General features: G+C 67.0%; 36 protein-coding genes and 1 riboswitch. Of the genes, 24 read left to right on the plus strand and 12 right to left on the minus strand.

All coding sequences use genetic code 11. The annotated features are described in order from the left end of the window. Positions 1-827 (minus strand): PE family protein (locus AWC27_RS15755; protein ID WP_139837035.1); only part of this gene is annotated, 827 nt, incomplete at its 3' end. A 121-nt stretch (positions 828-948) separates the two neighbouring features. Further along, positions 949-4,167 carry a LuxR family transcriptional regulator gene (locus AWC27_RS15760; protein ID WP_085671370.1) on the minus strand — a complete coding sequence of 1,073 codons (3,219 nt, stop codon included), beginning with the start codon at positions 4,165-4,167 and terminating at the stop codon, positions 949-951. Positions 4,168-4,373: 206 nt separating this feature from the next. Between AWC27_RS15760 and AWC27_RS15765 the strand changes: the two genes are divergently transcribed. The 6 genes from AWC27_RS15765 (at position 4,374) to AWC27_RS15790 (ending at position 10,669) form a co-directional block, all read left to right on the plus strand. After that, positions 4,374-6,137 (plus strand): PPE family protein, encoded by a 1,764-nt coding sequence (locus AWC27_RS15765; RefSeq protein WP_085671341.1) that lies wholly within the window; start codon positions 4,374-4,376, stop codon positions 6,135-6,137. A gap of 48 nt (positions 6,138-6,185) precedes the next feature. Then, positions 6,186-7,526: a PE family protein gene (locus tag AWC27_RS15770; protein ID WP_085671342.1), complete on the plus strand. Its 1,341-nt coding sequence runs from the start codon at positions 6,186-6,188 to the stop codon at positions 7,524-7,526. A gap of 14 nt (positions 7,527-7,540) precedes the next feature. Continuing rightward, the gene (locus AWC27_RS15775; RefSeq protein ID WP_085671343.1) at positions 7,541-8,650 is read left to right on the plus strand and encodes a PPE family protein; all 1,110 of its coding nucleotides are present in this window, start codon (positions 7,541-7,543) and stop codon (positions 8,648-8,650) included. 84 nt (positions 8,651-8,734) lie between these two features. Next, positions 8,735-9,031 (plus strand): WXG100 family type VII secretion target, encoded by a 297-nt coding sequence (locus AWC27_RS15780; RefSeq protein WP_085671344.1) that lies wholly within the window; start codon positions 8,735-8,737, stop codon positions 9,029-9,031. Between the two features lie 10 nt (positions 9,032-9,041). Further along, complete coding sequence (locus AWC27_RS15785) at positions 9,042-9,326, plus strand: WXG100 family type VII secretion target (RefSeq protein ID WP_085671345.1); 285 nt, start codon at positions 9,042-9,044, stop codon at positions 9,324-9,326. 182 nt (positions 9,327-9,508) lie between these two features. Then, positions 9,509-10,669, plus strand: coding sequence for a PPE family protein (locus AWC27_RS15790; protein WP_085671346.1), 1,161 nt, complete (start codon positions 9,509-9,511; stop codon positions 10,667-10,669). On the opposite strand, the gene AWC27_RS15795 is transcribed toward AWC27_RS15790, so the two are convergent. Both AWC27_RS15795 and AWC27_RS15800 read right to left on the minus strand, forming a co-directional pair. Further along, positions 10,670-12,061 (minus strand): flavin monoamine oxidase family protein, encoded by a 1,392-nt coding sequence (locus AWC27_RS15795; protein WP_085671347.1) that lies wholly within the window; start codon positions 12,059-12,061, stop codon positions 10,670-10,672. A gap of 39 nt (positions 12,062-12,100) precedes the next feature. Beyond that, complete coding sequence (locus AWC27_RS15800) at positions 12,101-13,549, minus strand: short-chain fatty acyl-CoA regulator family protein (protein ID WP_085671348.1); 1,449 nt, start codon at positions 13,547-13,549, stop codon at positions 12,101-12,103. Between the two features lie 95 nt (positions 13,550-13,644). Between AWC27_RS15800 and AWC27_RS15805 the strand changes: the two genes are divergently transcribed. Further along, positions 13,645-15,147, plus strand: coding sequence for an MmgE/PrpD family protein (locus AWC27_RS15805; RefSeq protein WP_139837037.1), 1,503 nt, complete (start codon positions 13,645-13,647; stop codon positions 15,145-15,147). Then, positions 15,144-16,256, plus strand: a complete 1,113-nt coding sequence (locus tag AWC27_RS15810; RefSeq protein WP_085671349.1) for a bifunctional 2-methylcitrate synthase/citrate synthase — start codon at positions 15,144-15,146, stop codon at positions 16,254-16,256. Before AWC27_RS15805 ends, AWC27_RS15810 begins: the two co-directional genes overlap by 4 nt. Here the strand turns inward: AWC27_RS15810 and AWC27_RS15815 are convergent. Further along, positions 16,253-16,474: a hypothetical protein gene (locus AWC27_RS15815; RefSeq protein WP_245847169.1), complete on the minus strand. Its 222-nt coding sequence runs from the start codon at positions 16,472-16,474 to the stop codon at positions 16,253-16,255. The two genes, AWC27_RS15810 and AWC27_RS15815, sit on opposite strands and share 4 nt — an antisense overlap. A gap of 139 nt (positions 16,475-16,613) precedes the next feature. Between AWC27_RS15815 and AWC27_RS15820 the strand changes: the two genes are divergently transcribed. Beyond that, entirely contained in the window at positions 16,614-18,335 is a 1,722-nt protein-coding gene (locus tag AWC27_RS15820; protein ID WP_085671350.1) for a DUF3556 domain-containing protein, read from the plus strand. A gap of 78 nt (positions 18,336-18,413) precedes the next feature. Here AWC27_RS15820 and metE read toward each other — a convergent pair whose 3' ends face one another. From metE to AWC27_RS15850, 6 genes are all read right to left on the minus strand, one after another. Next, positions 18,414-20,693, minus strand: coding sequence for a 5-methyltetrahydropteroyltriglutamate--homocysteine S-methyltransferase (metE, locus tag AWC27_RS15825; protein WP_085671351.1), 2,280 nt, complete (start codon positions 20,691-20,693; stop codon positions 18,414-18,416). 139 nt (positions 20,694-20,832) lie between these two features. Beyond that, positions 20,833-21,059, minus strand: a riboswitch (cobalamin riboswitch). Between the two features lie 35 nt (positions 21,060-21,094). Then, entirely contained in the window at positions 21,095-21,736 is a 642-nt protein-coding gene (locus AWC27_RS15830; protein ID WP_085671352.1) for an SDR family oxidoreductase, read from the minus strand. Next, positions 21,733-22,995 carry a TetR/AcrR family transcriptional regulator gene (locus AWC27_RS15835; RefSeq protein WP_085671353.1) on the minus strand — a complete coding sequence of 421 codons (1,263 nt, stop codon included), beginning with the start codon at positions 22,993-22,995 and terminating at the stop codon, positions 21,733-21,735. Before AWC27_RS15835 ends, AWC27_RS15830 begins: the two co-directional genes overlap by 4 nt. 75 nt (positions 22,996-23,070) lie before the next feature. Then, positions 23,071-24,000 (minus strand): SDR family NAD(P)-dependent oxidoreductase, encoded by a 930-nt coding sequence (locus tag AWC27_RS15840; RefSeq protein ID WP_085671354.1) that lies wholly within the window; start codon positions 23,998-24,000, stop codon positions 23,071-23,073. Next, positions 23,997-25,085, minus strand: coding sequence for an acyl-CoA dehydrogenase family protein (locus AWC27_RS15845; RefSeq protein ID WP_085671355.1), 1,089 nt, complete (start codon positions 25,083-25,085; stop codon positions 23,997-23,999). The genes AWC27_RS15840 and AWC27_RS15845 overlap by 4 nt, the downstream gene beginning before the upstream one ends. Continuing rightward, complete coding sequence (locus AWC27_RS15850; protein ID WP_085671356.1) at positions 25,082-26,209, minus strand: acyl-CoA dehydrogenase family protein; 1,128 nt, start codon at positions 26,207-26,209, stop codon at positions 25,082-25,084. The genes AWC27_RS15845 and AWC27_RS15850 overlap by 4 nt, the downstream gene beginning before the upstream one ends. A gap of 132 nt (positions 26,210-26,341) precedes the next feature. Here AWC27_RS15850 and AWC27_RS15855 point away from each other — a divergent pair, with 132 nt between their 5' ends. From AWC27_RS15855 to AWC27_RS15925, 15 genes are all read left to right on the plus strand, one after another. Continuing rightward, positions 26,342-27,964, plus strand: coding sequence for a nitric oxide reductase activation protein NorD (locus tag AWC27_RS15855; RefSeq protein WP_085671373.1), 1,623 nt, complete (start codon positions 26,342-26,344; stop codon positions 27,962-27,964). A gap of 10 nt (positions 27,965-27,974) precedes the next feature. Next, positions 27,975-28,787 (plus strand): CbbQ/NirQ/NorQ/GpvN family protein, encoded by an 813-nt coding sequence (locus AWC27_RS15860; protein WP_085671357.1) that lies wholly within the window; start codon positions 27,975-27,977, stop codon positions 28,785-28,787. An 83-nt stretch (positions 28,788-28,870) separates the two neighbouring features. Beyond that, complete coding sequence (locus AWC27_RS15865; RefSeq protein ID WP_085671358.1) at positions 28,871-29,983, plus strand: ABC transporter substrate-binding protein; 1,113 nt, start codon at positions 28,871-28,873, stop codon at positions 29,981-29,983. 3 nt (positions 29,984-29,986) lie between these two features. Next, positions 29,987-31,111 (plus strand): spirocyclase AveC family protein, encoded by a 1,125-nt coding sequence (locus tag AWC27_RS15870; RefSeq protein WP_085671359.1) that lies wholly within the window; start codon positions 29,987-29,989, stop codon positions 31,109-31,111. After that, complete coding sequence (locus tag AWC27_RS15875; protein WP_085671360.1) at positions 31,108-31,995, plus strand: SDR family oxidoreductase; 888 nt, start codon at positions 31,108-31,110, stop codon at positions 31,993-31,995. The genes AWC27_RS15870 and AWC27_RS15875 overlap by 4 nt, the downstream gene beginning before the upstream one ends. A 6-nt stretch (positions 31,996-32,001) precedes the next feature. Next, positions 32,002-33,486: an aldehyde dehydrogenase family protein gene (locus AWC27_RS15880; RefSeq protein WP_085671361.1), complete on the plus strand. Its 1,485-nt coding sequence runs from the start codon at positions 32,002-32,004 to the stop codon at positions 33,484-33,486. A 14-nt stretch (positions 33,487-33,500) separates the two neighbouring features. Then, on the plus strand, positions 33,501-34,718 hold the full coding sequence (locus AWC27_RS15885) for a cytochrome P450 (RefSeq protein WP_085671362.1): 1,218 nt from the start codon (positions 33,501-33,503) through the stop codon (positions 34,716-34,718). A gap of 100 nt (positions 34,719-34,818) precedes the next feature. Further along, positions 34,819-35,166, plus strand: a complete 348-nt coding sequence (locus AWC27_RS15890) for a YciI family protein (RefSeq protein ID WP_085671363.1) — start codon at positions 34,819-34,821, stop codon at positions 35,164-35,166. A 35-nt stretch (positions 35,167-35,201) separates the two neighbouring features. Then, positions 35,202-36,428 carry an RNA polymerase sigma factor gene (locus tag AWC27_RS15895; protein WP_085671374.1) on the plus strand — a complete coding sequence of 409 codons (1,227 nt, stop codon included), beginning with the start codon at positions 35,202-35,204 and terminating at the stop codon, positions 36,426-36,428. Between the two features lies 1 nt (position 36,429). After that, positions 36,430-36,876 carry an SRPBCC family protein gene (locus AWC27_RS15900; protein WP_085671364.1) on the plus strand — a complete coding sequence of 149 codons (447 nt, stop codon included), beginning with the start codon at positions 36,430-36,432 and terminating at the stop codon, positions 36,874-36,876. Between the two features lie 164 nt (positions 36,877-37,040). Further along, positions 37,041-37,520: a hypothetical protein gene (locus AWC27_RS15905; protein ID WP_085671365.1), complete on the plus strand. Its 480-nt coding sequence runs from the start codon at positions 37,041-37,043 to the stop codon at positions 37,518-37,520. Positions 37,521-37,531: 11 nt separating this feature from the next. Then, complete coding sequence (locus tag AWC27_RS15910) at positions 37,532-38,269, plus strand: gluconate 2-dehydrogenase subunit 3 family protein (protein ID WP_085671366.1); 738 nt, start codon at positions 37,532-37,534, stop codon at positions 38,267-38,269. Continuing rightward, complete coding sequence (locus AWC27_RS15915; RefSeq protein ID WP_085671367.1) at positions 38,262-39,959, plus strand: GMC family oxidoreductase; 1,698 nt, start codon at positions 38,262-38,264, stop codon at positions 39,957-39,959. The genes AWC27_RS15910 and AWC27_RS15915 overlap by 8 nt, the downstream gene beginning before the upstream one ends. Positions 39,960-40,065: 106 nt before the next feature. Then, entirely contained in the window at positions 40,066-41,223 is a 1,158-nt protein-coding gene (locus AWC27_RS15920) for a thiolase family protein (protein ID WP_085671368.1), read from the plus strand. After that, entirely contained in the window at positions 41,220-42,023 is an 804-nt protein-coding gene (locus AWC27_RS15925; protein ID WP_085671369.1) for a crotonase/enoyl-CoA hydratase family protein, read from the plus strand. Before AWC27_RS15920 ends, AWC27_RS15925 begins: the two co-directional genes overlap by 4 nt. A 17-nt stretch (positions 42,024-42,040) precedes the next feature. Here AWC27_RS15925 and AWC27_RS31580 read toward each other — a convergent pair whose 3' ends face one another. Next, positions 42,041-43,519, minus strand: a complete 1,479-nt coding sequence (locus tag AWC27_RS31580; RefSeq protein WP_425437483.1) for a PGRS repeat-containing protein — start codon at positions 43,517-43,519, stop codon at positions 42,041-42,043. Between the last annotated feature and the right edge of the window lie 277 nt (positions 43,520-43,796).

A 43,796-nucleotide genomic window follows, 5' to 3' on the forward strand; every position in this document is an offset into this window, starting at 1 on the left:
ACCCCGCCGGCCCCGCCGGCGCCGAACAGCCCGCCTGTTCCACCGGCGCCGCCGGTCCCGCCGGTCGCGGATCCGGAGGTTCCGCCGTTCCCGCCGGCCCCGCCGCTGGAGAAGAGGCCGCCGTTGCCGCCGGCGCCCCCGGCGCCGCCGGCTTGGGTGATGCTGTCGGCGTGCCCGCCGCCGCCGCCGGCCCCGGCTGCGCCGAAGAGCAGGCCCGCGTTGCCGCCGGAGCCGAACAGGCCCGCGGCCCCGCCGTGGCCGCCGGCCCCACCTTGGCCGGCGAGGGCCAGGGGCGATCCGCCAGCGCCGCCGGCACCGCCGTTGCCGATCAGCCCGCCGGCCCCGCCGTTGCCGCCGTTGCCACCGTTGAGGCCGCCGTTGGTACCGGATCCACCGGCGCCGCCGTTGCCGATCAACCAGCCGCCGTCCGTCCCGTTTTGGCCGGTCCCCGCGACGCCGTTGACGCCGTTGCCGATCAGCGGACGTCCGGTCGCAGCCTGGATGGGCGCGTTGATCCCGTCGAGCAAGCTCTGCAGCGGAGACGCGTTGGCAGCCTCGGCTGCCGCGAACATCGCGCCGCCGGCGCTCATCGTCTGTACGAACTGCTGGTGAAACATCGCCGCTTCGGCACTGAGGACCTGATAGGCCTGACCGTGCGCTCCGAACATCGCCGCGATCGCCGCCGACACCTCGTCGGCGCCGGCGGCCAGCAGTGCGGTGGTCGGAGCCGCCGCCGCGGCATGGGCCGTGCGCAACGCCGATCCGATGCTCTGCAAATCCGTTGCCGCCGACGTCAGCATCTCCGGGGTCACTAACACAAAAGACATCGCCGTCCTCCCGCTCGTCACTTGAATCGGGTTAAGGATGCGAGCTGAAGCGGATAAGAACGTCGGTCAGGAGACGTAGATTTCGCGCGGTGGGGGTCGTAGATTGACCTGCCGCCAGGGCTTAGCTGCGGCTGGCCCCTTCATGAGCCAACTGCACGCGAGAGGTGAGGCCCAGCTTCGCGTACACGTGCGTGAGGTGAGTCTGCACAGTACGACGGGAAACGAACAGCCGGGCCGCTATCTCGTTGTTGGCCAACCCGTCAGCAACCAGTCGCACGACGTCGCGCTCGGTGGGGGTCAGCGACGCCCAGCCGCTGCTCGGGCGTTTGCGTTCGCCCCGGCCGCGCCGTACGTAGGCGACCGCCTCATCGATGGACAGGCCGGCACCTTCGGCCCACGCGTTATCGAAGTCCTGCTGTCCCAGGGCATCCCGAAGCGCAGTGGCCATTGCCTCGTAGCCGGCGTCGTAGATTTTGAACCGGACCACGCCCATCTGCCGCCGAAACTCGTTCGCGGCGCCGAAGAGTCGTACCGCATCCCGATAGCTCAAGCCGTCGGCGGCCAGCCGCCCAAGGCACTCGAGAACATCGGGGACGGCCGAGTAAGCCTCGTATTCAGCGGCGCAGGCAAGCGCTTTGTGCGCGTCGCGTTCGGCTTGTTCGGGTTCGCCTTTCGCGATCGCTATGCGGGCCCGCGTGGTCAGCGCGCGGGCCAGGTGCCAGCCGGCCGATACCGATACCTCGTGCTCTACCGAGACCGCGGCGGCTACCAAATCACCTTGCGCCAACGCGATCTCGGCCATCGGATTGGTTACCGTCGCGGCCAGCTCACCTTGGGCGCCCAGCAGCTGCTGTGCCGCCGCACTGGCCTGCGCCGCTGCGGTCACATCGCCGGCGGCCACGGCCGCGGTTGCCAGCACGGCATAGCTGAAACCCTCATTGAACGGCCACAAATCGGAGGCTGCCGCCAGCGAAGCGTTGGCCGCAGCCATCGCGGCGTGCGTATCACCGTGTAACGCAAGCGCATTGGCCAGCGCAAGCCGGCTGCCCCAGCTGAACAGCGCGTCGTGAGCGGCATCGGCATCCCCGCTGACCGTGCGGAATTGAGTAATCGCCTCGGGCAGAGCACCTTTCATCATCTGTGCCAACCCGAGGGTCCAGCGACAGGAGCGCGCGTGAAACCGATCGCCGATCGCCTCGCCCAGCTCGCGGCCTTCTTGGGAGGCCGCGAACGCCTCGACCGGATCACCCGCGTAGAAGGCGCCGTAGGCCTGCCAGGTCAGGATCTGGGTGAGCCGCCACCGGTCGCCCAGCTCGCGAGCAATGCCGATTGCCTCGGCGAGGTACGGGCGTGCCGCTTCGGCGCTGTAGGAACTGATGGCACCGCATGCGGTGAGCGCGCGGGCCAGCAGCGCCGGGTCGTCGATCTCGCGCGCGATAGCCACGGCCTGGTGTGCCTGGTCGAGGTTGTCGTGGATGCTGCGTGAGGCGTCCAGGGACGCCTTGTCGGCCAGCGCCCGCCCACGCACCACCGCCGAGACGTCGGCGTGGCGTGCGCTCTGATCGGTCAGCACCGCGTCGAACCAGGCCAGCCCCTCCTGGATTCGGCCGCGGGTCAGCCACAGCGGCTGCAGGGACGACGTCAGCTCCAGCGCCGCCTGGACCTCGCCGTCCTCGCGGCTGCACGCGAACGCGGCGCGCAGGTTGTCGATCTCGATCTCGACCTGCTCGATGCGGCGCTGGTGATCGCCGTCCGCGGGGTTGTCCAGCAACGCGGCCATCTGGGTGTAGTGATCGCGGTGGCGCGCGCGAACCGCCTCGGCCTCAGCGGACTCGCGTAGCTTTTCCATCGCATAGTGACGAACCGTCTCCAGCATTCGGTAGCGAGTTCGGTCTCCGGCGACTTCGGCTACCACCAGCGACTTGTCCACCAGCCGGGTGAGCTCATCGATCACCAGATGCGGCTGCAGATCATCGTCGCCGCAGACGACTCGCGCCGCCTCCAGGTCGAATCCGCCGCTGAACGTGGCCAGCCTGCGGAACAGCACCCGTTCGGGTTCGCTAAGCAGGGCGTGCGACCAGTCGACGGATGCGCCCAGCGTTTGCCGGCGGCGCAACGCCGTCGGTCCGTCGCCGGTCAGCAGCCGGAAGCGGTGCCGCAGGCCGTCGAGGATCTCCGTGAGCGACATCACCCGCACGGCCGCCGCCGCGAGCTCAATCCCGAGCGGCAAGCCGTCCAGGCGGCCGCAGATATCGGCCACGGCGGCTGCATCTGCGGCGCTGATATTGAAGTCCGGGCGCGCCAGGCGCGCGCGGTCGACGAAAAGCTCGATCGCTTCGTCGGTCAGCGCCAACGAGGGCACTCGCCAGGTCAGCTCGCCGGGCACCCCGATCGGTGCGCGGCTGGTGGCCAAGATCGTCAACCGCGGGCAGGCGCCCAGCAGTTCGCCGGTCAGGGCGGCGCACGCGTCGATCAGGTGCTCGCAGTTGTCCAGCACCATCAGCACGTCGCGGTCGCCGACGAAGCGCGCCAGCGTGTCCAGCGCGGTGCGGCCCGGTTGGTCCGGCAGATCCAGGGCTCGCAAAACCGCTACCGGAACGACCTCGGGGTCACTGACGGGTGCCAGATCTACAAACCACACTCCGCCGCCGAATTCGGCCGCCGCCTGCGCCGCGATCTGCACCGCCAGCCGCGTTTTCCCGACGCCGCCGGCGCCGGCCATGGTCACCAGCCGGTTGTCGGCCAAGAACTTGCGTACGTCGGTGATCTGTTCGCTGCGGCCGACGAATCGGGTCAGCTGCGCCGGAACACCATGTGGTGCAACAATATTCAGGTTATGTAGCGGCGGGAACTCGACCCGTAGATCGGGATGACACAACTGCGTCACCCGTTCGGGGCGGGGCAGGTCGCGCAGCCGGTGAGTGCCGAGGTCGGTCAGCCAGACGTCGGCAGGCAGTTGGTCGACGACCAGATCGTGGGTGGTGCCCGACACCACGATCTGGCCGCCATGCGCCAGTTCCCGCAACCGCGCCGCCCGGTGCAGGGTTGGACCCGAATAGTCACCCGAGTGACCCGCCTGCACCTCGCCGGTGTGCACCGCGACGCGCAGCTGGATGGGTGCCAGCGGCGCCTGCTGCAAATCGATGGCACACGCCAGGGCGTCGGTGGTGCGTGGGAACATCGCCACGAAGCCGTTCTCGTCTCCAAGTTTGACCGGTCCAACCCCGTCGTTGGCCGCAATGATCTCGGCTGCTATCCGATCAAGTCGTGCGAGCGGCGTCGAGCATTCCGCGTCGGCGAGCAACAGGGTTACCGTCCTCGTCGGCAGAAACTCACTCACGCACATGTCACTCCGCTTTCATGGCGATCTATCCGTGACTAACTCAGTGTCACGCACGCGGGGCGCCAACGGTTCAACATGAGTGCAAAAAGTTCTGTCAAACGGCGCTACGACCCCCTCGGGTCGCCCATCTACGACCCCCTTGCCCGGCCTATTTACGCGTTGTGACTGACGTTCATCGGCCCACCGCCGCGCATTCTTTGGCCATGAATTTCTTGGTATTACCGCCGGAGATCAATTCGGCGCGGATGTTTCTGGGGGCGGGATCGGCGCCGCTGTTGTCGGCGGCAGCGGCGTGGGACGGTTTGGCCGGTGAGCTGGGCGAGGCGGCGAGTTCGTTCGGGTCCGTCGCCTCAGGGCTGGCAGGCACGGCGTGGCAGGGTCCGGCGGCCACCGCGATGACGGCCGCGGCCGCGCCCTACGTGGGGTGGCTGTCGGCCGCGGCGGCTCAGGCGCAGGGGTCGGCAGGGCAAGCCCGCGCGGCGGTCTCGGCGTTCGAGTCCGCGGTGTCAGCGACGGTGCACCCCGGATTGGTCGCGGCGAACCGCAATCAGCTGGTGTCGTTGGTGCTGTCCAACCTGTTCGGTCAGAACGCGCCTGCGATCGCGGCGGCCGAGGCTTCCTATGAGCAGATGTGGGCTCAGGATGTGGCCGCGATGGTGGGCTACCACGGCGGGGCGGCCGCGGCCGTGGCGCAGTTGATGCCCTTCCAGACGCTGCAGCAGGCACTGGCAGGTATACCGGGGTTGCCCGCGAACCTGGGCGCAGGAAACATCGGCAGCTCGAACGCGGGCGGCGGTAATCACGGCAGCGGCAACCTGGGCAGCGGCAACAACGGCAACCAGAACGTCGGCAACGGCAATATCGGCAACACCAACCTGGGCAGCGGGAACAACGGGATCGGCAACGTCGGAAACGGCAACCGCGGCGACCAGAACATCGGCAGCGGTAATGCCGGCACCAAGAACACCGGCAGCGGAAACGTCGGCAACGGCAACGTCGGTCTGGGAAACCTCGGCAACGCCAACACGGGCAACGCGAACCTCGGCAACGCCAACATGGGCAATGCAAACCGCGGCGACGCCAACATGGGCTTCGGCAACCGGGGCAGCAACAACGTCGGCGCCGGCAATACCGGCAACCACAACTTCGGCTTCGGCAACACGGGCAACAACAACATCGGCTTCGGGCTGACCGGTGACAACCAAGTGGGTTTCGGCGCGCTCAACTCCGGAACCGGCAACATCGGCTTCGGCAACTCGGGCACCGGCAATATCGGGTTCTTCAACTCGGGCACCGGAAACGTCGGCTTCTTCAATTCCGGCAACCACAGCTTCGGCTTCGAGAATTCGGGCAGCTTCAACACCGGATTCACCAACTCCGGTCAGGGCAATACCGGCTTCTTCAATGGCGGCTTCAACAATGTGGGTTTCGGAAACGCGGGCGCGAACAACTTCGGAATGGACAACGGCGGCTCCCAGAACATGGGTTACGGGAACGCGGGATTCCAGAACACCGGCAGCATGAACGCCGGCTCGATCAACACCGGTGATTTCAACGCCGGCGACATCAATACCGGCTGGGCTAACTCAGGCGGCAGCAACACCGGCGGCTTCAACGCGGGCAAGCTGAACACCGGCTTCGGCAGCGCGATCACGCCTGTCGGTGTCAAGAACTCCGGATTCGGCACCACCGGGCTGGACTCGTCGGGCTTCTTCAACTCCGGCGGCGACACCTCCGGATTCCAGAACACGGGGCTGGCCTTCGAGTCGGGATTCGGCAACTCCGGCAACGGAAACAATGTGGGCATCAACAACCACGGCAGCTTCCTCGCGGGCATCAACAACACCGGCTTCGACAATATCGGCATCGCCAATTCGAATGTCTTCAATTCGGGATTCGGTAACTCGGGCAATGACGACTCCGGGTTCTTCAACAAGGCGGACGCGAAGTCCGGCTTCTTCAATTAAGCCCGGTGTTCATCGGGCGTCGTTAACCATTTCCTCGAGGGAGAAGATATGTCGTTTGTGATCGCCATGCCCGAACTGTTGCAGGGTGCGGCCCAGGATTTGGCGGGCATTCGCGCCTCGCTGACCCAGGCCGCCGCCACCGTGGCCGGCCCCACTACCGGTATAGCGGCAGCGGCTCAAGACGAGATATCGATGGCGATCGCTTCCATGTTCGGCAGCTTCGGCGAGGACTTTCAGGCCCTGCACGCCCAAGCGCAAGCGTTCCACGAACAATTCGTCGCCGTGATGAGCGCGGGTGCCGGCGCCTACGCGAGTGCCGAGGCTGCAAACGTCGAGCAGATCCTGCTCGGCGGATCACCCGCCTACCAAACGCTTTTCGCGAATACCGCCGCCAATCTCCAAACTCTGCAAAGCGCCGTCGCGGCGAATCCGACGCCGCTGCTGGCGCAGTTCATCAAAAACCAGATGGGCTACGAGCAGACGATCGCCGCCACGCTGGGCGGCGGCCTGCCGAATTTCCCCGCCCTGCAGCAGCTTTTCCCGCCTGATCCGGCGGGGTTGCTGCAGGGGATCGTCAACCAGCAAACCGGCTACGGCCAGACCATCTCCACCGCACTGGGCGCCGCCGGCCAGGACTTACGGGCCGCCGCGAATGCCTTGCCGGCAACGTTGCAAACGGCCTTCCAGCAGCTTGCGGCCGGAGACGTCACCGGCGCGGCGCGCGGTGTCGCAACGGGCTTCGGAAACCTGTTTGTGACGGGTCTGGTTGCCAACCAGGACATGACGACGTTCCTCATCAACATCAGCCCGACCGGAACACTGGGCGATTTGTTGCCGATCTTCGCCATCCCCGGGCAGATGGCGCAGAACCTCACCGATCTAATACCCGCCGGCTCCATTCCCGCTCAGATTTCCCAGCACCTCACCAACGCGATCAATACGCTGACCGATACCTCGCAAACGTTGGACCTGACTACCGGTGAGCTTCATGTGGGATTGCCGTTGGTGTTGGGGCTCGACGCGATTGGTCCGGTGGTCACCAGCCTGAACGCGTTCGGCTCCAGCGGCAGCGCAGTTCTGGGCGCGCTGCAAACCGGCGACGCCCTGGGGGCCACCGCGGCGCTGTTCGACGCACCCGCCAACATTCTCAACGGTTTCCTCAACGGCCAAGCCACACTGCCACTTTCGGTTTCGCTGGGGGACCTCACGACCACGACGAACATCCCACTCGGCGGGCTCCTCACTCCCGCTCAGCCCGCTTCGCTGACGGTCGAAATATTCGGCACGACAGGGACAATCCCCCTGACCGGAACGAACTTCGGAGGACTCCTCCCGGCGCTGCTGAGCTTCCTGCCCGAACAGCTTGCCCAGGCCATCGGCCCGGGCTGAGAACGGACCCGATTATGGAATTCCTAGTCTTACCACCGGAAATCAATTCCGCGCTGATGTACGCCGGGGCAGGGGCGGGCCCGCTGTTTCTGGCAGCGACGGCGTGGCAGGGGTTGGCCGCCGACTTGCACACCTCGGCGTCGTCTTTCGACTCGGTGGTCACCGCGCTGGCCACCGGGCCGTGGTCGGGTCCGGCGGCGACGGCGATGGCCGCGGCCGCCGCGACGTATGTGTCGTGGCTGTCGTCGGCCGCGATGCAGGCGGCGGGGACGGCGGGTCAGGCCCAGGCCGCGGCGACAGCGTTTGAAACGGCGCAGACGGCGACTGTGCATCCCGCGGCGGTGGCCGCCAACCGGGCCTCGTTAACGTCTTTGGTGGCAACCAATTTCATCGGCCAGAACACACCCGCGATCGCGGCCACCGAGTTCGACTATGTGGCGATGTGGGCCCAGGACGTGGCCGCAATGCTGGGATATCACGCAGGTGCGGCGTCGGTGGCAGCGGCGTTGACGCCGTTTGCGCTCCCGCCGATCGATTTGCCGGGCTTGGCTTCTACGGTCGGGGCGGTGGCCGACGCGCTGACTCCGGTGACCCAGGCCGCGACGGCAGCGGTGCAGTCGCTGCTGTCCGGATCGTCGCTGCAGTCGCTGACCTCGGTCGCGCAGGTCGCGGCCACTCCGGTCAGCATGCTGATGTCGCCGATGATGTCGTTGGCACAGGGCGCCAACGGCGCCGGGGTGGCCGGCACGGGGCTGGTCACCGGGATCGCCGACGCACCGAAGCTGGTCGGCGACACCGCTCCCGCGCTCAAGGGCGGCATGGGTGTAGGCACCGCGGCCGACTTGGGTAAGGCTCGGCTGGTGGGAGCGGTGTCAGTGCCGCCGTCCTGGCCGGGATCGATGCCGAAAGGCGTTGTCAGTTCGGCTGTTTCGGGATTGGGGGCATTGTCCAACGCCGCCGAGATGTCCCAGCCTGCCGCCGGCGGCATGCCGATGATGCCGATGCCGATGGGAATGGGCGGAGCCGGCGCCGGTACACCCGGGGGCATGCTGGGCCGCGGCGGGGCGAGTCCACATGTGGTCCAACAGCGGCCGAGCGTGATTCCGCGAACCGGGGTCGGATAGAGCGGGGGTGATCGGCGGGGTGACCGGCGGAGATTGTCAGCCACGATGTGGAACCAATTATATTGCAGTGAAAGGAAATAGGTAATGACCACGAGGTTTATGACCGACCCGCACGCGATGCGGGACATGGCAGGACGTTTCGAGCTACACGCTCAGACGGTCGAGGACGAGGCGCGCCGGATGTGGGCGTCGTCGCAGAACATCTCCGGCGCGGGCTGGAGCGGGATGGCGCAGGCGACATCGCTGGACACGATGAGCCAGATGAATCAGGCGTTTCGCAACATCGTGAGCATGCTGCACGGCGTACGCGACGGCCTGGTCCGCGACGCCAATAACTATGAGCAGCAAGAACAAACGTCGCAGCAAGCATTGAGCAGTTAGGAATTCGGCGATGACGATCAATTACCAGTTCGGTGACGTGGATGCCCACGGGGCATTGATTCGGGCGCAGGCGGCATCGCTGGAGGCCGAGCACCAGGCGATCGTGCGTGATGTGCTGGCCGCCGGGGACTTCTGGGGTGGCGCCGGCTCGGTGGCCTGCCAGGAGTTCATCACCCAGTTGGGCCGCAATTTCGCGGTGATCTACCAGCAGGCCAACACCCACGGCCAGCAGGTGCAAGCCGCGGGCGCCAATATGGCGCAAACCGACTCCAGCGTCGGTTCCAGCTGGGCCTAGCCAGCGCTGTTGTTCGCGGGCGGCAGCCGGCTTGCCGGCCGCGAACAAGCCTGCCGGTAGCCGGTCGCGAAGCTGGGCAGCGCCTGCGGAGTTCCTGAGTGACTCCTGAATCAAAGCTATGAGCGGCCCGATCTTTGATGTGATCTAAGTCATCGGATTCCGCTGCCTGGTTGGGGGTGCGAATGATTCTGGACTTCGCGTGGTTGCCGCCGGAGATCAACTCGGCGCGAATCTTTTCCGGTGCGGGCTCGGGCCCGTTGTTCACCGCGGCCTCGGCCTGGGACGGGCTGGCCACCGAGCTGCGGGCCTCGGCGTCGTCGTTCGAATCGGTGATCACCGCGCTGACGGGCGGCCCGTGGGCGGGTCCGGCGTCGGTCTCGATGGCCGCGGCCGCGGCCCCCTATTCGGGGTGGCTGAGCGGCGCGGCGGGGCAGGCGGAGTCGGCGGCCGGTCAGGCGCGGGCGGCGGCCACGGCGTTTGAGACGGCGATGACGGCCACAGTCCATCCGGCGGCCGTTGCCGCGAATCGAACGTCGTTGCTATCGCTGATCGCGACGAATTTCCTGGGCCAGAACACACCGGCGATCGCGGCCGCCGAGTTCGATTACGTCGAGATGTGGGCCCAGGATGTGGCCGCCATGGTCGGCTATTACAGCGGAGCCACTTCGGTGGCGTCCATGCTGACGCCGTTCAGCATGCCGCCACTGAATCTGGCGGGGCTGAATCTCGCGGGGTTGGCCTCGACAGCGACGGCAGCGGTGTCACCGGCCATTCAGGGCGCGGTGGCTCCGCTGTCGGGCGCGGTGACGGCGGTCCAGTCGGCCGCTTCGGCCATTCCATTGCAGTCAGTGATATCGGTGGCGCAGATCGGCATGTATCCGGCCAGCATGCTGATGTCTCCGATGATGCAGCTGGCGAGCGTTGCGCGCACGGGCACGGCCGGAGCGACCGGCGCCGCCGCCGGGTTGGCCGATGCGCCGAAGTTCGTCGGTAGCGCCGCTCCGGCCATGAAGGGCCTCGGCGGCGGGGGGCTGGGTGGCGGAATGTCAGCTGCACTGGGCCACTCACGGCTGGTGGGGGCGATGTCGGTGCCCCCGACGTGGCAGGGGTCGACGCCGGCCGCGATGGCCAGTTCGGCGATACGTGGGATGGGCGCGCTGCCGACTGTGGCGCCGATGGCTCAGGCGGCGCCCACCGGCGGCGGCATGCCGATGATGCCAATGCCGATGGGTGCCGGCGCCGGCGGCGCGGGCATGCCCGGCGGGATGATGGGCCGCGGCGGCGCGAGTCCGCATGTGACGCAGCAGCGGCCGAGCGTGGTACCGCGCACCGGAATCGGCTAGCTAAGTCGTTGCGGCCGTTGCGGTTTCGGTCGCCACAGCTAGCACTTCTGATGCGGCCCGCTCGCCGGAACGAATCGCGCCGTCGACCCAACCGCACATGGTGGCTGAACTCTCGGTGCCGGCCCAGTGCACCCGACCGCAGGGCGCCCGCAGGGCGTGACCGTATTCGGTGAGTACGCCGGTAGGGGTGTGACTGATCATCCCGCCGCCGGAGTAACGCTCGGTGGTCCAGTTCTGCTCGTGGTATTCGAGGAGCCGGGCTGCCTTGTCGCCGAACCGGTCGACGAGCTGGGCGATGACCGCGGCCTTGCGGTCGGCCTCGTCGAGGCGGGTGAGCTGGCGCGCGGCAACCCCTTCGGTGATGACGCACATGATCCCTGGGTTTCCGGTGTCGGTGCAGGCATCGATGGTCAGTGTGGCCGGGGTACCCGGCGCCGCCGATTGCCCGGACAATCCGTCGGCGCGCCAGAACGCGTCGTCATAGATGATCGACGTCTTGAGGATCGCGCCGCCGGGCATCCGCTGGTTCAGCAATGTCCGATCAACCGGCAGCATGGGCTCGTAGTCGATGGAGCCGGCAATGGCCATCGGGATCGTGACGATGACCCGCTGCGCCCGCACGCTCAAACCATCGGAGCGCACCGTTACTCCGTCGGCGTCCTGACTGATCTGCCGGACCGGCTGCGACAAATGCAGCGCATCACCCAGCTGGGCGACGATCGGGCGGTAGATGGCACCCATGCCGCCAACCGGGCGGGCATCCTGAGCGCCGCCCTTGCCCGAAATGACAAAGCTGGGACCGCCGATGGTGGAACTGCCGGCCGACGCCATCTGCAGCAGCATCCACAGCATCGAAACCTCGGCCGGCGCACAGGTATACGGGCCGGCCAAGGCCATGTCCAGCATCTCGCGCGCCGGCCTGGACAACACGTTGCGCTCGAGCCAGTCGCCCAGGCTGATCCGGTCCCACTCGGCGGCCTCCTTGGCCTCCCAAGGGGCTTCGCGCGGAAGCGATTTGCACATCTGCTCCACACTCATCAGGCCCATGCCCACGTTGGCTACCGCCCACGGGCTCATCGTCCACGGCAACTTGCCGCCGTAGCGGTGCTTCTTGCCGTCGACCACCATCATGGCGTCGCCGTCGTTGTGCTGCTTGTACTCCGGCACGCCGAATTCCTGCATCAGCGCATAGATCCGGTCCTGGCCCGGCCCGATCCAGGCGCCCCCGCGATCGATCCACAGCCCGTCGTCGCGGGTGACGGTGAAGGTGCGACCGCCCACCCGGTCGCGGGCCTCCAGCACGGCCACCGAGCGACCCGCCTGCTTCAACCGGAGCGCGGCCGTCAAACCCGCGAATCCGGCACCGACCACGCAAAAATCGACATCTGTCACGCCTGGCTCCTCAGTTGCGGTTGCCGCCTCAGCTGCAAGCTACACCGATTGGCCGGTCGACGAATACGGAAAACTGCTACCGGTGTTCTCGTCGACCGTGACGTGCCCGCCGAGGAAGGGGAACGCGCGCTGCGCGCAGGCGGGCCGGTTGCAGATCTTGCAGCCCGCACCGATAGGCACGGCAGTGCCCGGATCGTCGAGGACGATTCCGCTGGAGTAGACGAGTTTGTCGGCATAGGCCAGCTCGCAGCCCAGTCCGACGGCAAAGCTCTGGTGCTGCCCCAGATAGCCGCGGCCCTCGGGCGCAATGGTTTTGGCCACCCAGAAGTACGATCTGCCGTCGGGCATCTGCGCCACCTGAACAACGATCCGTCCGGGTTGGGAGAATGCGTCGTGCACCACCCACAGGGGGCAGCTGCCGCCCACCCGGCTGAAATGAAAGGCCGTGGCGGACTGGCGTTTCGAGATATTACCGGCCTTGTCGGTGCGCACGAAGATGAACGGCACCCCGCGCTGCTGCGGGCGCTGCAGCGTGGAAAGCCGGTGGCACACGGTCTCGAAGCCGACCCCGAACCGACGGCCCAGCAGGTCGATGTCATAACGCAATTCGGCTGCGGCACGGTGGAATTCGCGATAGGGCAACAGAAGGGCGCCGGCGAAGTAGTTGGCCAGCCCGATCCGCGCAACGCCGCGGGCTTCGGGGCTCAGCTGGTCGTCGGTCGCCACGATCGCCGAGATCAGCTCCGATTGGCTGAGCAGCGCCAGTTGAGTGGCGATCTGAAAGGCGCGCTGGCCGGGCCGCAGCCAGTGGGCAACACCAAGCACCTTGGTTTCCGGGTGGTAGCGGCGCTTGGTGGTCTCGGGCAGGCCGTCGTCGATCACCACGGCGATGCCGAACTGATCGCGCATCAGCGAGGTCAGCTGGATGTCGAGCTCACCGACCCGCATCCCGTTGTCGTTGAACATCTTTTCCGCCGCCGCGTCCAGCTCCCCGATGTAATTGCTGCGGTCGTAGAAGAAATCGCGGACCTCCTCGAACGGCATCGGCCGCTCGGGCGCCAGCCCGGTGTCCGCGGTTGCCCGAGATCGGTAGCCTTCCAATTCCTCGGTGGCATCGCGCAATCGGCGGTGGACGGCGACCAGGCTGCGCCCTACCTCGGGCATGCGGGCGACGAATTCCTCGATCCGGCCGGGACTGATCGCGTCTTGCGCGGCGGCTTCGGTGAAGACGTCGCTGAGGTCGGCCACCAGCCGCGCATCGGAATCCGAGGAGAAGTACTGCGCGGGCAGATCGAAGCGCTCGGTCAGCGCTAACAGCACCGGCACGGTGATGGGCCGCTGATCATTCTCCAGCTGATTGACGTAGCTGTTCGACAAGTCCAGCGCGCGGGCCAGTGCCGCCTGGGTGAGCCCGCGCTCCTGACGCAGCCGCCGCAGCCGGGCTCCGGTAAATGTCTTCGCCACATCGCGCACACTACTCCGATCGATATTCGCAAAGTTCGCAAAGCGCGACCATATAGGACACTAAAATACGCACTTGCAGGAGCTTTCACTCGCGGCTCGATGTGCATAACGTGTGGATTATGTTGTTGCACGAAGTCCGGTCGCATCGCAGCGCCGACGAATTGCCGCTGACCGAACAGTTGGCCCACAAGATCGCGCTGGTCGCTACCGATCCGGTTGCCGTCGAGCCGCAGACCGCGGACATGCTGCTCAATCGCATCATCGACAACGCCGCAGTCAGCGCCGCCGCGGTGCTGCGCCGCCCCGTCGCGGTGGCACGTGAACAGGCGCTGGCGCATCCGGCTCGCCGCGGTGCCGGCGTCTTCGGGGTCCAGGGCAGTTACTCGGCGGAGTGGGCGGCCTGGGCCAACGGCGTCGCGGCGCGCGAATTGGATTTCCACGACACGTTTTTGGCCGCCGACTACGCTCACCCCGCCGACAACATCCCGCCACTGGTGGCCGTCGCGCAGCAACTGGGTGTCAGCGGGGCCGGCCTGATCCGCGGCCTGGCCACCGCGTATGAGATCCACATCGATCTGGTCAAGGGAATCTGCCTGCACGAGAACAAGATTGACCAGGTCGCGCACCTGGGCCCGGCGGTCGCGGCCGGCATCGGCACCATGCTTGGGCTGGACACGCAGACCATCTGCCACGCCATTGGCCAGGCCCTGCACCTGACCACCAGCACCCGGCAATCACGCAAAGGCGCGATCTCCAGCTGGAAGGCGTTCGCCCCTGCTCACGCCGGGAAGATCGCGATCGAGGCCGTCGACCGCGCGATGCGCGGTGAGCGCTCACCGGCACCCATCTGGGAGGGCGAGGACGGCGTCATCGCCTGGCTGCTCGGTGGACCCGACCGGACCTACCAGGTGCCGCTGCCCGGCCCCGGCGAACCCAAGCGCGCCGTCCTGGACAGCTACACCAAGCAGCACTCCGCGGAATACCAGAGCCAGGCGCCCATCGACCTGGCCTGCCGGTTGCGTCAGCGCATCGGGGATCTCGACCAGGTCGCCTCCATCGTGTTGCACACCAGCCACCACACCCATGTGGTGATCGGCACCGGTTCGGGTGACCCGCAGAAGTTCGACCCCGACGCGTCGCGAGAAACCCTCGACCACTCGCTGCCCTACATCTTCGCGGTTGCGCTGCAGGACGGCGGCTGGCACCACGAGCGCTCCTACACATTCGAGCGGGCGCACCGGCCCGACACCATCGCGCTGTGGCGAAAGATCAGTACGGTCGAGGATCCGGAGTGGACCCGCCGCTACCACTCGGCCGATCCGGCACAGCGGGCGTTCGGCGCGCGCGCCGAGGTGAGGATGCGCAGCGGTGGGGTGATCGTCGACGAACTAGCGATGGCCGATGCCCATCCGCTGGGCGCAAGACCGTTCGAACGCAAGCATTACCTGCAAAAATTCACCCAACTCGCCGACGGCGTGGTGGAACACGTTGAGCAGCAACGTTTTTTGGCCACAGTGGAAACCCTGGCCGAGCTCGCGGATACCGGTGCGCTGAACATAGTGGTCGATGCGCGGGTGCTGGACCGGGCGCCGCTGATTGCGGACGGGATCTTCAAGTCATGACCGCGGCTACTGAGATCCGCAAGGGCCTGGCCGGCGTGGTGGTGGACACCACGGCCATCTCCAAGGTGGTGCCCGAAACCAACTCGCTGACCTACCGCGGATATCCGGTGCAGGAGCTGGCCGCTCGCTGCAGCTTCGAACAGGTCGCGTTCTTGCTCTGGCGCGGGGAGTTGCCCACCGACGCCGAACTGGCGCTGTTCAGTCAGCGCGAGCGCGCCAGTCGCCGGCTGGATCGCTCGATGCTGTCCTTGATGGCCAAGCTGCCGGACAACTGCCATCCGATGGACGTGGTACGCACCGCGATCAGTTACCTGGGTGCCGAAGATCCCGACGAGGACGACGATTCGGCGAACCGGGCCAAGGCGCTGCGGATGATGGCGGTGTTGCCGACGATCGTGGCCGTCGATATGCGCCGTCGTCGCGGCCTGGCCCCGATCCCGCCGCACGCCGGGCTGGGGTATGCCCAGAACTTCCTCAACATGTGCTTCGGCCAGGTGCCAGAACCCGCCATTGTTTCGGCGTTCGAGCAGTCGATGATTCTTTACGCCGAACACGGTTTCAACGCGTCCACGTTCGCCGCGCGGGTGGTCACGTCGACGCGGTCGGACATCTACAGCGCGGTCACCGCAGCGATCGGCGCGCTCAAGGGGCGGCTGCACGGCGGCGCCAACGAGGCCGTCATGCGCGACCTGCTCGAGATCGCAGAACCGGCGAACGCGCGAGAGTGGTTGCGCGGCAAGCTCGCTCGGCACGAGAAGATCATGGGTTTCGGGCACCGGGTATACCGCAACGGTGACTCCCGGGTGCCGACCATGCGCCAGGCCCTGGCCCGCGTCGCCGCGCTGCGCGACGGCCGGCGCTGGCTGGACATCTACCAGGTGCTCGAGGCGGAAATGGCGGTAAACACGGGGATAAGGCCCAACCTGGACTTTCCCACCGGGCCCGCCTATCACCTGATGGGTTTCGACATCGCCAGCTTCACGCCGATATTCGTGATGAGCCGGATCACCGGCTGGACTGCGCACATCATGGAACAGGCGGCGGCCAACACCCTGATCCGGCCGCTGAGCGCCTACTCAGGGTGCGAACAACGAGCGCTGCCCGGCTAATCCGGTCCGCCGTACTGCCAGACCAGGCCGTGGGTGCCGGTCATCATGTGGTTGCACCACATCGTCTGTCCGTTGGCGTCCTGCGTGGTGGCGTGCCAGACGGTGCACGGATCGCCTGGCCCGGGTGGGTTGGCGAGCGCGGCGGGGGCCGCAACGCCGAAGCCGATCGATGCGGCAGCGGTGGTCATCGCCAGCACGGCGAGCCGAAATCTTGTCACGATGGCATCTCCTCAACGCTGAGCAGGAAGCCGGACCTGAGAACCCGAAGCTTCACGGTAGTCCCGAAACGACCCGCCGGTAAAGGATTCGGCAGCCGAACCGAGCGCCCGCCTAGAACACGTTCTAATCTGTCAAACCATGGGATTTCTGAAGCCCGAACTGCCGCAGATCGACGTAGCCGAGTGGAGCAAGGGCACCCGCAGCGAAAAGATCCGACCGATGGCCAGACACTGGGCCGAAGTCGGTTTCGGGACGCCGGTGGTACTGCATCTGTTCTACGTCGCCAAGATCCTGCTCTACATCCTGTTCGCCTGGCTGATCGTGCTGAGCACCAAGGGAATCGATGGTTTCACCAACGTTCGGGCATGGTACGCCGAACCGATCGTGTTCGAGAAGGTCGTGCTGTACACGATGCTCTTCGAGGTCGTCGGGCTGGGTTGCGGCTTCGGGCCGCTGAACAACCGGTTCTTTCCGCCCATGGGCTCGATTCTGTATTGGCTTCGGTTCGGGACCATCCGGCTGCCACCGTGGCCGGATCGGGTCCCGATGACCCACGGCACCAAGCGCAAGCCGGTCGATGTCGCGCTGTACGCGTTGCTGCTGATCGCGCTGGTGGCGGCGCTGTTCACCGACGGCACCGGGCCGGTGCCCGAGCTGGGCAGCACGGTCGGGCTGTTGCCGACGTGGCAGATCGTGTTGATCCTGGTGCTGCTCGCGGGGACCGGGCTGCGGGACAAAGTCATCTTCCTGGCCGCCCGTGGTGAGGTGTACGGGTCCCTCACGGTGACATTCTTGTTTGGCGGTGTGGACATGATCGTCGCCGCCAAACTGGTGTTCCTGGTGATCTGGATGGGCGCGGCGACCTCCAAGCTCAACAAGCACTTCCCGTTCGTGATCTCCACGATGATGTCCAACAACCCGCTATTCCGGCCGCGGTTCATCAAGCGGCTGTTCTTCGAGAAGTTCCCCGACGATCTGCGGCCCGGGCTGTTGTCGCGGATCTTCGCCCACGTCAGCACCTTCATCGAGATGTGCGTGCCCGTGGTCTTGTTCTTCGCTCACGGCGGCTGGCCCACCACCGTGGCCGCGATCGTGATGGTGTGCTTCCACCTGGGCATCCTGACGGCCATCCCGATGGGGGTACCGCTGGAATGGAACGTCTTCATGATCTTCGGTGTGCTGTCGCTGTTCGTCGGCCATGCGCGTCTGGGCCTGACGGACGTGAAAAGCCCCGTGCCAGTGGCGATTCTGTTCGCGGTGGTGGCCGGAACCGTGATCCTGGGCAATCTGTTTCCCCACAAGATCTCGTTTCTGCCCGGCATGCGCTACTACGCCGGCAATTGGGACACCACCCTGTGGTGTATCAAACCCTCAGGCGCGGACAAGATCACCCGCGGCATCGTGGCGATCGCGAGCATGCCGCAGGCCCAGCTGGAGCGCTTCTACGGCAAGGATCGAGCGCAGATTCCGATGTATCTGGGATACGCGTTCCGCGCCATGAACACCCACGGCCGGGCGCTGTTCACGCTGGCGCACCGGGCGATGGCCGGCCAGAACGAGGACGACTACGTCGTCACCGACGGCGAACGGATCTGCAGCACCGCCATCGGCTGGAACTTCGGCGACGGTCACATGCACAACGAGCAGCTGATCGAGGCCATGCAGCAGCGCTGCCGCTTCGAGCCGGGCGAGGTGCGCATCGTGCTGCTCGACGCGCAGCCCATCCACAAGCAGACGCAGGCCTACCGGTTAGTGGATGCGGCCACCGGCGAGTTCGAACGCGGCTACGTCCGGGTCGCCGACATGGTGACCCGCCAGCCCTGGGCCGACGACGTTCCGGTACACGTGCTGTCCGAGTAGCTCTGCAGCGCCGCGAGCGTAACGCCACTGCGAAATTTCGCGGGTGAAGTCGCAATGGCGTTACGCTCGTGGCCACAGTCAGACCCCCGCGCGCACCTCCCGCGCCGCGGCCACCATGTTGCGCAGCGAGGCGGTCACCTGGTCCACGTTTCGGGTCTTCAGTCCGCAGTCGGGGTTGACCCACAGCCGCTCGGCCGGAACCGCGCGCAATGCGGCGCGTAATGACTCGGCCATCTCGCCGGTGCTGGGCACCCGCGGCGAATGGATGTCATAGACCCCCGGTCCCACGCCGTTGGCAAACCCGATCGCATTCAGATCGTCCAGCACCTCCATGTGTGAGCGGGCCGCCTCGATGGACGTCACGTCGGCGTCCAGATCGGCAATGGCGCCGATCACCTCGCCGAACTCCGAATAGCACAGGTGGGTGTGGATCTGCGTCGAGTCGGCGACTCCGGAGGTGGCCAAGCGGAAAGAACCTACGGCCCAACGCAAGTACTCGTCCTGATCGGCGCGGCGCAGCGGCAGCAGCTCCCGCAGTGCGGGCTCGTCGACCTGGATGACCGCGATGCCGGCGGACTGCAGATCCACGGTCTCGTCGCGAATGGCCAGCGCCACCTGATTGGCGGTGTCGGCCAGCGGCTGGTCGTCACGCACGAACGACCACGCCAGAATCGTCACCGGACCGGTCAGCATGCCCTTGACCGGTTTGTCGGTCAGCGACTGCGCGTAGGTGATCCAGCCGACCGTCATCGGGTGGGGCCGGGCGACATCGCCATAGAGGATCGGCGGGCGCACGCAGCGGCTGCCGTAGGACTGCACCCAGCCGTTCTGAGTGGCGAAGAAGCCGTCGAGCTGCTCGGCGAAGTACTGGACCATGTCGTTGCGCTCCGGTTCACCGTGCACCAGAACATCGAGGCCCAAATCCTCCTGCAGCTTGATGACGTCGGCGATCTCGGACTTCATCCGGCGCACGTATTCGTCGGAGTCGATCTCGTGGGCGCGCAGCGCCGCGCGCGCCTTGCGGATCGCCGAAGTCTGCGGGTAGGAGCCGATCGTCGTGGTCGGCAGTGGCGGCAGGTGCAGGCGCGCGTCCTGGCTCGTGCGGCGCTGCGCGGGGTCGCCGCGGTGGGCCCCGGAGGCCACGATCGAATCGATGCGAGCCCGGACCTGCCCATTGTGCAGTCGCGGGTCGCGCTTGCGGGATGCGACGGCGGCGTTGGATGCTGCGATCTCGTCGGCGACTGTTTCGCGCCCGTCATGCAAAGCGCGGGCCAGGACGACTACCTCGCTTACCTTTTCGGCGCCGAACGCCAGCCAGCTGCGCAACGCGTCGTCCAGATCGCTCTCGGGTTCCAGCGAGTACGGCACGTGCATGGTGGAACACGACGTCGAAACGGCAACGGTGCCAGCCGAACCCAGCAGGCGGGCCAGTTTGCCCAGTGCGGCCTCCAGGTCGGTGCGCCAAACGTTGCGTCCGTCCACGACGCCGGCCACCAGCGTCTTGCCGGACAACTCGGGTGCTCGAAATATTGAGGCGACCGCCTCAGTGGCACCCGCCACCAGGTCGACGCCGATCGCCTCCACCGGTGTGCGGGCCAGCCCCGCCAGGGCGCTGCCCGGGTCGCCGAAGTAGGTCGCGACATAGACGGCCGGACGGTTGCGCACCGAGCCCAGCGCGGTATAGACGGCCTCGGCCAGCGCGGGCGCGTCTGCTGAGATGTCGGTGACCAGCGCCGGCTCGTCGAACTGCACCCACGTGGCGCCGTTATCGGCGAGTAGCGACAACAGCTCGGAGTAGACCGGCACCAGCTCCCTTAGCCGTTCGATAGGAGCCCCACCACCGTTGACGGCCTTGCTCAGCAACAGGAAAGTCACCGGCCCGATGACGACGGGCCGCGCCGGAATCCCTTGCTCCAGAGCTTCTTTCAGCTCGGAGAGCACCTTGTCCGGGTTCAGGGCGAACCGGGTCGCGGGCTCGATTTCTGGAACCAGATAGTGATAGTTGGTGTCGAACCACTTCGTCATCTCCAGCGGAGCGACCTCGTCATTGCCACGCGCGGCGGCAAAGTACCGGTCCAGCTCGTCGGAAATGCCGCTCACCCGGGCCGGCAGCGCCCCGAGCAGCACCGCGGTGTCGAGCATCTGGTCGTAGTAGGAGAAGGTGTTCACCGGCACCGAGTCCAGGCCGGCGGCGGCCAGGTCCGACCAGTTGTCGCGGCGCAGCGTAGCGGCAATGGACTCCAGCTCTGATCGGCTGGTGCGCCCGGCCCAGTAGCCTTCGGTCGCGCGCTTGAGTTCACGGCGCGGCCCGATCCGGGGAGAGCCGGTGATGGTTGCGGTAAAGGGTTCAGCGGTCACTATCGGTCCTTCAATCGACGGTGTGGGTCACCGCCCGCGGACGCGCAGCCGATCCGGGTCGCGGTAGGCACCATAACTACGTAACCGCAACACGTACGGCCAAACGCCCATTCCACGAGGCGATGAGCCGCCGGACGCGGCGCGCCCGGCACGGCTGGCAGGTCTTCGGACTCGCAGGCGCGCACTTTCCGGTGCTCCTACTAACCGTCGCTTCCCAGTTCCAGACCCTCTGGCGACCAGTGCTTGTCTATCGACGAGACGGCGTTCGTTCCTGCATACCGCTGCGGGACAGTCCCGGATTCTCACCGGGTTCCCTCTCGCGTCGCATCGTGTGCTTCGCTCGATGCCGGCGCCGCAAGTGCGACGACGGCAGACCAGCTGCACTGTCGAGGCTACTACTGCTACCTGGTCAGCGCGTCGGCGATCGGCACGTCGCCGTTGTTGAAGTCGATGGTTCGGCCGATCGTCGAGGGGTCGTTCAGCGCCGCGGCGATGACCAGGGCGACGTCGGCCCGCGAAACGCTACCCTTGCCCGCGCCGACGGCGATCCGGCCGGTCGCCGGCTCGAAGGTGAGCCGGCTGGGGCCCAGCACGGTCCAATTCAGTTCGCTGGCGCGCAGGTGCGCGTCGGCGGCGGCCTTGGCCTCCGCGTAGGGGAAGAACGGATCACCTTGCGGGACACCATGGTCGGGTCCGGCCCCGAAGTAGGACACCATGACGAAGCGGTTGACCCCCGCACTTGCGGCGGCGTCGATCACCCGGATCGCGGCGTCCCGGTCGACGGCATAGGTGCGCGCCGGGTTGCCGCCACCGGCCCCGGCGGAGAAGACCACCGCGTTGTGTCCGGTCAGCAGATCCGACAGCGCCCCGGTGTCGAGCCGCTCGATGTCGGCGACGACGGGCTCGGCCCCGGTGGCCGCCACGTCCTGGATGTGGTCGGGATTGCGGAAGACGGCACTGACCTCGTCGCCACGCTCGGTGAGGATGCGCGCCAGCTGCAATGCGACCTTGCCGTGGCCGCCGATCACCACGATGCGCGTCATGAGCGGACCGCAACGCCGCGCAGCACCGTATCCCGGGCCAGGATGAGCGAGGTCCGGGTGCCGACCGCGCGCAGGATGTTCTCCGGGATCCACTGCATGCCGATGATGGACCGGGCCAGCATCACTGTGGAGGGCGCGTCGATTCGTATCTCGCCCGACCGGATCCCCTCGGAGAGAAGCGATTTCATTTGCCGCAGGCGAGTGGTGTACAGCCAGCCGGGATTGGCCGTGTCGGGCGGCGATTGGCGCATCCAGGCCAGCTGGATCCGGAATTCGTCGGAAAACCGGTCCAGCGCATTGACATTGACCCAGCTCAGGGCGTCCAGTTTGGCAATGGGCGTGGCGTCGGAGCGCAGCACACTGACCCAGCCGGCCTCGACCTTCTGCCCAAAGGAACGCATGATCGAGGCGAGCAGTTCGTCCTTGGATCCGATTACCCGGTACACGGTCCCGGTGCCGAGTCCGGCCGCCGCGGCGATGTCGCGGATCGTGGTCACCTCATATCCCTTGCGGCCGAACTCCGTTCGCGCCACTGCGCGCAGCGCAGCCGCCTTGTCGCCGGGGCCGGCTTGGCTGTCGTCGGCCCACGATGCGATGACGTCGCTGGCCGCCGCGAACGCGCTGGAGCCGTCCAGGACCGAATCGGCCGGTGGTTGGGCTGCCAAGCCCTGCAGGATGATTCGGCACATGAGGCCGGCCACCTGGTCGGCCGAGGAGTTGTGCCGGATGACGTCGAGCCCGACCTGCAGCATGGATTGACAAATCCGGTCGGCGAGGGTGGGTAGGTCGACCTCGGCGTTGATGTAGCCACTCCACCTGGCCGCACGCAGCGTTTGCAGCATCGCCTGCTGGACCGCGGCCGGCCGCTGCTGGGTCAGCGTCACCAGTTCGGGATCCGCGCTGGGCCCTTCGTAGAACGACATCTGCAGCGCCGCACGATGCCGCACGGCGCAATTGGCGATCGCGGCCCCCAGGTCGCCGATCTGTTCATCCGCCGGCCGCGAATCGGGCTCATCCAAACGCGCCTGCGCCGCGTGCCCGATCCGATCCAGATCGGCCTGGTAGCGCCGGATCAGTTCGATGAGGATGGCTTCTTTGGATTCGAAATGGTGATACAGGCTGCCCGGCAGAATGCCTGCCGCATCGGCGATCTCCTGCAGGGAAGTGCGCAGTCCCGACGACGCGATCAGCGACGCCGCGGTCGCCAGGATCTCGGCGCGGCGGGTTCCGGTGTCGTTCGCGGTGTCGGCTTTGGCCATGGCCGGCTGCTTGTCCTCCCCGCTGAACCAAATCTTTGTTAGAGGTTATCAGAGCCTCCGCGACAAACACCCTGCTTAGGACGTTACTCCGAGCTGCTCGCAGACGCCGAACACTTCCTCGAAGATCGAGCCCGGCACCGTGAACGGCTGGGTCGCCTGCACCTCGGACAGGTGTGCTTCGATGTCGTCGGCGCTCGGGTCGCCGCCTTGGTCGGCCAACCAGCCCTGACCCAGCCCCACGAAGACCCGGGCGAATCGACCGGCACAGGCCGAATAGTTCTGGTGGCTGAACCTGCAGGCCCGGCTCGCCAGAAACACGACCATCGGCACCACCAACTCGGGTTTGATCACCCTCAGGAAGCCGATTTCGGCAAGGGCCTTGGGATCTCCGACCGTTACTGTCACCATGCGCGAAAAGCCGAACGGCAGCACGGTATTGGACAGTATTCCGTGTCCGGCGCCTTCGATCGCGATCACGTTGGACAGGCCGACCAGTCCGGCCTTGGCCGCCGCGTAGTGGGCTTCCATTGGTTGTCCGAACATCCCGCCCGAGGACGAGATGAAAACGAACCGGCCATAGCCCTGTTTCTTCATCACCCGATAGGCCGGCTGGCTCAGATAGAACCCGCCGTCGAGGTGCACGCGCAGCATCTTGCGCCAGTCGTCGGGCGACATCTCGTCGAACGCGATGCTGTTGAAGATGCCGGCGTTGCTGACCACAGCATCGAGGCGTCCGAAGTTCTCGACGGCCACTTCGACGATTACCGCACCCCCCTGCGGGCTGGCCACCGATTCATGCGAGGCCACCGCAACGCCGCCGGCCGCTTCGATCTCGGCAACGACCTCGTCGGCGACGGTGGTATCGGCACCGTCGCCGTGCATGGTGCCCCCGAGGTCGTTGACGACGACGCGTGCGCCCCGCCGGGCCAGCTCCAGGGCATACAGGCGGCCCAGTCCGCGGCCGGCTCCGGTGACGATCGCCACCTGGTCGCTGAAATCGATCACGATTGCGTCCCCTTCGGATCAGCCAGGCGCGCACCGAGTTCGGTGAGGTAGCGGTCCGGCCCGCCATGAAATGCGCTCCAGCCGAGCAGGCGCTTGAGGTAGAGGTGGGCGTCGTGCTCCCAGGTGTAGCCGATGCCGCCGAACACCTGAATCGCGGTGTCGCCCACCGTCGCCAGCCGACCGGAGAATGCCTTGGCCCGCACTGCGGCCAGGTGCCGCTCGGCGGGGCCCGCTGCATCGGCGGCCCACAGCGCGTGGATCACCCCGCTGCGGGCCAGCTCGACCGTTTCGTACATGTCGACGCACAAGTGCTGGATCGCCTGAAAGGACCCGATGGCCTGTCCGAACTGTTTTCGCACCTTTGCGTAGTCGACGGCCAGATTCAGGACGGTGTGTGCGGCGCCAAGCGCGTCGGCGGCCCGGGCGATCAGTATGTCATCGGCCAGCGCCGCAACAGCATCCGGCGACCCGTCGGCCAGGCGATCTGCGGCTACGCCGTCCAATTCGACACGAAACTCCTTGCGGGTCTGGTCGATACCCCGCTGCAGCATCACCGAAACGCCGGGGGCGGTGGTATTGACCGCGAAAAGCGCTTTGCTGCCGTCGATTTCGGCGCACGTCAGTATCACGTGGGCGGCCGCGGCGTCGGGCACGGTGGTGAGAGTGCCGGTCAGCACGACCTCACCCGCGCGCTCGGCACCAGCCGCGTGATCGAGCGCGACGGTGGCGATCGTGGTGCCGTCGGCGATCCCGGTGAGCAGGCCGGCTGGGTTGGCTCCGAATCGGGTCAGCGCCCGCACGGCGGCCACCGCGCTGGACAGCCACGGTCCCGGGTACAGCGCGGCGCCCAGCTCTTCGGCGACGATGCCGGCCTCGACCATCGTCAGGCCGGCGCCACCGTATTCGGCCGATACCAACAGCCCGGTCGCGCCGAGATCGGCGAGGCCGCGCCAAACCGCTCCGGTGCTACCGGTTGGGTCGTCGAGTAGTGCCCGTACATGCCCCGAGACAGATGCCTTCTCAGAAAGAAAGCGGCGCAGGATGTCTCGCAGTGCGACCTGCTCGTCGGTGAGCTCGAGATTCATCGGCGGGGCAACCCCAGCACGCGTTGGGCGGTGATGTTCTTGTTGATCTGCGTGGTGCCGCCCGCGATCGTCAGGGACCGGGAGGTCAATCGGTAGTCGGTCCACCGGCCGGTGCCCAGCGTGTCGAAGGCCAGCGCGGCCAGGTCCTGACCGATCTGACCCCACACGGTTTTGGCGAGGCTGGCCGACCCGAGCGAGTCACCGCCGTGCAGCGTCGCCGAAATCGAACGCTGGCAGAGCACTTCGAGATATTTGATGTCAACCGCAAGCTCACCGATGCGGCGCAGCGTCACCGGATCATCGAGCGCCCCGGCCGCCCGCAAGTCGGTCACCAGTTCTTGAAGCCGTACCTGCAGTTCGGCGTAGAGTCGCGCGGCCCCGGCGCGCTCGTGGCTCAGTGTGGTGGTGGCAACCTGCCAACCGCCGTTCTGCGGGCCGAGCAGGGCGGCAACAGACACGCGTACGTCGTGAAAGAACACCTCGGCGAAATCGGTCTCGCCGTTGAGCGTGATGAGCGGCCGGACCTCGATGCCGGGCAGGCTCATGTCGACGATCAGACAGGAGATGCCCTGGTGCTTGGGCGCGTCGGGATCGGTGCGGACATACAGCTGACACCACTTGGCTCGATGCCCCAGTGAGGTCCAGATCTTCTGTCCGGTCACCACGAATTCGTCACCGTCGCGCACGGCGCGGGTGCGCAGCGCGGCCAGATCGGATCCGGCTTCGGGTTCCGACATGCCCTGGCACCAGATGTCGTCGGCGCGCAGCATACGGGGGAGCAGTGTCGTCTTCTGGTCTTCGGTACCGTACCGCATGATCGCCGGGGCGATATTGTTCATACCAATGACGTTGAGCGGCAACGGCGCCCGGGCGCGAGTGGTCTCCTCGGTGTACACCAGCTGCTCGAGCACGGTCGCGCCGCGGCCGCCGTACTCCCGGGGCCAGGAGACCGCCGCCCAGCCGGCGTCGGCGAGCGTCGCGTTCCATGTCCGCAGCAGTTCGAATTCCGGGTCCCGGCCGGAGTGGCGGCGGGCGGCGATCAGCTCGTCGGTCAGGTTGGTCGACAGCCAGGCGCGTAGTTCGCCACGAAACCGCTCTACTTCGGCCGGGTATGAGAAATCCACGTGCGTCCGGTTACCTCTGCGCGATTGACTGTGCTCACGCGGGACTTTACGTTGGAACAGATATTTGGTCAATCGAGATCGTGCGCATCGAGGGGCAACCGGGTGGACTCCGATCGGCTGGCCCGATTGGGCATGTTGGCTTCGGCGCTGGGGGGCCGAACCCTGCAAGTGACGGCGGCCGAACCCGGCGATCCGCCGTGGACCGATGGCGTGACGATGTTTCTCGATGCCGACGGCACTGCGCGCCAACAGCTCGAGGCGTTGGCGGTACAAGCTTCGTTACTGGCGGCCGGCAGTCTGGAGCCCGCCATACTGCGCAAACTCAAGCGCCGTCCCGCGTTGGCCGCTCGCTATCTATCGGTTGAAGGCCACCGGGCGCTGGCCGCCAACGAGAATCTGCTTCCGGCATCGCTGCGCACGCTTGTCCAGGGTGAAGTCCGCAGCGATTCGCCGGCCGCCTCGCTCGCGCTGGCGCGCGGCCGGCAGCCGATCGACGGTCCGCCGGCGAGCTTCGGAACAATCCGTCCCCGGAAGCTGTTGGCGGCCAGGGACGTACGGGCCAAAGAGCTGCCCGAACTCGACGAGGACGACACCGGCGAAAACGACGCGGCCGCCGACATGTTCACCAGCCCGGTAGGCGGCGGTGGGGCACTGGGCAAGCTGCTGCGGAGAATGCTGCGGCCGGTGCGCGAGCTCGGCGAGGCCGGCCAACCCGGCGCGAACGCACCCACCCACCGGAGCCGCTCCGGCAGGCAGGGCGCCCCAACCACGGTGCTGTCCAGCGCGCCCGTGGGTCTGATCGGCGCCCCCGGTGATGCCGGCGCCGGAATCACCTACCCGGAGTGGGATATTCATCGCCAGGCCTATCGGCCGGACTGGTGCACCGTGCGTGCGGAGCAGCCCTGCGTCAAGGCCGCGGCGAACCCGGACCCGTTGGACGGGTACGCATTGCGGCGACCGCTGGCCCGCTTAGGCCTGGGTCCGGATTGGTTCCACCGTCAAATCCAGGGCGACGACCTCGACATAGACGCCGCCATCGAAGCGCGGGTGCAGACCGCGGCAGGGTCCGCACCCGACGAGGCGGTGTACGTGGAGAGCCTGCGCCGGCGGCGCGACCTCGCCGTGCTGGTACTGCTGGACGTGTCCGGCTCGGTGGGCGAGGCGGGTGCGGCGGGCAAGACGGTGCACGAGCAACAGCGCAGCGCCGCGGCGGCGCTGGCGGTCGCGCTCTATGAGATCGGAGACCGCCTGGCGCTGTACGCCTTTCACTCCCAAGGCCGGCAGTCGGTGCAAGTCATGCCGCTCAAGAGGTTCGACGATGCGCTCGACGTGCGGGCGTTGCGCCGGCTGGCCGGCTTGGTGCCGGGTGCATATTCGCGCCTGGGTGCGGCGATCCGGCACGGCGCCGCGGTGCTGGAAAGCCGCGGCGGCACCACGCGCCGGCTGCTCGTCGTGATCTCCGATGGCCTGGCCTATGACCACGGCTATGAGCGCGACTATGGCGCCGCCGATGCCCGGCGAGCCCTGGCCGAAGCGCGCGGCCGGGGCACCGGATGTGTGTGCCTGACGATCGGCGCGACCACCGATCCCGAGGAGCTGCAACGGGTATTCGGCAGCGCCGCGCACGCCACCATCGCGCGATCCGAGGAACTGAGTCAGGTGGTGGGGCCGCTGTTCCGCACCGCGCTGCGCGCCGCCGAAGTCCGCCGGTCCGAGACGCAGCGGAACTTGAGACAAATATCTGTTCCGCGTTAGGCTGGCGCCCATGGAGGCCAGGGAAACCGTGACCCGCCCCTTCTACGTGTCGGTCGGCAACGAGAAACAGGTGTTCAAGGCCGCGTTCCGCCAAGGACTCTCGGTTCTGCTCAAGGGTCCCACCGGCTGCGGGAAGACTCGGTTTCTTGAGGCGATGGCATACGACGTGGGGCGCCCGCTGATCACGGTGGCCTGCCACGACGACCTCACCACCGCGGATCTGGTCGGTCGGTATCTGTTGCGCGGCGGCGAAACCGAATGGGTGGACGGACCGTTGACCCGGGCTGTGCGCGAGGGTGCGATCTGCTATCTCGACGAAGTTGTCGAGGCACGGCAGGACACCACGGTGGTGTTGCATCCGCTGGCCGATCACCGCAGGCAGCTTCCGCTGGAACGACTCGGCGTGACTCTTGCTGCAGCGGAAGGCTTTTGCCTGGTGGTGTCGTATAACCCCGGCTATCAAAGCGTTCTGAAGGATCTCAAGGACTCGACCCGACAGCGCATGGTGGCCATCGAATTCGGGTTTCCGGCAGCAGATGTCGAGGAGAAGATCGTCGCCCACGAGGCCCGCATCGGGTCCGACGTGGCAGCCGAGTTGGTGCGATTGGCACAGGCGATCCGGCGGCTGGAAAACGGGGGACTGCGCGAGGTGGCCTCGACCCGGGTGCTGATTGCGGCCGGGCGGCTGATCTGCGAAGGACTGACTCCGCGCGAGGCGGCCCGGGCCGCGATTGCGGGCCCGCTGACCGACGACGCGTACGCCGCGAGTGGATTGGCCGAAATGATCGACGTGTATCTGGCCGGCCCGCCGGCCGGTCATTGACGACGATACATTCCGCACGATACCGTTGGGAACAAATGTTAGGTTTGCATAGAAACGGACGCCCGCGCTAACGGAGGGTCAGATTGTCCTACGAGAGCACAGCGCAGCCCATCAAGATCGGTTACCTCTTCGACTTCCTGCTCCCGGAGTTCTATCCGCAGGAGATGCGTGAGGACCTGACTAGGCCGTTTGACCTGGTGTTCGCCGACGGAATGAGCCTGGGTGTCATCGACCGGCCGGTGGAAATCGTCTACCGCGAGGTGGAGGGTCTGCCCAAGGGCACCGTCAAGGCGGTCATCGATGCCTACGGCGAACTTGTCGACGAGGGTTGCCTGGTGGTGTTCGGGCCGCACATCAGCGAGAACGCGGTACCGCTGCGGGAGGCGATCGAGGAGCGCTTCCGGGTGCCGGCGATCAACGTCTGCGGCAGCGACGACTGGCTGGGGGAGTGGACCTTCGCGTTTCCGCAGGGATCGATGACCGACGAGCCGATCTTCTGGGCCGACCTGCTTGCCAAGGGCGGCCACGAGCAAGTCGGCGTACTGGTGGAGAAGTCGCTGGTCGGTGAGAGTTATCTGAAGAACTTTCGAAACGCCGCCCGGCGCAAGGGGATTCGTATCGTCGCCGAAGCTCAGGTGGCCCAGACCGCGCAGGACGTCGGCGAGGCGATTCGCACGCTGCACGAGGCAAAGCCCAGCGCCCTCGTCCATTGCGGTTTCGGCTTCGGCATCGTATTCATCAATCCGGCTCTGGCAGAGCTGAATTGGGACCCGCCGCGGTTCACCAGCACCGCGTTTCAGAACGCCTGGATCAATCCGATCATGTGGCAGGCCTTCATGGGCTGGACCGGCATCGACCAGTACGACGAGGGCAACGGCGTGGGGCAAGCGTTCCTGGACCAGTTCGAGCAGGCCTACGGCCGGCGCCCGCAGTATTGCGTGCCGGTGGTCAATCGCGATGTCGCCACCACCTTGCTGCACGCCTTCGCCGACGCGCATCCGTTGAGCCCCCGCGGGGTGAAGGAGGCGCTGGAGCGGGTGAAGATGCTGCCGGCCGCATCCGGTGCGCCCGGTACCCGGGTGTCACTGGGCAAGTGGACCCGGCGGGCCTGGATGGGGGCGGGCTACCTGGTGGCCCGCCGCCTGGATGCCGACGGCGTCAACTCCCATCTCGTGGACCGGTTCGGTGAGGGGTAACCCATGACGGCAACCCAGCGGACGTCGTCGGAAATCGCGACGCCCACCGAGCACAAGGGGACGTCCGTCAGGGCCGCGATATGGCTTGCGCTCGCCGTCGCGGTCCTTGGCGTCATCGCCTACTACGCCCGCAAAGGGGCCGTCTCCGACCGGATTCGCAACCCGGAAGTCACCGGCGCACCGCGCCCGGTAGAGCCGCTGTTCGGCTACCAGCACTGGCTGGACCTGTTCCAGATCTTCACGATCATCTCGATGTCCCTCATCATCGCCGTCTACGTGGTGGCCTGGCGCCGGCACGGCGCGCATCCCGTGCTGCTGATGGGCATCGTCACCACGCTGATCGTCTGGCAGGACCCGATCATGAACTGGTCGCCCTACGCCGTGTACAACCCACAGTTGTGGCACTGGCCTGAGGACTGGCCGCTGGTGTCGCTGTCGCCCACGGTGGAGCCGTTCCTGGTGATCGGGTACATCATGTTCTACCTCGGCCCCTACTTCCCGGCGATCTGGATACTGCGAAAGATCCAGGCGCGCAGGCCCGTTGACGCGTTCGTCTGGCGCCACCCGCTGATCTGCCTGGCTTTGATCATCCTGCCGCTGGGCATTCTCATCGACGCCATGCTGGAGATGACGTTGGTGCGCACCGGCTTTTACATCTACTCCCAGGTCATTCCATTCGGGTCGGTCTTCGCCGGCCAGACCTACCAGTTCCCGTTCATCTGGGAAACCGTGATGGTGACCTTCGTGATGATCCCGGCGGGGGTGCTGCTGTACCGCGACGACACCGGCCGCACAGTGGCCGAGAAGCTGGCCCAGCGGGTGCGCATCTTCCCGCGCCGCCCGGCCCTGGGCATGTTCGTGGTGATGTTCGTCCTGATCAACCTCGCGTATTTCGCATACGGCACCGGCTTCGCGATCATCAAGTGGACTCGGACGGCAACCTCGGTGGCCTGCGCGTGGCCGTACCCGGAGGCCAAAGTGTATGACCCGCAAGGTTTCTACCAGAGCAATGGCCAAACCGGGCCTTACTCGGTAGGCATCTGGTCAACCTGGATGAGCGCGCAGCCAGACGGACGCCCGAACGTCCAGCTGGGCGCGAACAGCACTAGGTGCGCACCCAACCCATGAGCCAGGCCCGCAGCATCGTAATCACCGGCGCATCGCGCGGGCTGGGGCTGGCGTCGGCGACGCGGCTGTACCAGCAAGGCTGGCACGTGGTGGCGGCCATGCGCTCACCCGAATCCGGGCTTGCCCGGCTGCGCTCGAAAACCGGCGCCGCCGAGGATGATCCGCGGCTGGTCGCCGTTGCGCTGGACCTCACCGACGCCGCCTCGGTGACGGCGGCCGCGAAAGCCATCGAAGAGGCCGTCGGCGCCCCGTATGCACTGGTGCACAACGCGGGCATCTCGGCTGCCGGAACCCTGGAAGAGACACCGATGGACCTGTGGGAGCAGATGTTTGCCACCAGCGTCTTCGGGCCGGTGCGTCTGACCCAGGCGTTGCTGCCCGGCATGCGCGCCGCGGGGCGGGGCCGCATCGTGGTGATCTCCAGTCAGGGCGGGGTGCGCGGCATGCCGGAGACGGCGGCCTATTCGGCCGCCAAGGGTGCGCTGGAACGGTGGGCCGAATCGCTGGCCGGTGAGGTGGCGCCATTCGGGCTCGGGGTGACGGTCGTGGTCACCGGAACGTTCGACACCGACATCATCACCGACGCAGGGACCTCGGACCTGCGAGACTTCTCCGGGCCGTATGCCGAGTTGCACAGCCGGGTCGACCGCCGGGGCCGTTTCGCGATGCGCTTCGCCGCGTCACCCGAGCGCTTCGCCCGGCGCCTGGCCAAGGTCGTCGACGACGACGCGCCCTATGCCCGCCACGCCGTCGGACCTGATGCGCGCATGTTGCTTATTGCCAACCGGCTACTTTCCAGTAAGGCTCTCCATAGGGTGACCCGTCTGGCGATGGGCATTCCGGGTCCCGGCGCTTTGACCAGCGCATTATTGAAGGAGAGCTGAACAAACATGGCTGACACTGTAAAGGTCCGGTTCGAGCCGAGGATGATGATCGACGGCAAGCTGGTCGACGGCCAGGCCGGCACTTTCACCAACATCAACCCGGCGACCGAGGAGACGCTGGGTGAGGTAGCCGACGCGTCCAAGGACGACATGCACCGGGCGATCGATGCCGCCCGCCGCGCCTTCGACGAGACCGACTGGTCCACCAATCGTGAACTGCGCAAGCGCTGCCTGCTGCAATTGCACCACGCCATCGACACCGAACGCGAAGAGCTGCGCGAGGAGCTCATCCTCGAGGTCGGCGCGCCGCGCGCGATCACCTTCGGTCCCCAGTTGGATGCGCCGCTGGAAGACGGGCTGCGCTACCCGGCCAGGCTGATCGACGAGTACGCCTGGGAAACCGACCTGGGCGACAAGGTGATCAGCCTCACCGGCACGCTGACCACCCGCAAGGTGTGGCGGGAACCGGTCGGCGTGGTCGGCGCGATCGTGCCGTGGAACTTCCCGTTCGAGGTCACCATCAACAAGATCGGTCAGGCCCTGGCCACCGGCAACACCGTGGTCCTCAAGCCGGCCCCGGACACCCCGTTCAACGCCACCCGGCTGGGCCGGCTGATCGCCGAAAAGACCGACATCCCAGCGGGTGTCGTCAACGTCGTCACCGCGTCGGATCACCTGGTGGGCGAGGAGCTGACGCTTTCGCCGAAGGTCGACCTGATCTCGTTCACCGGATCCACCGCGGTCGGCCAGCGGATTATGGAAAAAGGCGCGCAAACCATGAAGCGGCTGTTCCTGGAGCTGGGCGGCAAATCGGCGACCATCGTCCTGGAGGACGCCGACTTCGGGCTGGCGTGTGCAATCGGCATCGCGCCCTGTATGCACGCCGGGCAGGGTTGCGCAAACCCGACGCGCATGCTGCTGCCACGGTCCCGCTACGACGAGGGTGTGGCGATCCTCAAGAGCATCTACGAGAACGTGACCTGCGGCGACCCGCAGGATCCCGGAACCCTTTGCGGCCCAGTGATTTCCGATAAGCAGCGCCAGCGGGTGCTCGGTTATATCCGCAAGGGCGTCGAAGAGGGCGCCACCGCACTGGTCGGCGGACCCGACGCCGAAACCGGCTTCGACAAGGGATTCTTCGTGCGACCAACGCTTTTCGTCGACGTCGACAACTCCATGACGATCGCCCAGGAGGAGATCTTCGGGCCGGTGCTGGTCGTGATTCCGTTCGACGACGAGGAGGATGCGATCCGGATCGCCAACGACAGCAGGTATGGCTTGGCCGGCAACGTGATGTCGGGTTCGCTGGAGCGTTCGCTGTCGGTGGCCCGCCGGATCCGGGCCGGCTTCATGGGCGTCAACGGCGGCGCTCCGTATGGCGCCGACACACCGTTCGGCGGGTACAAGTACAGCGGGGTGGGACGCCAGAACGGGGTGGCCGGCTTCGATCAGTACACCGAGATCAAGTCGGTGGCCTACCCAGCTGGGTAACGAAGGGGACATGCGTGCAGCTGTTCGATGATCTGGAGGATTTCGGCGCCTTTGACGACGTGGTATCCGGTGACGTTCGCGATCCCTACGCCGAGTTGGCCCGGTTGCGGCGCGAGGAACCCGTGCAGCGAATCGACTTCTCGGTTCTGCCGCATGAGGAGTCCAAACCTGTCTTCATCGTCTATCGGCATGAAGAGGTCCAGCAGATGCTGCGCGACCACGAGACCTTCTCGTCGGCGATCATCATCGACGCATTCGGCGACGTGCTGGGCCGTCACGTCATGCTCGGCATGGATGAGCCCGAGCACGGCCGGCACCGCGCATTGGTGTCAAAGGCGTTCTCGCAGAAAGCCTTAGCCCGTTGGGAGCACGAACTGGTCGGCAAGGTCGGTAACGAGCTGATCGACCAGTTCGGCCCCCGCGGCAGCGCCGATCTGGTCAAAGAGTTCACCTTTCCCTATCCGACGCAGATCATTGCGGGGCTGCTGGGTCTGCCGCGGGAGGACTATCCGCAGTTTCAGCGCTGGTCGATCTCGCTGCTGAGTTTCACCATCAACCCCGAACGCGGGCGCGCCGCATCCCGGGCATTGCAGGAATACTTCACCCCGATCCTCGCCGCGCGCCGCGCGGCGCCGCGTGACGATCTGATCAGCGGTCTGGCTCAGGCCGAGATCGATGGTGAGCGGCTGTCCGATGAGGAGATCTTCTCGTTCCTGCGGCTGTTGCTGCCGGCCGGCGTGGAAACCACCTACCGCTCATTGGGCAACATGTTGTTTGGATTGCTCAGCGACACGACCCAATTCGATGCGGTCCGGGATGACCGCACGCTGCTGCCGCAGGCGATCGAGGAAGCGGTGCGCTGGGAACCGCCGCTCTTGACGATCACTCGCGTCGCCACCCGCGACACCGAACTGGCCGGAGTGCCCATTCCGGCCGGTTCGTCGGTGATGCCGATGCTGGGGTCTGCCAACCGGCAGGAGGATCGCTATCCCGACCCGGACCGCTTCGACATCTTCCGCTCGGCCAGAGCGCATATCGGCTTCGGTCATGGTGTGCATGTCTGTCTGGGAATGCATCTGGCCCGGCTGGAGATGCGAGTCGCGCTCAATCTGCTGTTCGACCGGCTGCCCAACCTGCGGCTGGATCCCGAGGCCGACGACCCGCACATCCGCGGCCAGGTTTTCCGCTCACCGACTTCGCTACCGGTCCTGTTCGACAGCACGGCCGGTTAGAAAATTTTCTTGGCGCAGGTGTCCTTATGGCGCCGTCGCAACCGTCCTTAAGGTGAGATTTGGGAATCGCCCGGATCGCAATGGTCACAGGAGGATCACCATGCCGCAATATGCCGCACTCACCTACACCAGGGACGTCGATTGGTCGGACCCCGAGCAAGCCGACGACATGGCCGCATACATGAAGTTCGGCCAGGATCATGCCGCCGCGATCCGCGGCGGGGCGGCGCTGTACCCGACGAGCACCGCGACAACCGTCCGGGTCACCGGTGCGCGCGGCGGCGACGTCGTCACCAGCGATGGCCCTTACGCGGAGACCAAGGAGGCGTTGACTGGCTTCTACCTGATCGAGGCCACCGATCTGGACGAGGCATTGCGTATCGCCGCCGAAATTCCCGCCGCCTGGGACGGTGCCGTCGAGGTCCGTCCGATCATCGATTTCGGCTGACGGCAGCCGGCCAGCGCGGGCGGATGTTTCGGTCGATGGACGCGGACTCCGCACTCGCCGAGACCGTCCGCATGGAGGGGACCCGCATCCTGGCGACCCTGGTGCGGACGGTCGGGTCGCTGCAACTCGCCGAGGACGCGGTTCAGGAAGCCGCGCTGCGCGCGCTGCGCGACTGGCCCAGCAACGGTGTGCCCGACGAGCCGCGCGCCTGGCTCACGGTGACCGCGCGCCGGGTCGCGATCGATTTGCTGCGCCGCGAGGGTGCTCGCGCACAAAAGGAGCGTGCCAGCGTGGAACTCGCGATCCCCGACCCGTCGCCCGACGGTGCGGTGGCCGACGACCGGCTGCGGCTGATCTTCACCTGCTGTCACCCGTCGCTGGGGCTGGAGGCGCAGGTATCCCTTGCGCTACGCACATTGTGCGGCCTGTCGCCGGCGCAGATCGCGGCGGTGCTGCTCACCAGCGAGGCGGCGGTTGCCAAGCGCCTGACCCGAACTCGGCAGAAAATTGCTCGCGCCGGCATCCCCTACCGCGTACCGGCCGACGAAGACCTGCCGGCGCGGGTTGCGGCGGTTTGTGCGGTGGTGCATGCGTCGTACACGCTCGCACACAGCCCATCCGGGGGCGACCGGCTCATCGATGTCGACGGCGCCCGGGAGGCGCTGCGCCTGGCGCGCCTGGTGCACGAGCTCATGCCCGATGAACCGGCCACGATGGCAGTGCTGGCGCTGCTGCTGCTGACCGAGTCCCGCCGACCCGCCCGGCTCACCGGCGACGGAGATCCGGTACCGCTTTCCGAACAGGACCGCTCGCTGTGGGACGCGGACGCGATCGAGGAGGCGCTGCGGCTGCTCGACGAATCGCTGCGCCGCACCGGCACCGTTGCCGATCCGTACCAGCTGCAGGCTGCGATCGCGGCCGAACATGCCCGCGCCGCGTCCTACCAGGTGACCGATTGGGCCGAGATCGTCCGGCTGTACGACCTGTTGCTGTCGGTACAACCGAGCCCGCCCGCTGCGCTGGCTCGCGCGGTCGCCGTCGCCGAATCCGAAGGCGCTGCAGCGGGATTGCGTGCGCTTGACCAACTCGCACCCGACCAGCGGTGGCACGCCGTGCGCGGTGAACTGTTGGCTCGTGGAGGCGACATCGCCGCGGCAGTCAGGGCGACGCGGGCCTCGCTCACCGATTCGGTCACCGCACCAGAACGACGACACCGCGAACGGCGCATCGCCGAATGGTTGGCACAGCAAGGTGGGCAGTGAGATGACGACGGTGGATGTCGTGAGCGACATCGTGATTGACCGGCCGCGCCACCACGTCGCCGGATATTCGAGCGATCCGGACAACGCCACCGCGTGGTATGTGAATATCAAAGCGGGGCAATGGAAATCACCCAGGCCCGCGCGGGTGGGCTCGCGGTTCGCCTTCGTCGCCAGGTTCCTCGGACGTGAGCTCAGCTACACCTATGAAGTGCTGGACCTACAGCCGGATACGCGGTTTGTGATGCGTACGACGGATGGGCCGTTCCCGATGGAAACCACCTATCTCTGGGAGGACGGACCGAATGGCGCGACGAAAATGACGCTGCGCAACCGCGGTGCGCCTTCGGGTTTCACCGCAATTGCGGCTCCGGTGTTGGCCAAGGCGATAAAGCGCGCCAATGTCAAGGATCTCGTCCGGCTCAAGGCGATCCTCGAAGCCGCCGATTAGCCGCCGGCTGCCCGCCGGCTAAGACCCGCCAGGGCCTGTGCGACCCTGCCACCTTCCTGTGAACACCATTGACAGGTGTGTAGTCACCGTTTTCGGGGAATGCGCGATCGGGGACTGCCTTTTCAGGGGGCCCCTTCAGGACCCCTCAGGGAAGGAAGCGGCTGATGTTGTTGACGGGCGACTCAGGAAGCCACGGTGAGTGGATGGGCGAGGTGGAGCACTTCGTCGACCACGCGCTGCGTAACGTCTCGCACGGCCGGTTCGAACGGTCGCTGTCGGGGCTGACGGCGTTCGCTGCGCTGGTGACGACCGCCGAGATCTATCTGGAGCATTACCGCGCCAGCTTCGGCAACAAGTTGATGTGGAGTCCCATCGTGGTCACCCCGCCGGTCGTGGTCGCCGGTGTCGCCGGCGTGTTCTCCCGGCGCTGGGCCAAGCGTTGGCTGCCCGCCACCTCGGCGATTTATGCGGCCAACGGGTTGCTTGGCCAATACCTGCATGCACGCGGGGTGAGCCGCAGGCCCGGCGGCTGGAAGTTGGCCAGCTACAACGTGCCGATGGGTCCACCGATCGCCGCTCCGGGCCTGATGAGCATCGTGGGCTTAATGGGCCTACTGGCCGCGGTCCTGCGCCGCGAGAAGTAGTTAGGTTCGCGATGCCGGATATCTCCCGGGGCGAGCATCTGCCGAAATTGCGCCCGGACGGCAAGCCGTTACACCCGTCGTGGTTGCCGCGGCAGCGTCGTGGCGTCACCCCGCAGATGATCGGGCGCTACCCGGACTACGACGTACTGTCCACCGCCGACAGCTGGGACGAGGCGACCAAGAGCGTGGTGCTGTCGCGGCTGGAAAAGCCGGGACCGTTGCGGTTTTTCGATTCCGCCGAGGAGCCGACGCTGCGGTTGTTCTGCGACACCGTGCTGGCCCAGGACGCCGAGCCGCGGATCCCGGTGCCAGAGGTCGTCGACGCCAAGCTCGCCGATGGCCAGCTGGACGGGTACCAGTACGCCGACATGCCCGACGACCGAGACACCTGGCACCTGGTATTGCGCGGTTTGGACGAGGCAGCCCGGGAAGCCGGGGTGGGGTCCTTCGCCGACGCCGACGCCAAGACCTGCGAATCCATCGTCGAGCGGTTCGCGCACTCCGAACTGTCCGGCGGCAGCTGGGAGCGGTTGAACGTCTCGCGCGCTTGGTCGGTGGTGATGAGGATGGTTCTGAGCGCGTTCTACAGCCACCCGTGGGCCTGGAACGAAATCGGTTTCGGCGGCCCGGCGTATCCCCGCGGTTTCATGCGGCTCGGCGGTGTCGGCGCCCGGGAGCCGTTCGAAAAGCCCGGCGCCACTGACGAAGACCCGGTCCAGACCGTCGAGAAGGGACACATCGATGGGTGATTTCTGGCGCGGACTGCTCAAAGGGGCAGTGGGGCCACCCGACAACGATTCGCGGTTCCTGCTCGACGTGCACTCCCGGGACCTGCCCGGTGAGGCGACCATGCGCCGCTACCACGACGACGAGGAGGTCGACCTGGTTGTCGTCGGCGCCGGCGCCGGCGGTTCGGTGCTGGCGCAACGGCTGGCGCGCGCGGGCTGGCGCATCGTCATTCTCGAGGCCGGTCCGTTCTGGCACCCCGACGAAGACTGGGTTTCCGACGAGGCCGGCTCCCATCAGCTGTATTGGACCCAGAAACGCATCATCGGCGGCTCGGACCCAATCGAGTTGGGCAAGAACAACTCCGGGCGCGGCGTGGGCGGATCGATGGTGCACTACGCCGGATACACACCACGTTTCCACCCCAGCGACTTCGAGACCTTCACCCGCGACCGGGTCGGCGCCGACTGGCCGATCAGCTACGCCGATCTGCGGCCGCACTACGAGCGGCTGGAGGCCGAGCTGCCGGTGGCCGGCCAGGATTGGCCGTGGGGCTATCCGCACAAGTACCCGTTCGCTCCACATCCGGTGTCGGGTGCGGCCATGAAACTCTGGGAAGGCGCCATCAAGCTGGGCATCGAAATGAAGGTGGGCCCGGTGGGAATCGTCAACGGTGTTTTCGGGAATCGGCCGCACTGCATCTATCGCGGCTACTGCCTGCAAGGCTGCAAGGTCAACGCCAAGGCCAGCCCGTACGTCACTCACCTGCCCGACGCGCTGGCCCACGGCGTGGAGATCCGGGCCAACTGCATGGCCAGCCGCGTCGAAGTCGACGAATCCGGAAACGCCACCGGCGTAACCTATTTCGCGGAGGGCGACTCACGGGAACGTCATCAGCGCGCGAAAGTGGTTGCGGTGGCGTGTTATTCGATCGAAACGCCCCGGTTGCTGCTCAATTCGCAGAGCCGCCAATTCCCCGACGGATTGTGCAACAACAACGATCAGGTCGGGCGCTACGTGATGGTCCAGGGCGCATCGCAAACCGCGGGGCGCTGGCCCGAAGAGATCCGGATGTACAAGGCGCCGCCGCCGGAAGTCTCCTCTGAACAGTTCTACGAAACCGATCCCGATCGCGGTTTCGCGCGCGGCTTCTCCATCCAGACCGTTTCGCCGCTGCCCATCGGCTGGGCCGAACATGTACTCGCCGACGGGCATTGGGGTGCGGCACTGCGCGAATACATGCGCGACTACAACCACTGGGCCACCATCGGCGTCCTCAACGAGCTACTGCCGCACCCGGAAAACCGGGTCAGCCTCGCCGAGGAAACCGATCCCTACGGCATTCCTGTCGCCCGATTCGACTACGCGCTGTCGGAGAACGACAAATCCAACATCGAGTACTCCACCAAGGTGATCACCAACATCCTGCATGCCGCCGAGGCCCAGGACGTGCTCACCATCCAGCGCTTTGCCCACCTGATCGGCGGCGCCCGGATGGGCAGCGACCCCGAGAACAGCGTCGTCAACTCCGATCAGCGCACCTGGGCGGTGCCCAACCTGTTTTTGACCGACGGTTCGGTGTGTCCCACCCAGGGCAGCGCCAACCCGGCGCTGACCATCATGGCGCTGGCGTCGCGGCTGGCCGAGCGGATCATCCGCGGCGACGTCACCGCGGACGTCAACCGGGGCGCTCGGGTCGGATCCGCGCGCTGACCAGGCCCAACCACCCCCCGCTACGCAACCGCCCAACGCGTTGGTTGACAATCGAGGCAAGGTCGCTTCATTCGGAGCCCAAACAAGTGTCAAAGGAGACATCGTCATGGCTGAAGCCGTCATCGTCGAGGCAGTGCGTTCCCCGATCGGCAAGCGCAACGGCGGTCTGTCGGGCGTGCACCCGGCGGAGCTGTCCGCCCAGGTACTCAATGGGCTGGCGGACAAGGCCGGCATCGACCCTGAGATCGTCGACGACGTCATCTGGGGCTGCGTCATGCAGGCCGGTGAACAGGCCCTCGACATCGGCCGCACCGCGCTGCTGACGGCCGGCTGGCCGGAGACCGTGCCGGGCGTGACGGTGGACCGCCAATGTGGTTCGAGCCAGCAGTCGGTGCACTTCGCCGCGGCCGGCGTGGTTGCCGGGCACTACGACGTCGTGGTCGCCGGGGGTGTGGAGTCGATGTCGCGCACGCCGATGGGTGCGTCGCTGGCCAACGGCGGTCGCCCGTATCCGGAGCGGTTCCTGAGCCGCTACGACGGCCGGATTCCCAACCAGGGTCTGGGGGCGGAGATGATCGCCGAGCAGTGGGGGCTGGATCGCCTTGCGCTGGACGAATTCTCGCTGGCCTCCCACGAAAAGGCCGCGGCTGCACAGGATTCCGGAGCCTTCGACGACCAGATCGTGGGCATCAAAGTGACCGACGGTCACGAAAATGCAATCGTCCTCAAGGACGAGGGCATTCGCCGCGGCACCCCGATGGAGAAGATGGCCTCGCTCAAGCCCGCCTTCAAGGAGGACGGGGTGATCCACGCCGGTAACTCCTCGCAGATCTCCGACGGCTCGGCCGCACTGCTGTTCATGTCCGCCGAGAAGGCGAAGTCGTTGGGGCTCAACCCGATCGCCAAGGTGCACACCGCAACGCTGGCCGGGGCCGACCCGGTGATCATGCTGACCGCGCCCATCCCGGCGACCCAGAAGGTGCTCAAGCGGTCCGGCTTGAGCATTGGCGACATCGGAGCCTACGAAGTCAACGAGGCGTTCGCGCCGGTTCCGCTCGCGTGGCTCAAGGACATCGGAGCCGACGAGAAGAAGCTCAACCCCAACGGAGGCGCGATCGCGCTCGGGCACCCGCTGGGCGGCTCCGGTGCGCGGCTGATGACCACGCTGCTGTATCACATGCGGGACAAGGGAATTCGCTACGGCCTGCAGACCATGTGTGAGGGTGGCGGTCAGGCCAATGCCACCATCCTGGAGCTGCTGTGACAGCAAGCGGTGACGGTCAGCCCGCGGCGCTCGTCGAGCGCCGCGGCAATGTCATGGTCATCACCATCAACCGGCCGGAGGCGCGCAACGCGGTCAACGGAGCCGTCAGCATCGCGGTGGGGGATGCGCTGGAAGAAGGGCAGAACGACCCCGAGGTGCGGGCGGTGGTGATCACCGGCGCCGGCGACAAGTCGTTCTGCGCCGGCGCCGACCTCAAGGCGATATCCCGGCGGGAGAACATCTACCACCCCGAGCGCAGCGAGTGGGGTTTCGCCGGTTATGTGCACCACTTCATCGACAAGCCCACCATCGCGGCGGTCAACGGCACGGCTCTGGGCGGCGGCACGGAGCTGGCGCTGGCCAGCGATCTGGTGGTGGCCGACGAGCGCGCCAAATTCGGTCTGCCAGAAGTCAAACGCGGTCTGATCGCCGCTGCCGGCGGCGTTTTCCGGATCATGAACCAGCTGCCGCGCAAGGTGGCCATGGAATTGCTGTTGACCGGCGAGCCGCTGACCGCGTCCGACGCCTTGGAGTGGGGCCTGATCAACCAGGTGGTCACCGACGGTTCGGTGCTGGACGCGGCGGTGGCGCTGGCCGCCCGAGTGACGGTGAACGCGCCGCTGTCGGTGCAGGCCAGCAAGCGCATCGCCTACGGCGTGGACGATGGCGTCATCACCGACGAGGAAGCGGGCTGGGACCGCACCGTGCGCGAAATGCGCACCCTGATCCGCTCGGAGGACGCCAGAGAGGGGCCGCTGGCTTTCGCCGAGAAACGCGAGCCGGTCTGGAAGGCGCGCTAACCGTCCCGCGGTGCGCTTTAAGCTAGGCCGTCGTTTCCGGCCTGGCCCAAGAGCGCGCCCGGGTCGCCGCCCTTGCCGCCGGCACCGGGTGTTGGACCGGTGCCGCCGTTGCCGCCGTTGCCGCCGTCGCCGATCATTACCGCATCGCCGCCGCGGCCGCCTTCGCCGCCGGCGGTAGCACCCTCACCGCCAGCGCCGCCGGCTCCGCCGGTGCCCAGTAGCTGACCGCCCTTGCCGCCGGCCCCGCCGGTGCCGCCGCCCTTGCCAATGCTGGTTCCGCCGCTGCCGCCGCTGCCGCCGTTGCCGAGGAACAAGGCATCGCCGCCGGCGCCGCCCATCCCGCCGCCGTTTGCGCCGAATCCGCCGGTCCCGCCGACCCCGCCGCCCGAGAACAGATAGCCCCCGGTGCCGCCGGCACCTCCATTGCCGCCGATGCCGCCGATACCGCCCGCGCCGCCGTCACCGCCGGAGCCACCGGTACCGAACAGTGCACCGGCGTTGCCGCCGGCTCCACCGGCCGAGCCAACGCCGGCGCCCAGGTTGAATCCGCCGACACCGCCGGCACCCCCGGATCCGGCGAGCATGCCGCCGTTGCCGCCGGCGCCACCGGCACCGCCGCCGGCGGTGCCACCCGTTCCGCCGGCGCCGCCGTCGCCGCCGGCGGCGCCGACCAGGCCGCTGAGCAGCCCGGCGTTTCCGCCGCGCCCGCCCATCCCGGCAGCGGCGGCGTTGCTGGCACCGCCTGCCCCACCGCCACCGCCGGCGCCGAATAGCCCACCGGCTCCGCCGTTGCCGCCGAGGCCGCCGTCCCCGGAGGCCTTGCCGGTCGCAATGCCGCCGCCACCACCGACGCCGCCGCTACCCGACAGGTAGCCACCGGTCCCGCCGATTCCACCGGTTCCGGCAGTGCCGCCGCCCGACAAGTTGCCGCCGGCGCCGCCAGCGCCGCCGGTGCCCATCAATCCGGCCGCACCACCGGCACCACCGGCCGAGCCGGCTTGGCCGGAACCGCCCGCGCCACCGTTGCCGAGCAATATCCCACCGGGCGTGCCGCTGTGTCCGCTGCCCGGATCGCCGTTGATCCCATTACCGATCAGCGGACGCCCCAACAGCGCTTGGGTGGGCGCATTGACGATGTCGTATACCGGTTGCAGCGGCCCGCCGGACCCAGCTGCGCCCGCCTTGCCGATGATCGGGCCAAAGCCGCCGTTGCCGCCGTTGCCTCCGGTGCCGATGAAGGTTGCATTGCCGCCGGCACCGCCGGCCCCGCCGGTCGTAGCGCCCTCGCCGCCGGCACCACCGGCACCTCCGGTGCCCAACACGTAACCGGCCCGGCCACCGGCCCCGCCGACCCCGCCGTCGCTGGTGAAGCTCCCACCGCCGACCCCGCCGGCGCCGCCGAAGCCAAGTAGGCCGCCGGCTCCGCCGGTCCCACCGATCCCGCCGTGGCTACCGACGCTGACGCCACCGGCTCCACCGGCTCCGCCGGTTGACATCAGCAGGCCCGCATTGCCGCCGGCACCTCCAGCCCCGCCCGAACCAACCGTGGCGAACCCGCCGGTTCCACCTGCACCGCCGCTGCCGAACAGCAGGCCGGCGTTGCCTCCGGCGCCTCCGGCGCCACCATCGGCCGTTACCGCGGCTCCACCGGTCCCGCCGGCACCCCCGGCGCCGGCAAGCAGGCCCGCATCACCGCCGGCTCCGCCAGCGCCCCCGAAGGCGGTGCCGGCGGCAATGCAACCTTCATCGGCACCGGAGGCAACGGCGGCAACG

The organism is Mycobacterium szulgai, from assembly GCF_002116635.1.
Taxonomy (GTDB): domain Bacteria; phylum Actinomycetota; class Actinomycetes; order Mycobacteriales; family Mycobacteriaceae; genus Mycobacterium; species Mycobacterium szulgai.

Coding starts and splice junctions, on each gene's coding strand:
- AWC27_RS15765 (WP_085671341.1), top strand. CDS start 4,374: ATGAATTTCTTGGTATTACCGCCGGAGATCAATTCGGCGCGGATGTTT.
- AWC27_RS15770 (WP_085671342.1), top strand. CDS start 6,186: ATGTCGTTTGTGATCGCCATGCCCGAACTGTTGCAGGGTGCGGCCCAG.
- AWC27_RS15775 (WP_085671343.1), top strand. CDS start 7,541: ATGGAATTCCTAGTCTTACCACCGGAAATCAATTCCGCGCTGATGTAC.
- AWC27_RS15780 (WP_085671344.1), top strand. CDS start 8,735: ATGACCACGAGGTTTATGACCGACCCGCACGCGATGCGGGACATGGCA.
- AWC27_RS15785 (WP_085671345.1), top strand. CDS start 9,042: ATGACGATCAATTACCAGTTCGGTGACGTGGATGCCCACGGGGCATTG.
- AWC27_RS15790 (WP_085671346.1), top strand. CDS start 9,509: ATGATTCTGGACTTCGCGTGGTTGCCGCCGGAGATCAACTCGGCGCGA.
- AWC27_RS15805 (WP_139837037.1), top strand. CDS start 13,645: ATGTTGTTGCACGAAGTCCGGTCGCATCGCAGCGCCGACGAATTGCCG.
- AWC27_RS15810 (WP_085671349.1), top strand. CDS start 15,144: ATGACCGCGGCTACTGAGATCCGCAAGGGCCTGGCCGGCGTGGTGGTG.
- AWC27_RS15820 (WP_085671350.1), top strand. CDS start 16,614: ATGGGATTTCTGAAGCCCGAACTGCCGCAGATCGACGTAGCCGAGTGG.
- AWC27_RS15830 (WP_085671352.1), bottom strand. CDS start 21,736: ATGACGCGCATCGTGGTGATCGGCGGCCACGGCAAGGTCGCATTGCAG.
- AWC27_RS15835 (WP_085671353.1), bottom strand. CDS start 22,995: ATGGCCAAAGCCGACACCGCGAACGACACCGGAACCCGCCGCGCCGAG.
- AWC27_RS15845 (WP_085671355.1), bottom strand. CDS start 25,085: ATGAATCTCGAGCTCACCGACGAGCAGGTCGCACTGCGAGACATCCTG.
- AWC27_RS15855 (WP_085671373.1), top strand. CDS start 26,342: ATGTTGGCTTCGGCGCTGGGGGGCCGAACCCTGCAAGTGACGGCGGCC.
- AWC27_RS15860 (WP_085671357.1), top strand. CDS start 27,975: ATGGAGGCCAGGGAAACCGTGACCCGCCCCTTCTACGTGTCGGTCGGC.
- AWC27_RS15870 (WP_085671359.1), top strand. CDS start 29,987: ATGACGGCAACCCAGCGGACGTCGTCGGAAATCGCGACGCCCACCGAG.
- AWC27_RS15875 (WP_085671360.1), top strand. CDS start 31,108: ATGAGCCAGGCCCGCAGCATCGTAATCACCGGCGCATCGCGCGGGCTG.
- AWC27_RS15880 (WP_085671361.1), top strand. CDS start 32,002: ATGGCTGACACTGTAAAGGTCCGGTTCGAGCCGAGGATGATGATCGAC.
- AWC27_RS15890 (WP_085671363.1), top strand. CDS start 34,819: ATGCCGCAATATGCCGCACTCACCTACACCAGGGACGTCGATTGGTCG.
- AWC27_RS15895 (WP_085671374.1), top strand. CDS start 35,202: ATGGACGCGGACTCCGCACTCGCCGAGACCGTCCGCATGGAGGGGACC.
- AWC27_RS15900 (WP_085671364.1), top strand. CDS start 36,430: ATGACGACGGTGGATGTCGTGAGCGACATCGTGATTGACCGGCCGCGC.
- AWC27_RS15905 (WP_085671365.1), top strand. CDS start 37,041: ATGTTGTTGACGGGCGACTCAGGAAGCCACGGTGAGTGGATGGGCGAG.
- AWC27_RS15910 (WP_085671366.1), top strand. CDS start 37,532: ATGCCGGATATCTCCCGGGGCGAGCATCTGCCGAAATTGCGCCCGGAC.
- AWC27_RS15915 (WP_085671367.1), top strand. CDS start 38,262: ATGGGTGATTTCTGGCGCGGACTGCTCAAAGGGGCAGTGGGGCCACCC.
- AWC27_RS15920 (WP_085671368.1), top strand. CDS start 40,066: ATGGCTGAAGCCGTCATCGTCGAGGCAGTGCGTTCCCCGATCGGCAAG.
- AWC27_RS31580 (WP_425437483.1), bottom strand. CDS start 43,519: ATGTCAACCGGCGGAGCCGGTGGAGCCGGTGGCGTCAGCGTCGGTAGC.